49 protein-coding genes, 1 tRNA gene and 2 pseudogenes are annotated in these 47,186 nt (G+C 44.2%); 33 read left to right on the top strand and 19 right to left on the bottom strand.

Translation table 11 applies throughout. The features are described 5' to 3' along the window. Positions 1–154: 154 nt before the first annotated feature. The 14 genes and pseudogenes from BA1DRAFT_RS05700 (at position 155) to BA1DRAFT_RS05640 (ending at position 11,587) form a co-directional block, all read left to right on the top strand. Entirely contained in the window at positions 155–1,045 is an 891-nt protein-coding gene (locus BA1DRAFT_RS05700; RefSeq protein WP_036776925.1) for an integrase domain-containing protein, read from the top strand. Positions 1,046–1,627: 582 nt separating this feature from the next. Next, entirely contained in the window at positions 1,628–2,035 is a 408-nt protein-coding gene (locus tag BA1DRAFT_RS05695; protein ID WP_051560679.1) for an antirestriction protein, read from the top strand. Between the two features lie 219 nt (positions 2,036–2,254). Continuing rightward, positions 2,255–2,476: a hypothetical protein gene (locus BA1DRAFT_RS05690; RefSeq protein WP_036776922.1), complete on the top strand. Its 222-nt coding sequence runs from the start codon at positions 2,255–2,257 to the stop codon at positions 2,474–2,476. Positions 2,477–2,567: 91 nt separating this feature from the next. Next, positions 2,568–2,867 carry a hypothetical protein gene (locus BA1DRAFT_RS05685; protein WP_235200979.1) on the top strand — a complete coding sequence of 100 codons (300 nt, stop codon included), beginning with the start codon at positions 2,568–2,570 and terminating at the stop codon, positions 2,865–2,867. 14 nt (positions 2,868–2,881) lie between these two features. Next, positions 2,882–3,163, top strand: coding sequence for a hypothetical protein (locus BA1DRAFT_RS05680; RefSeq protein ID WP_235200978.1), 282 nt, complete (start codon positions 2,882–2,884; stop codon positions 3,161–3,163). A gap of 77 nt (positions 3,164–3,240) precedes the next feature. Beyond that, positions 3,241–3,714, top strand: a complete 474-nt coding sequence (locus BA1DRAFT_RS05675) for a hypothetical protein (protein ID WP_011145484.1) — start codon at positions 3,241–3,243, stop codon at positions 3,712–3,714. A 70-nt stretch (positions 3,715–3,784) separates the two neighbouring features. Then, positions 3,785–5,755, top strand: coding sequence for an ArdC-like ssDNA-binding domain-containing protein (locus BA1DRAFT_RS05670; RefSeq protein WP_036776915.1), 1,971 nt, complete (start codon positions 3,785–3,787; stop codon positions 5,753–5,755). A 99-nt stretch (positions 5,756–5,854) separates the two neighbouring features. Further along, positions 5,855–6,418, top strand: a complete 564-nt coding sequence (locus tag BA1DRAFT_RS23925; protein WP_235200977.1) for a hypothetical protein — start codon at positions 5,855–5,857, stop codon at positions 6,416–6,418. A 56-nt stretch (positions 6,419–6,474) separates the two neighbouring features. After that, positions 6,475–6,765 (top strand): hypothetical protein, encoded by a 291-nt coding sequence (locus tag BA1DRAFT_RS23920; RefSeq protein WP_235200976.1) that lies wholly within the window; start codon positions 6,475–6,477, stop codon positions 6,763–6,765. 59 nt (positions 6,766–6,824) lie between these two features. Beyond that, positions 6,825–7,163 carry a DUF3085 domain-containing protein gene (locus tag BA1DRAFT_RS05660; RefSeq protein WP_235200975.1) on the top strand — a complete coding sequence of 113 codons (339 nt, stop codon included), beginning with the start codon at positions 6,825–6,827 and terminating at the stop codon, positions 7,161–7,163. 88 nt (positions 7,164–7,251) lie between these two features. Then, positions 7,252–7,440: a hypothetical protein gene (locus BA1DRAFT_RS05655; RefSeq protein ID WP_036776912.1), complete on the top strand. Its 189-nt coding sequence runs from the start codon at positions 7,252–7,254 to the stop codon at positions 7,438–7,440. 129 nt (positions 7,441–7,569) lie between these two features. Beyond that, positions 7,570–8,496 (top strand): DUF1281 domain-containing protein, encoded by a 927-nt coding sequence (locus BA1DRAFT_RS05650; RefSeq protein ID WP_036776910.1) that lies wholly within the window; start codon positions 7,570–7,572, stop codon positions 8,494–8,496. A 499-nt stretch (positions 8,497–8,995) separates the two neighbouring features. Continuing rightward, positions 8,996–10,513, top strand: a pseudogene (locus BA1DRAFT_RS05645) (conjugal transfer nickase/helicase domain-containing protein). 78 nt (positions 10,514–10,591) lie between these two features. Next, positions 10,592–11,587, top strand: a pseudogene (locus tag BA1DRAFT_RS05640) (tyrosine-type recombinase/integrase). Positions 11,588–11,973: 386 nt separating this feature from the next. Here the strand turns inward: BA1DRAFT_RS05640 and BA1DRAFT_RS05635 are convergent. The 4 genes from BA1DRAFT_RS05635 to mutY all read right to left on the bottom strand — a co-directional run bounded on the left by BA1DRAFT_RS05635 (position 11,974) and on the right by mutY (position 14,689). Beyond that, positions 11,974–12,049 (bottom strand) — tRNA-Phe (locus BA1DRAFT_RS05635). Between the two features lie 160 nt (positions 12,050–12,209). Beyond that, positions 12,210–13,283: a membrane-bound lytic murein transglycosylase MltC gene (gene mltC, locus BA1DRAFT_RS05630; RefSeq protein ID WP_036776907.1), complete on the bottom strand. Its 1,074-nt coding sequence runs from the start codon at positions 13,281–13,283 to the stop codon at positions 12,210–12,212. Between the two features lie 63 nt (positions 13,284–13,346). Next, positions 13,347–13,619, bottom strand: a complete 273-nt coding sequence (locus tag BA1DRAFT_RS05625) for an oxidative damage protection protein (protein ID WP_036776906.1) — start codon at positions 13,617–13,619, stop codon at positions 13,347–13,349. A 29-nt stretch (positions 13,620–13,648) separates the two neighbouring features. After that, positions 13,649–14,689 carry an A/G-specific adenine glycosylase gene (mutY, locus tag BA1DRAFT_RS05620; RefSeq protein ID WP_036776904.1) on the bottom strand — a complete coding sequence of 347 codons (1,041 nt, stop codon included), beginning with the start codon at positions 14,687–14,689 and terminating at the stop codon, positions 13,649–13,651. 379 nt (positions 14,690–15,068) lie between these two features. Here mutY and trmB point away from each other — a divergent pair, with 379 nt between their 5' ends. The 5 genes from trmB to BA1DRAFT_RS05595 all read left to right on the top strand — a co-directional run bounded on the left by trmB (position 15,069) and on the right by BA1DRAFT_RS05595 (position 19,100). Next, entirely contained in the window at positions 15,069–15,788 is a 720-nt protein-coding gene (gene trmB, locus BA1DRAFT_RS05615) for a tRNA (guanosine(46)-N7)-methyltransferase TrmB (protein ID WP_036776903.1), read from the top strand. Beyond that, positions 15,788–16,114: a YggL family protein gene (locus BA1DRAFT_RS05610; protein ID WP_036776901.1), complete on the top strand. Its 327-nt coding sequence runs from the start codon at positions 15,788–15,790 to the stop codon at positions 16,112–16,114. The genes trmB and BA1DRAFT_RS05610 overlap by 1 nt, the downstream gene beginning before the upstream one ends. 206 nt (positions 16,115–16,320) lie before the next feature. Next, positions 16,321–17,247, top strand: coding sequence for a glutaminase B (glsB, locus tag BA1DRAFT_RS05605; RefSeq protein WP_036776900.1), 927 nt, complete (start codon positions 16,321–16,323; stop codon positions 17,245–17,247). A 47-nt stretch (positions 17,248–17,294) separates the two neighbouring features. Further along, positions 17,295–18,017, top strand: coding sequence for a YggN family protein (locus BA1DRAFT_RS05600; RefSeq protein ID WP_036776899.1), 723 nt, complete (start codon positions 17,295–17,297; stop codon positions 18,015–18,017). Between the two features lie 117 nt (positions 18,018–18,134). Continuing rightward, positions 18,135–19,100, top strand: a complete 966-nt coding sequence (locus BA1DRAFT_RS05595) for a siderophore ABC transporter substrate-binding protein (RefSeq protein WP_036776898.1) — start codon at positions 18,135–18,137, stop codon at positions 19,098–19,100. Positions 19,101–19,618: 518 nt separating this feature from the next. Here BA1DRAFT_RS05595 and BA1DRAFT_RS05590 read toward each other — a convergent pair. From BA1DRAFT_RS05590 to BA1DRAFT_RS05565, 6 genes are all read right to left on the bottom strand, one after another. Continuing rightward, entirely contained in the window at positions 19,619–20,152 is a 534-nt protein-coding gene (locus tag BA1DRAFT_RS05590; RefSeq protein WP_235200974.1) for a hypothetical protein, read from the bottom strand. A gap of 724 nt (positions 20,153–20,876) precedes the next feature. After that, complete coding sequence (hemW, locus tag BA1DRAFT_RS05585; RefSeq protein WP_036776897.1) at positions 20,877–22,007, bottom strand: radical SAM family heme chaperone HemW; 1,131 nt, start codon at positions 22,005–22,007, stop codon at positions 20,877–20,879. Continuing rightward, positions 22,000–22,593, bottom strand: coding sequence for an XTP/dITP diphosphatase (locus tag BA1DRAFT_RS05580; RefSeq protein WP_036776896.1), 594 nt, complete (start codon positions 22,591–22,593; stop codon positions 22,000–22,002). The genes hemW and BA1DRAFT_RS05580 overlap by 8 nt, the downstream gene beginning before the upstream one ends. Positions 22,594–22,619: 26 nt before the next feature. After that, positions 22,620–23,168 (bottom strand): YggT family protein, encoded by a 549-nt coding sequence (locus tag BA1DRAFT_RS05575; RefSeq protein WP_036776895.1) that lies wholly within the window; start codon positions 23,166–23,168, stop codon positions 22,620–22,622. A gap of 18 nt (positions 23,169–23,186) precedes the next feature. Beyond that, entirely contained in the window at positions 23,187–24,008 is an 822-nt protein-coding gene (gene proC / locus BA1DRAFT_RS05570; RefSeq protein WP_036776894.1) for a pyrroline-5-carboxylate reductase, read from the bottom strand. A gap of 25 nt (positions 24,009–24,033) precedes the next feature. Beyond that, positions 24,034–24,729 (bottom strand): YggS family pyridoxal phosphate-dependent enzyme, encoded by a 696-nt coding sequence (locus tag BA1DRAFT_RS05565; RefSeq protein ID WP_036776893.1) that lies wholly within the window; start codon positions 24,727–24,729, stop codon positions 24,034–24,036. A gap of 21 nt (positions 24,730–24,750) precedes the next feature. On the opposite strand from BA1DRAFT_RS05565, the gene BA1DRAFT_RS05560 reads away from it, so the two are divergent. Then, positions 24,751–25,788 carry a type IV pilus twitching motility protein PilT gene (locus BA1DRAFT_RS05560; RefSeq protein ID WP_036776892.1) on the top strand — a complete coding sequence of 346 codons (1,038 nt, stop codon included), beginning with the start codon at positions 24,751–24,753 and terminating at the stop codon, positions 25,786–25,788. A gap of 51 nt (positions 25,789–25,839) precedes the next feature. Here the strand turns inward: BA1DRAFT_RS05560 and ruvX are convergent, their stop codons facing one another. The 4 genes from ruvX to rsmE all read right to left on the bottom strand — a co-directional run bounded on the left by ruvX (position 25,840) and on the right by rsmE (position 28,623). Further along, positions 25,840–26,259 (bottom strand): Holliday junction resolvase RuvX, encoded by a 420-nt coding sequence (gene ruvX / locus BA1DRAFT_RS05555; RefSeq protein WP_036776891.1) that lies wholly within the window; start codon positions 26,257–26,259, stop codon positions 25,840–25,842. Next, a complete protein-coding gene (locus tag BA1DRAFT_RS05550) occupies positions 26,260–26,823 on the bottom strand; it encodes a YqgE/AlgH family protein (RefSeq protein WP_036776889.1) in 564 nt (187 codons plus the stop codon). 108 nt (positions 26,824–26,931) lie between these two features. After that, complete coding sequence (gene gshB, locus BA1DRAFT_RS05545) at positions 26,932–27,882, bottom strand: glutathione synthase (RefSeq protein ID WP_036776888.1); 951 nt, start codon at positions 27,880–27,882, stop codon at positions 26,932–26,934. A 9-nt stretch (positions 27,883–27,891) separates the two neighbouring features. Beyond that, positions 27,892–28,623: a 16S rRNA (uracil(1498)-N(3))-methyltransferase gene (gene rsmE, locus BA1DRAFT_RS05540; protein ID WP_036776886.1), complete on the bottom strand. Its 732-nt coding sequence runs from the start codon at positions 28,621–28,623 to the stop codon at positions 27,892–27,894. 293 nt (positions 28,624–28,916) lie between these two features. Here rsmE and BA1DRAFT_RS05535 point away from each other — a divergent pair, with 293 nt between their 5' ends. Further along, the gene (locus tag BA1DRAFT_RS05535) at positions 28,917–29,573 is read left to right on the top strand and encodes a prepilin peptidase (protein ID WP_082303640.1); all 657 of its coding nucleotides are present in this window, start codon (positions 28,917–28,919) and stop codon (positions 29,571–29,573) included. A gap of 80 nt (positions 29,574–29,653) precedes the next feature. On the opposite strand, the gene BA1DRAFT_RS05530 is transcribed toward BA1DRAFT_RS05535, so the two are convergent. Continuing rightward, positions 29,654–30,295, bottom strand: coding sequence for a DsbA family protein (locus BA1DRAFT_RS05530; protein ID WP_036776884.1), 642 nt, complete (start codon positions 30,293–30,295; stop codon positions 29,654–29,656). A gap of 31 nt (positions 30,296–30,326) precedes the next feature. Continuing rightward, positions 30,327–31,211, bottom strand: coding sequence for an MBL fold metallo-hydrolase (locus tag BA1DRAFT_RS05525; RefSeq protein WP_036776883.1), 885 nt, complete (start codon positions 31,209–31,211; stop codon positions 30,327–30,329). Positions 31,212–31,316: 105 nt separating this feature from the next. On the opposite strand from BA1DRAFT_RS05525, the gene BA1DRAFT_RS05520 reads away from it, so the two are divergent. After that, positions 31,317–32,231, top strand: coding sequence for a LysR family transcriptional regulator (locus BA1DRAFT_RS05520; protein ID WP_036776882.1), 915 nt, complete (start codon positions 31,317–31,319; stop codon positions 32,229–32,231). Here BA1DRAFT_RS05520 and BA1DRAFT_RS05515 read toward each other — a convergent pair. Continuing rightward, positions 32,214–33,149 (bottom strand): LysR family transcriptional regulator, encoded by a 936-nt coding sequence (locus tag BA1DRAFT_RS05515; protein ID WP_036776880.1) that lies wholly within the window; start codon positions 33,147–33,149, stop codon positions 32,214–32,216. The two genes, BA1DRAFT_RS05520 and BA1DRAFT_RS05515, sit on opposite strands and share 18 nt — an antisense overlap. 124 nt (positions 33,150–33,273) lie before the next feature. Here BA1DRAFT_RS05515 and lysA point away from each other — a divergent pair, with 124 nt between their 5' ends. Then, positions 33,274–34,566, top strand: coding sequence for a diaminopimelate decarboxylase (gene lysA, locus BA1DRAFT_RS05510; protein WP_036776878.1), 1,293 nt, complete (start codon positions 33,274–33,276; stop codon positions 34,564–34,566). Between the two features lie 72 nt (positions 34,567–34,638). On the opposite strand, the gene fadE is transcribed toward lysA, so the two are convergent. Continuing rightward, a complete protein-coding gene (gene fadE / locus BA1DRAFT_RS05505; RefSeq protein WP_036776877.1) occupies positions 34,639–37,074 on the bottom strand; it encodes an acyl-CoA dehydrogenase FadE in 2,436 nt (811 codons plus the stop codon). A gap of 259 nt (positions 37,075–37,333) precedes the next feature. Between fadE and lpcA the strand changes: the two genes are divergently transcribed. Together lpcA and BA1DRAFT_RS05495 are read left to right on the top strand one after the other, a co-directional pair. Then, the gene (gene lpcA, locus BA1DRAFT_RS05500) at positions 37,334–37,915 is read left to right on the top strand and encodes a D-sedoheptulose 7-phosphate isomerase (RefSeq protein WP_036776875.1); all 582 of its coding nucleotides are present in this window, start codon (positions 37,334–37,336) and stop codon (positions 37,913–37,915) included. A gap of 149 nt (positions 37,916–38,064) precedes the next feature. Further along, on the top strand, positions 38,065–38,832 hold the full coding sequence (locus tag BA1DRAFT_RS05495; protein ID WP_036776873.1) for a class II glutamine amidotransferase: 768 nt from the start codon (positions 38,065–38,067) through the stop codon (positions 38,830–38,832). Here the strand turns inward: BA1DRAFT_RS05495 and BA1DRAFT_RS05490 are convergent. Further along, entirely contained in the window at positions 38,803–39,537 is a 735-nt protein-coding gene (locus tag BA1DRAFT_RS05490; protein ID WP_036776871.1) for a L,D-transpeptidase family protein, read from the bottom strand. The genes BA1DRAFT_RS05495 and BA1DRAFT_RS05490 overlap by 30 nt on opposite strands. A 417-nt stretch (positions 39,538–39,954) precedes the next feature. Here BA1DRAFT_RS05490 and BA1DRAFT_RS05485 point away from each other — a divergent pair, with 417 nt between their 5' ends. The 8 genes from BA1DRAFT_RS05485 to nqrM all read left to right on the top strand — a co-directional run bounded on the left by BA1DRAFT_RS05485 (position 39,955) and on the right by nqrM (position 47,150). Then, positions 39,955–41,298: a Na(+)-translocating NADH-quinone reductase subunit A gene (locus BA1DRAFT_RS05485; RefSeq protein WP_036776869.1), complete on the top strand. Its 1,344-nt coding sequence runs from the start codon at positions 39,955–39,957 to the stop codon at positions 41,296–41,298. A gap of 4 nt (positions 41,299–41,302) precedes the next feature. Beyond that, a complete protein-coding gene (locus BA1DRAFT_RS05480; RefSeq protein ID WP_036776868.1) occupies positions 41,303–42,541 on the top strand; it encodes an NADH:ubiquinone reductase (Na(+)-transporting) subunit B in 1,239 nt (412 codons plus the stop codon). Beyond that, a complete protein-coding gene (locus BA1DRAFT_RS05475) occupies positions 42,534–43,331 on the top strand; it encodes a Na(+)-translocating NADH-quinone reductase subunit C (protein WP_036776866.1) in 798 nt (265 codons plus the stop codon). The genes BA1DRAFT_RS05480 and BA1DRAFT_RS05475 overlap by 8 nt, the downstream gene beginning before the upstream one ends. Continuing rightward, entirely contained in the window at positions 43,324–43,953 is a 630-nt protein-coding gene (locus BA1DRAFT_RS05470; protein ID WP_011145526.1) for an NADH:ubiquinone reductase (Na(+)-transporting) subunit D, read from the top strand. Before BA1DRAFT_RS05475 ends, BA1DRAFT_RS05470 begins: the two co-directional genes overlap by 8 nt. A gap of 8 nt (positions 43,954–43,961) precedes the next feature. Further along, on the top strand, positions 43,962–44,558 hold the full coding sequence (gene nqrE / locus BA1DRAFT_RS05465; RefSeq protein ID WP_011145527.1) for an NADH:ubiquinone reductase (Na(+)-transporting) subunit E: 597 nt from the start codon (positions 43,962–43,964) through the stop codon (positions 44,556–44,558). A 15-nt stretch (positions 44,559–44,573) separates the two neighbouring features. Continuing rightward, a complete protein-coding gene (nqrF, locus tag BA1DRAFT_RS05460) occupies positions 44,574–45,800 on the top strand; it encodes an NADH:ubiquinone reductase (Na(+)-transporting) subunit F (protein ID WP_036776865.1) in 1,227 nt (408 codons plus the stop codon). An 80-nt stretch (positions 45,801–45,880) separates the two neighbouring features. Then, positions 45,881–46,909 carry an FAD:protein FMN transferase gene (locus BA1DRAFT_RS05455; RefSeq protein ID WP_036776863.1) on the top strand — a complete coding sequence of 343 codons (1,029 nt, stop codon included), beginning with the start codon at positions 45,881–45,883 and terminating at the stop codon, positions 46,907–46,909. Positions 46,910–46,922: 13 nt separating this feature from the next. Further along, entirely contained in the window at positions 46,923–47,150 is a 228-nt protein-coding gene (nqrM, locus tag BA1DRAFT_RS05450; RefSeq protein ID WP_036776862.1) for a (Na+)-NQR maturation NqrM, read from the top strand. Positions 47,151–47,186: the final 36 nt, after the last annotated feature.

Here is a 47,186-nt window from a genome sequence, read left to right as displayed (position 1 = left end):
CCCCGATGCACAGATATCAGTCGAGCCGCAGGAAGCGCAAATCAAACCGTGCCGTTGGGGTTGAGAGATGACATTCAGAATACCGTTTTGTATTGCTTGCCTCCGTCAGGTTACAAGCGGTGGTGTCGTGTGGGTTAAAAAGGAAATCGTTTGCATGTCAAAGTTGAGTAAACAGTTAGTCACATTGGCCCGTCAGGCTGGCGGCAGTTTTAAAACCGTTTCAGACAGAATGAAAATCGCCAAACGTCTGGCAGAAAGCATGGCGATATTAAATATTCAAATCCGTGATATTAAGAATATGAAAATGAATCATATTGAAAAATATATCGATAGCCGAAAGTCAGAGAATATTTCAAAGCGTACGTTACAAAATGAGATGGCGGCTGTTCGGGCGATATTCGCTATGGCGGGAAGATCTCAATTAGCTAACCCTCATCACGAACGGTTAAGTAATCATGCGCTCGGATTATCTGGCGTCAGCCGGGAGGGGACTAAGATGGCGATTTCGGATGAGCGTTATCACACGACGCTTGTTTTGGTCCGGGGGAAAGATGAAGGGGTCGCTGCGGCTATGCAACTTTCTCGTTATCTGGGACTGCGAACGGAAGAAGCGGTTCAGGCGGCAAAATCATTAAGAACGTGGGAAAAAGCTTTATTGCGTGGGGATGAAAGAGTAAGGGTAGTGTTTGGTACAAAAGGAGGACGTCCCCGTGACACGACGGTGGTTGAGCGGGATAAAGTGATCCAGGCCGTCAGGACGGCAATAAAGTATGCCAATAAAAATCAGGGGCGTTTGATTGATAAACCGAATTTACATTCGGCCATTGATCGTTACCGGAATATCGTCAGGGAAGCGGGGTTAACCGGAAAGTCTTCGCCACACAGTTTGCGTTATGCTTATGCTGTTGAGGCCATAAATTATCATCTGTCGAAAGGATTCAGTCGAAAAGAAGCGGAAGCGATGGTTTCGATGGATTTAGGGCATGGTGACGGGCGAGGGCATTATGTTGCCCGTGTGTATAATAGACAGGGTGGCCATGATTAATCTGTTTTTGGATTTAGCTTGAATAAGAAAAGTATTCTGTTTAGCATAGATTGGCTTATTTGTTGTTTTTGAACAACTGTCAATGTTCTTGCAGTTTGAGAGGAACGCTTTCGGGTGACTGCTCTTAATGTCAGGGGGTCTGAGACTGACGCTTTCGAGTGACCTGTAATGCCACTGTAGCCTGCAAAGTGGCGCCTTTGGGCGGTACACCCGTTTATCCTTTGAAAACGGGTATCACTCATCAGTGATGAAGGTGCAATTTTACTGACCCAGTGGAGGCGTTTAGTTTCCCGATGGGTGACAATCCTCCTCAGTAATCAGGAGGATTGCTAATAGGAAATATAAAATGCGGCTTTGAGACTCACGAGTCTGCCCGTACAAGCGAACCACGTATAGGAAACCTGTTTGACCCCTGTTGACAGCAGTGATGATAATGACTGCGGTGACTGGCGTCATGAGATTTTCTACCTGCCGGATAAGCGGTTAATACCGTGATACCCATTCTGACTACCACCCTGACGGGGAAGACTTTTCCCTGATACAGGGAGAGTGTTCCTCGTTTTTTTCATTCGAGGAAATATTATGCAAACTTTATCGTTATCAACGGAAATATCGGTGAAATCTGTCCGGTTTGAAGAACTGTTTTCGACACAAAGCTGGCTTGAGGCGTTGTTAAAGAAAATGTTTTTTCGCCGGGCCATTCGGTTATGTCCCGGGTATCAGGGCGATTTCTGGGAGGGCCGTGTTTTGTCAAATGGCATTTTTTATGCCGTTCCGACGTTTCAACAACAATACCGTGTGTTTGTTGAGGATAATGGTTTTGAGGGGATCATGTCAGCGGAGGCTTTTGGCATCACGGTGACGCTATTCTCTCTGTATGAACTGGCAGATTTCAGTGAGCAGGACGACGATATTAAAGCCTTTCATGCTTTGTATGGTTATGCTCGTGGGCATTCAGAAGCTGAAAAAATACTCGCGGCTATTGATTAAATATTATCTGCTTATTCGAACTGAATTTTTATTTAACCCAAGTGAGGCGTGTTTCCCGGGTTGGCGATAACAGGGCCAGTTCCCGTATCTTAAAGGCGTCCTGATAAGGATTGACCTGACGGATTTATTCACTTTGTATGATGTTCTTGACGGACATCTTTTTTCACTTCCCGGGGCTTGTCCCCGTCAAGGGCGGGTTTCCGGTAACAGGAGCTGTTAATGCCTGCTTTTCATTCACCTTCTGATCCGATAATCCTGCCGGCTTCAGAGACATTAACCCCGAAACAACAATCCCTCATCCGCGATTTGATCCGTGATGAATGTGACTACCGTGATCGTGACGCACTCTTCAAACTTTTGAGCGTGATAACGCTGCTTAAATTTGCAGGGATCTTAACGCTGGGTGTGTTGTTACTGGTTTTCCGGTTGTTATGGGGATAAAAGGAGACGAACCATGCTAATGATCTTTGTGACAGTGCTTTGGGGCGTGATTCGCTGGATTTCGTTGTCGTTTTACCATGTGCTGTCCTGGTTGTTACGGCGAAGACCGGTGAGGTTACCGGCAGCTCATGCGCGAAGACACACGGTGTATGCCGGTAAATGGCAACTTTCTGATGACGCGAAGTCGTGTGGGAGACCGGTTGTGGTCAGAGATAGACACAGCTACAAACCGGGTGTGGAGTTGCTGTATTTCGGTGAGGAGAGTCCGGAGCCGTTTTATGGCGAGCGGTACCTTATCGACGAAACGGAAGCGGTGGATTCGGCGCAACAGATGCTCACGCGTCTGCTGAGACAGCGTAGTTTGTTGAAAGCTTATGATGAGGCCGCATAATGGTCAATGAGACGTTGACTGCCGTTACCCGGGCGGTGATGCCGGCTGTGGCGATTGAGGAGCCTGTCTGGCTGCGAATGGTAAGTTATCCGTCTGCGCCAGAATATGAAACAGAGCGGTTTCATCAACTGATTTACCAGGCGTTCAAAGCCTGGTCGGCAGCAAAGCCGGGAACGTGTGAGGTGACGTTTGGTTTTTTCTGTTTGCCGCATGACGGCGACATGAAGGCCCCCTTATGGCAAGCGCTGCGGCTTAAACATGAATCTGATCGGTTGCTGATTGCGTTGGACGCCTAATTTTATTGATTACCCTGACGGGGAAACCCGTGAGGGTTAACTCCGTCAGTCATTTTTTTACAACAGGAGTTAACCCTATGAGTACAATGACGACTAAAGAACACATTCGGTCACCGTCCCAGTCCCTGTCCGTGCAGGCGCTGGCTGAGCCGGAAATATTCAAAAAAACCCGTAGCCGGTTTAATCAGTGGTTGCAGGCGCAATTCGACAATCACTATCACACCCTGAGAAATCACGGTTACCGTTGTTTTCTTGCTCGTCATCATCCGACAGAGCTTGAGCGTTACGATGAGGCATGTGAAGCCTTACGGCGTGAGGAATTTCACCGGTTCAGTGAGTTGCAGACGCTGGGGCTGTTCCTGTATCAACAGGTTCAGCTAAAGGAGAAGAAACTCAGGCAGCGTCGTCGTTGGCTGTTGACCGGGATAGCATTGACGTCGCTGGTGACGGGAGTATATTTGATTCTTCATGCTTATGAGGTTGATTTGTCAGCAGTTTATCACGAGCTGACTGCGTTACCGGCCAGAATAGCTCATTATTTCATGCGCTAATTATTTATCTCCAGGGGAGAGACGACTCCCTGTGGAATGGTCTCTTCCTTAATTTTAGACAGGAAAGATGATGACCATTTCTTACCTACCGGACGATATCTGCCGGTTAATAACCCGACGTCTTACAGACAGCCTGGAAAGTGGAGGGGTGCTCTGGCAGCAGCCTTGGCAAGCGGCCAGTGAGTACGGTTTGCCGCAGCATGCGCTGACCGGACAACCGTTTAGCGGTATCAATGTGCTGTTGCTCTGGCAAACTATGTTGCAGCGGCAGCTGATATCTAATCGCTGGTTAACCGGTAATGATTTAAGAGCGTTAGGCGGATGTGTGGTCAAAGGTGAAAAACCGACAACCATCGTCCGTTACCGGCCTTCAATGTCGCTGATGCGTGTGATTAATCTGGAACAATGTGAAGGACTGCCGGCAGAACTCCAACCAGGTTGCCCTTTACCCCCCCGTCCGGCTCCCGGTTTTGCCGCTGTTCAGCAACTGGTGACGGCCAGTGGGATCCCGGTGGTTCATCGGTCAGGCATTGTGCCCGTTTACCGGTCGTTGCATGACCGTATTGAACTGCCTGGCTGTCAGGACTATGCCGAAAGTACACAATACTGGCATGATTTATTGCATCAACTGGTTCATGCCTCTGGCCATCCGTCCCGGTTAAACCGTTTTGGCCTGACAGCCCGAAGTGAGTGGGATGAAAGTCGGGAACAATGGGTGACAGCACTAGGCGCCGCGTTTTTGGCTGCATTGACGGGTGTCCGGGGTAACCTGGTATATCCTGATAATACGATACTCCGGGAACATGCTTTGGGCTCAGATCCGTGGTGGTTATTTCAGGCTGCTAATGATGCCCGCCGTGCAATGGATTATTTGCAAGACCGGCGACAGCAGTTACCAAGCCAGGTGGAATTGTGGCAGCAGATGGCTGCCGTGTTGCTCAGTGAGCACTATGGTCTGCCGCTGAATGACACCATGCTGGAATATGATGAGGTGGTTCAGCGCCATATTGATCAGGGTATCACGCCGCTGATGGCTGTCAGTGCTTTAGCCCGAATATATCACTGGGAACGGCATGACCAGCCAGAAGGCAGGTTGTTCCCGGAAGAGTTGGGGCAGGCCAGCGAGGCACTGGCGTTATTCGCCAGCCAGCCATCGTATCTGAACTATGCTCGGATCCCGGTGACAGAACCCGCTGATACTGGCGAACCGGACAGATCATCACATTCTGAATGGTTGTTGTTACCGCCGGTGGCGTCTGACCGTAGTTATGCGGATGAAGATAATGATCCAATTGACGATAACGTTGTGGAACTGCCATTGGCGGCAACTTACCGGGAACCGAATCCACATAAACAGGCTTTTATCAGACTGTTTAACCAGATTGCACCCCATGAAAACCGCTGGCAGGTGTTCTGTGATTTTGTGCATATGGCCGCCTGTTCATTGTATAACGCGCTGTTGCAAAATGAGGAATTTGAAGCGGACTATATGCAGCGGGTTAAACGTTATTCCCGTGAAGATGCATTCCGGCTGAGTCGTTTGCTGAGTGAAGTTATTATGGGTCTGGAGTATGAGGTCGGTGATTTTCTGGGGTCTATTTTCATGGCGCTGGAATTAGGTAATGACCAGGCCGGTCAGTATCTTACGCCGTTTCCTGTCAGCCATATGATGGCCAGAATGCAGTTCACTGAAGGCTTGACGAAGTTGGGATCCGGAGAGCATGAATATATCACGGTGTCTGACCCGGCTTGTGGTGCCGGCGGGATGATTATTGCGATGCATCAGACCCTGCTGGAAGCGGGGTTTAATCCTCAGCAGCAGATGTTGGCGTTTTGTGTCGATATCGCCCCGGTTGCCGCGATGATGACGTATATCCAACTGTCGTTGCTGGGTATCCCGGCCGTGGTCACGGTAGGCAATTCACTCACTCATGTCATGTCTCAGCAAATGGTGACGCCAATGTACCATTTAGGCTTCTGGCAGTTCAAACGTCAGCGTCAGGAAGCTGAAGATGAAATAGCGATGCGCAAGGCCAGCTGACACATATCTTTAATTCAAGTCACTATTGTGTGGCATCACATTAACCCGATAGGGGATATCCCCTACAGGGGGAACCCCGTCAATCACGAGATTTCCCTTATGTCTTTATTACGTTTTTATATCCGGCATCAATTCGCAGAGCGAATGGGGCTGGAGCTGGATGACGACGCTATTTTCTATCTGTTTCATGAGAGCCAGGGAGATTACGTCAATACCCATATAAAGTTTACCAAAGAGTTACTTTTGCCCATTATGACTCATCTTTTGGACAGTTTGTCTGAGGATCCGGCAAACCGGGCCAGATGCAGAAATAGTGAGCGTATCCTGACGTTATGGATACGGGGAATGGATGCGATATCTCATGTTTATCAGGATCCGATGCTGATGCCTTATACCCATCCGGAAAGCAGTGGTCGTGTGGATGCGCTTATCCGGCCGGATACCGCCGTGTTACTGAATCTGACGGCAGAGCAGTTTTTGCATCTGACGGCGCAGGACAGACTGCCGGAAGATGAGCAAATGGGGCTGGAACAGTTCAGAAAAACACGACAGTACTGGACACGTTTTATGGACTATTTGGATAAGCAGTTGACAGAAACGTGTCAGTATTGTTTTGAACGTTTGGGGCAATTTCTCGTTACTTACAGGTTGAGCCCCGTTTAATACGGCGTTTTTCCTTCGCTATCGGTTACATCGATGTATTAATGGGGCCGCAGGATTTGCACAATATTGAGGCAGAGGAATTTGAGTCAGGGTATCTCGAAGACTATATCGATGCGGTCTCCGATGGATTTATGACACCCGTCCAGTTTCGGGTTGATGTGGTATACAAAAATGATCGTGTGATAGAGAGTTTTCGATCAGATGTAGACATTGAAGATGTTAACAACCCAACAGTCAGAGATTATCGGGATGTGGTGGATGAGGCAATCACCTGGGTAGATGAGCAGTTTGTGCGGAAAACCCGTTCAGTGAACCTGTCTTCACCAGTACAGAGGCTGGCAGCATAACTAAAATTTAACCCATTGGGGGAAATGTTCCCTCAATGGGAACGTTTCTCCTCAGGAGAATGACGATGTTACTTTTTAAGGCTAAAGATCTGAAACCTGTGTTGCGGGAAGCGATAGCCCATCAGTGTGACGTGTTGCTGGTCAAGGATCAGGGCGTTTATATCATGTCTGATATGGGTACGATGCAAAACGGCAGGCATCTTGTCGCTTATGCGTGCGGTTATCATCCAGAGAAGGACGAAGGCTGGTATGAACGTGCCCGGGAGGCGGTGGGCGGAGATGATTTTGCGGAAAAGCTGGGTTTCTCCGTATTGACACTCAACCGGTTACTGAATGACAAATGTGATCTGAAGGTGACGCTGACAGCCACACAAATTATCACACAATTTTACCCCTGATTGCCGGGATGTCGGCAGTCATTTTCACCCTGACGGGCGTTATTTCCCGTCAGGGGATAACGCCCGTTTTTATTTCGGAGCATTATTGATGAAAAAGATTAAGACCAAAACTTACCTAAAAACTGTTCGTAAGCATAAAACTGCCCGTCGCCACGGCAGGCGTTTCCGGCCTGATGTGTACCGGGTGATGACGGGCAGGATTATCGCGGCGTTTGGAAAGAGAAGGCGCTCTGATGTACAGGCCACAAAATTGTGGAGACCGGCTGTCCGGTTATAAATAACTTGAATGGGTCTATCCGAAAGCCGGATAGCCTTTTTTCACATTTCTGAACTTATCACTGGCCTGTGGGGGCATTGCCTTCACAAGGTGTGCCCTTTTTCAGGTAAAAAAAGAGGATTTTTTACTATGTCGAAGTGGTACGCTAATCGTTTGAATATCACTGGCCAACCTGACCAACTGGATGCCCTGCGACAATGGGGATTGGGAGACAAAATTCCCTATTACGGGCAGGCGATCCATCAAAGTATTAAGCTGTTTGTCGCGGGCTGTGCTGGTCTTCTGCAACCGACTAAAACAATAGATTACCCACTTTATCCAGCGCTGGTAGCGAGTGGAGTGGGTGAAATGTCACCGGAAAATTGGGCATTTGAGCAATGGCTGGCCTTGTTAAAAGAGAATGTTGCGCTTGATGAAGTCACTAGCCAACAGATTGACAGGCTATACCAACAAAGTGGTCTGGCCGAGCGAAAATGGGAGACGTTGCTCCCGACAGCGCAGAAAACCATCATGGCTTTATTTAACCAAAAGTCCTGTGACTGGTTCGGTTTGGTTGATTGGAACGGAGAACGTGACACGGAAATGCTGTGGTCTCATCTTGATGATCGGCTGACAGAGACGGTGCCTTGTGACTTGTTTCTGCTGATACCGACCCGTCTTGCGAGTGAAATCAATGGATTTTGTGGCGGATTGTTAAAGGATCATGAGACGACTCGTGAGTTGTATATCCGATTGTACGGTATGGCACAGCCGCGAGGTTATGAAATAGCCTGGAAGCACAATGATGATGGCAGTCTGACCGGACATTTTGACAAAACACCCAGGGAGCTGTGGTATGAAAAAATCATAGTGCCTTTATCCAGGCAATATCACTGCCGTATCACCCATTATTTTAAGGAGGTCTGTGGCTGTTGTGGTTACGACAAATACCGGAATGGGCAGTGGGAAGTGGGTATTATTGATGAACTGGAATTTGGTGAGGAAGATGAGGACGGTACCCGTAAAGTGGTCGGACCGGACTACATTCTCGGCAATGTTTCACATGACGGGTGTTAGTGCACTGACAATGTTATCCCGTAGGGGAATTTCTGTGGTGAATTGACATAAAAAACAGGTTCAGGTTTACCTGAGCGTCTGATAACACTACTGCCGGCGGATATGACGCCGGCGATTTACCCATTGGGGGAATATTCCTCTGAGGGGGAGTGTCCGGTTCTTGGGCCGAACAGGACGGAGATGAGAAATAAATCGATTGAAGTTGTTTTGTTTATCCCTGACACGTTTTGGTCTGAATCGGCAGTGCTTCCCAGATGCACTGGACACATTCTATTTCCCTTAATCCTTTCTTGCATGAGCCGCCATGTGCCTTTTGTACTTATCATGATTGATTCAACGAAATAACCGGATACACGCTTCGTTTACCCGTGACGGAATTGGGAACGTTTGAATCATTGCGTGCAGTTTTCATTGATTAATTTTTATTCCCGGAAAAGAGTTTTGCCTTGTCCCTGCCAGAGGATGTATTAGGGTTTTGGGAAAAAAGAGGAGATTAATCGTGTTGAAAAAAATTAAAATCCTGCTGGCGGGAACCTCCGCAGGAAAAAAGTCACTTCCACAACCCACTTCCATCCCAGAAACGGTCAAAGCAGGCTACTTTTTGCCGTCTGAGTCCAGGCTCTTGCTGGATATTTCCCGGCGACGGCAGTGTTTACAGTGTCTGTGGGACAACAGTGCATTACCTAAAACACACTATCAGGCATTGTGGCTGGCCCCGTTACATGAGTGTGTTGCATTGATGCAACAACTTCCGGCGGCACCGCAGGGGTCTTATGCCCACCTGGGTGGCTTGATAGATGTGACTTTGCAATGTACTGCATTTGCCGTACGTCTGGCAAAAGGGCAGATGTTACCGCCGGGGGTGGCCCCTGAGACGCAGGCAGAACAAAGTGTGATATGGAACACGGTGGTGTTTTACGCTGCGTTATTTCATTTTTTACCTGTTTTGGCCCAGTTTGACGGGGAACTGGATGAAGGCCAACCCTGGTACCCGGGATGGGTTGTGCCGCAGGGGCCGTATCGTTTCCGGTTCAAAACTCCTCCCGTGGAGACGAGGGTTGCCTGTCATTTCGGGGGGGTACTCGCCGGACGATTGCTGCCGGCTAAGGCGTTGACCTGGCTGGCGTCAGTACCTCATGCCTTGCCTGCGCTGTTCTGTATTTTATCCGGTGACATGAAGGAAGATGACGCAATCAATCAGATAATTATAGAAGCTTTGAATAAAGCGGGCGCGCCGACAATATCAGAAAGATTATCTGTCGCGGCGGCATCACCGCAAATGATTGTTTCAGGCAATCCTGATGTTTCTGCTACGCCTTTATCAACAACAATGGACAGTGTTCTGCCTTCTCAGAGACGGCAGGAAGATAACCCGATGACTGAAATTGTTTCATCAGCCGTGAGGCCAGTTGATGAGATCTCTTCTGCCGTCATGACAGTCGCACCGGAGAAAGGGGTACAGTCGGATGGGAGCACGCAACAGCTATTGTCATTAATGGGGATGAATGTCGCGGGCACAGTGACAGAACAGGTTATGGCCAGTGAAGCGGAAATCGTACCGCCATACACATCAGTGCCTTCACAACACGCGGTTCAGGCAACATGGCAGAACAAAAATGCGATTGAGCCCCCCTGTATTGGAGAGCAATTCTGGGATTGGTTGTCCGCTGGATTAAGGCATGGGGTAATGACCATTAATACGCCGCAAGCCCGGATACATCTGGTCAGTGGTTTTGTGTTTGTGAGTGCGCCGGCCATTTTCTTCCAGTTTCTCGGTGAGAAGAAACTGGAAGATGGCAAAGAGGTTAGCCAAAAATGGAAACGGGTACAAACCGCATTTTAGCGGCTGGGACGACATCGAGTCAGTGGTGGAAAGTGTTTTTGTTGTTGTCATCTTTATGATTCGGCTGATCGGACTGGCTCCTATCAACGTATTCATGGCTACTTAATCAAGAACACGTTGCTTTATCGTGGCCGTTCTGTACCAGAGGATAGCCCTTTTCTCATGATTTCATGAGAAAGCATCTTTAATAACAATATGTTATTTTCTGCGCCCCGCAATGGGTTTTTAAATTGATGAAGTGAGGAAGTAGAGATGGACAGTATGACCTGGGATAACCTGCTGGATGAGTATTTCTTTGCCAGAATTTTGCGGCCGGATACGGAGTCAAGTTATCGCAAGGTGGTGAATACCTTCCAGGTGTTTGCAGGTGTGGACAATCGGCCTGCTCAAGTGACCCGACAGCAAGTCCTGGCATGGCGCAGATATGTGTTGCATCAGCGCGGACTGAAAGGTGTGACCTGGAACAGTAAGATTACGCATATGCAGGCGGTGTTTAATTTGGCGATAGAAGAAAAGATACTGCCCCAAACGGAAAACCCATTTAATGGTGTAAAGGTCAATGCGAACAAAAATAAAGCATTGACCAAAAAACAACTGACAGCCTTGTATCTCACGATGGGGCAATTTGAAGAGCGGGAGCGACGGACAGGGGATAGCCATCGTGCTCGCTGTGCATTATATCCGACCTGGTACTGGCTGACGGTACTGGATACATTGCGTTATACCGGGATGCGGCAAAATCAGTTATTACATATCCGGTTGGGGGATATTGACCTGCATGAGCGTCGGATTATTCTTTGCTCCGAGGGGAGTAAGAACCATTATGAACATCAGGTGCCGGTGGTGAAATGGTTGTATCCGCGACTGGAGATTTTGCTGGAGCGTGCTCAGGCTGCTGGGGCAAAATTGAGTGATCCCCTGTTTTGTGTGGGCTATTTTACCGCCAAAACAGACAAAGGAAACTAAACCGACCAATTACAGACGATAAAATCATTCTTTCGGCGCTTATCAAAAGAGTGTGGATTTGATGTGGGTCCACACCGTTTCCGGCATACCCTGGCAACTGAACTGATGAAAGCGCCTGATCGTAATTTGCAAATGGTGCGCGGATTACTGGGCCATCGCAGTATTGCCACAACGATGGAATATATTGATATCAATCTGGATATTGCCGGGCGTGCGTTGGAGCGTGAATTAATGCTGTATATCGATGTTGAACCAGAGAGAGGAGAAATGTTAATCAGATAAAACAAAATATCTTCGCTGTGGCCTGAACCTGTCTTTTTCTACATAAATAATTTCTTGTAGCAAGCAAGATAGGGAATTTTTTTGAACTGATGTAATTTCCCATAATTAACCTTCTTCTGATCAATTAGGAAAGTTGATTAATCAACATACAATATCGTATTAATTAATTCATTAATTTTGGTTTGGATGGTTTGACAGTTGCAATAGAACTTGTAAGTATTGCGCTTGAACGAAAAAAGGACATCTAATTTCTCAGATATCCTAATCCTAGAACCTTTATATTTATATCCAAGTGGCGCAAAACTGATCAATCTACAATTATGCATTCCAGGTTCTGATATCGAACGCCCGTCGAGCTTTCATCTCTCAATCAACGCGCTTTGAATTGGTGCCCGGAGGCGGAATCGAACCACCGACACGAGGATTTTCAATCCTCTGCTCTACCGACTGAGCTATCCGGGCAACGGGGCGCATTAAACCGTATTCGGTAGAGCTCGTCAATAGATTTCTTTGGGAATAGTGATTTGTGCTTTGAAATTATTCGATTAGCCAGAAATATAGGCAAAATAATAACGGAGAGTAGAAAAATTGCTCCCCGTTATTTTCTTAATATTTTAATGTCTTAATGATGATAGACTTTCTGGGCAGTATTGACTTTCATCAGGTAACGACGTGATTCTGCCGATGGATGTTTGGTCGTTAGGGTTTCATAAACATCACCCGGCGCCATTTTATTTATAATTTGAGCCGCTTTTTTCTTATCGCTGGAAAATACCCGTAATACACTACCTGCACCACCATTGTAAGCCGTTATTACCGCGTAACGGCGAGATGTTGCATTAGTGATGTCACCCAGATAACTGTTTTGTAATATCGATAAATATGCTGTGCCGGCATCGATATTATTTTCTGGATCAAATAGATAACTACGGCTTGGTTGCCCTGATTTACCTTTCATCTTAAAGACATCACGGCCAGCAGTATGTTGTACAATTTGCATCAGCCCAAGTGCATCAGAACGGCTGACTGCATAGGGATTGAAACTGGATTCTATTTGCATAATTGCCAAAATTAAGGATTCATCTATGCCATATTTAATGGAAGCTTGACGAATCAGTGGCAGGTATTTATGAGCACGTTTGTCCAAATGGTTTGGAACCAGTTGTATAGTGACAGACCAAATGACATGTAAACCAGATTGGCGTTTTTGTAATTTGTTGGCAATCAGATAATCTGCAAAATGTGTTGCTCGCCATTCCCAACGAATCGGTTGGCCGTTGTTGTCCATAACTTGTCCGTAAAGAAAGGGTTCTTTACTGATCTGAATATCGTTAGTATCAGAATAGAGATCAACGGAACCTGGATCGTCACCCATTAATAAGGTCGTGATAATGGCCTTGCGTAGATAGGTCGTAGGGTCAATTGGGGAAATTGTTTCAATCGTGATCGTTCCAGCTTCAAAATTGATATGGCTGCGAGTTTGGTATTGATCGGTATACTTTACGTAATCTTTTGGGCCTGCAATTAATACTTCATGCAACCCCCAAATGTTCTCAATGTTATGAGCAAACTGGCCCATCAAAATATCAAAACCATTGGTATCTTTTATATATTCTTCACGGTATTCACGATTTTTGTTGCTGGTACAGGAAACAAGAATTGGGGCAATAACAAACAGTACTAACAGTTTTTTCATCTTACATTGCCATCTGGTATTGAATACAACATCAGAGCCGCTGGCTCTGATGAAAGCTAAATATTATTTTTCTGGTGGGGTATATCCATCAATTTGAATATCATGACCTTCGAACAGGAATTTAGCCATTTCCTGTTCAAGCAATTTACGATCTTCCGGGTTCATGGTGTTGAGTTTTTTCTCATTGATCAGCATGGTTTGTTTGCTCATCCATTGTCCCCATGCTTCTTTGGATATTTCATTGAAAATGCGTTTGCCCAATTCGCCCGGATAAAGCTGAAAATCCAGTCCTTCGGCTTCACGTTGTAAGAAAGTACAAAAAACAGTTCTGCTCATAATAAATCCTCAAAATAGTGGGTATGAGATTAGCTTAGTTGCTGTAATAGATATTCAACTGGTGCTGCCAGCCCAACAGTCGCGGGTTGCTGTAAGTTATACCAAAGTCCTTTATTTTCATCCATGCAGGTAGTAAAGGATAAAATATTTATTTTTATCGGCACAATATCTAGATGAAAATGGCTAAATGTGTGGCGGAATGCGGTGAGTTGTTCATGTTTACTATGAGAAATACCTGATTGCTCTAACCAGCCATTTAGTAAATCCATGCTTTCAAACTGAGGAAACGCAAACAAACCACCCCAGATCCCCGTTGGTGGGCGTTGTTCCAGCCAGACAGCATCATTATTCTGCATCAGCAGGAAATAAGCTGTTTTCTCAGGAATACTCTGTTTAGGTTTTCTACCTGGATATTTGGTCCAGCTATGGTTAGCGTAAGCGATACATCCTTGATTTAATGGGCAGATTTCACATTTCGGCTTGCTGCGAGTGCAAACCATTGCGCCTAAGTCCATCATCGCCTGATTAAAATATTCCACCTCTTGCGCCGGCGTTACATTGGTGCTGATTTGCCAAAGGTTGCTTTCAACCTCTTTTTTACCTGGCCAACCTTCCACGGCATAACAGCGGGCTAATACCCGTTTAACGTTGCCATCAAGAATTGGGAAATGTTTACCTTGAGAAAGTGAAAGGATTGCCCCCGCTGTTGAACGACCAACGCCAGGTAGGGCGACAACATCTTCAAAAGTTGTTGGGAATTGACCTTGGTGCAACTCCACAACTTGTTGTGCTGCTTTATGTAAATTACGAGCGCGAGCGTAGTAACCAAGGCCGGTCCACAAATGTAGGACTTCATCAAGGGGGGCTGCGGCAAGTGAAGTCACATCGGGAAAACGTGAAATAAAGCGCTGAAAATAGGGAATGACCGTCGCAACCTGAGTTTGTTGCAACATCACTTCTGAAAGCCAGACGTGATAAGAGGTCTTTTCCAATTGCCAGGGCAGGGTTTTACGACCGTAACGATGGTACCAATCTAGTACCACTGCGGAGAATTGCTTTGCTTCCATCATTGGGATAATTGTCTTTAGGGAAAATCAGTGTTTCGTGAATAGGATTGCAACATAGTGTAACCTCGCTGTAAACCGGAACTTTGTTTTCGCAGCGCTACGCAATTTCGTATTAAATTCCGTATTAAAATTGTACTTGTCACGATCGGACTTGCTAAAATCGCCCATCTTTGGATAATGCGCTCTCTTTTATACCCAATGGATTTCAAGATGCATCGCGACGGCAAGGGAGCGAATCCCCGGGAGCATAGGTAACTATGTGACCGGGGTGAGTGAGTGCAGCCAACAAAGAGGCAACTTGAAAGATGACGGGGATAGGTGGTTTGCTGGTAAAGCAGCCATAAGCGGCTGAATAAATGCTTTTAAAACTGACAGAAATACCATGATAAATAACGTAATTTCGCCGGAATTTGATGAAAATGGCAGGGCGTTGCGCCGTGTTAGGAGTTTTGTTCGTCGTCAGGGCCGGTTAACTAATCGTCAGCAACAAGCACTTGATAATCTCTGGCCAAAAATAGGTGTTGAGTATCAGGCAGAAAAGCTGGAGCTGGCAGCACTTTTTGGGCGAGAAGCCCCGGTGGTGTTGGAAATTGGCTTTGGCATGGGGGCATCCCTTGTCACAATGGCAAGTCAGAATCCAGAAAAAGATTTTCTTGGGATTGAAGTTCATGCGCCTGGCGTTGGCGCTTGTCTGGCTTCCGCAGAAGATGAAAATATCGGTAACTTGCGGGTGATGTGCCATGACGCGATTGAAGTGCTGGAAAACATGATCCCGGATAATAGTTTGGAAATGGTACAGCTTTTCTTTCCGGATCCGTGGCATAAAGCACGTCATAATAAACGCAGGATTGTACAGCCGCCATTTGCTGAATTGATAAGAAGCAAGTTGAAAGTGGGTGGCGTATTCCATATGGCGACTGATTGGCAGCCATATGCTGAGCATATGTTGGAAGTGATGAATGGCGTAGATAATTACCTTAATTTGTCTGAGGATGGTGATTATGTACCGCGTCCATCTTCACGCCCGATAACGAAATTTGAATTGCGCGGTCAGCGGTTGGGGCATGGCGTGTGGGACATAATGTTTAAGAGGATTAAGTAATGGCTAAAAACCGCAGTCGTCGTTTGCGTAAGAAGATGCATATTGATGAATTTAAGGAGTTAGGTTTTTCTGTTAAGTGGAGTTTCCCATCTAATACACCTGTAGATGTTATCGATAGCACTGTTGATGCATTTATTGATGAGCTGATTGAATCTAATGGCTTAGCATTGGATGCCAGCGGTTATCTGCATTGGGAAGGTTTAATCTGTTTGCAAAAAATTGGTATGTGTACAGAAGAGCATCGCCAATTGGTTGAAAAGTGGTTGAAGGATCGCGGTATGGAAGATGTCATGACTTCCGAATTGTTTGATGTTTGGTGGGATTGATTAATCTATACCCTATGGATTTCAAGATGGATAGCGACGGCAAGGGAGCGAATCCCCGGGAGCATAGAGAACTATGTGACCGGGGTGAGTACAGCCAACAAAGAGGCAACTTGAAAGATAACGGGTATATCGCTATAAAATAGCTTGCATGAATTACAACAGGGGTCTCTGGTGATTAGTGAGTGCCCCTGTCTGGAGTAAAATCAGTGAGTACAACGTTCTCTAATACGTTATTGTCGGATATTTTGCGACAAGTTCGTCCCCTGATTGGCCAAGGGAAAGTGGCAAATTATATTCCTGCATTGGCGGAAGTTCCTGCTGATAATCTGGCAATAGCCATCTGTACCATCGATGGGCAGATATTCCGTGCCGGAGATGCTGAGAAGCGTTTTTCGATTCAATCTATTTCTAAGGTATTAAGCCTGACTCTAGCCATGACGCGTTATCAGGAACAAGAGATCTGGCAACGGGTCGGGCAGGAACCCTCAGGTCAGCCATTTAACTCGTTAGTTCAATTGGAACTGGAAAAAGGCAAACCCCGTAACCCTTTTATTAACGCGGGTGCATTAATTGTCTGTGACATGTTGCAGTCGCGATTGAGTGCGCCTAAACAGCGTATGCTGGAAGTGGTGCGCAAACTTGCTGGTTGCCCTGATATTTGTTACGACAGCAAAGTTTCCCGTTCTGAAATGGAACATTCTCACCGCAATGCGGCGATTGCCTATCTGATGAAATCCTTCGGTAATTTCGATAATGATGTGCTCGCGGTACTGCAAACTTATTTTCATTATTGCGCTTTGAAAATGAACTGTATTGAGCTTGCTAAATGTTTTATTTATTTGGCGAATCAGGGGAGTACGATAGGCTCTGAGCAGCAAATCCTTAGTCCACGTCAGGCCCGGCAGATTAATGCACTGATGATGACCTGTGGTATGTATGATGGTTCCGGCGAGTTTGCATTCAGGATTGGCATGCCAGGAAAATCGGGCGTTGGTGGTGGGATCGTATGTGTCGTGCCGGGAGAGTTTACTGTTGCTGTCTGGTCACCGGAATTGGATCGATCGGGGAACTCTTTGGCGGGTTGTGCTGCCCTAGAATTGTTAGCCGATCGTGTTGGGCGATCCGTTTTTTAACTCTCAATCCATTTTTTAATTCTCAGGTGATTTTCTTAGGAGAAAACATGTTACGCAAAATTATCACTGTTGCATCTTTGCTATTTGTTGCTCAGGCTCAGGCAGGTTATGAATGCCAGGTAAATCCACAGAATGACATTATTATTACTTCTCAATCAGTTCAGGTTGTGGGGGCAAGTGGCAATCTCCAGATTTCACCGGATGGTTCAGTAACTCGCGATGGTAAGAACTTAAGTTTAAATACTGAACAGCGTCAGAAAGCACAACGTTATCAGCAGACTTTGCGGCAGGATTTGCCTTGGATTAAGCAAGAAACCGGAAAACATCTGATAACGGCTCGTAAATCCTTGGATAAAGTGGTAGTGGATACTATCGGTAAGGATAGCAATGTGCGTAACCGGTTGTCTGAGCTTGAGTCAGGGCTTAATCAGCAAATAAACCGAATCATTGAAACTCGCGCTGATGGTATGGCATTCCACCATCAAGCAATTAAGCAGGTTGAAAAAGATAGCCGTAGCTTAATTGAGCAAAATCTTGGTGGGGTGTTACAGGACAGTATAAATGAGATCGGCAATAAACAATTTAGCCTGAATGGTGATAATAATCAGGCATTACAATCGTTGCTTGGTAGTTTGGGTGGATTGCAGAATAATTTGAAAGCTGAATGGCGGACTCAGGAAGAAGATTTCCAGCGTTTTGGCAAAGAGGTTTGCGGTAAGGTCAGTGGCCTTGAGCAACAAAGAATTGAGTTACTGAATTCTATTAAATAACTGCTAATAATCACAAATAAGAATCAATTTGAAATTGATTCTTATTTAGATTGACATATTTTTTTCGCTACCTAGAATGCAAATGTTTACTAAATATCCTTTCTTGGAGTGCGATATATGAAAAAGATAATCCCTGTCGTTCTGGTATCGTTATTTGCTGTTGCAAGCCATTCCGCATTTAGTCAGGAATCTTCTGTAGTTACACCAAATATAGTTACCCCAAATGTAGTTACAGCTCAGACTAATGATAAGATCACAGTTAAGCACCTTTCCGGTGAAACTGAAGTCAAAAAAAATCCTCAGAAAGTCGTTTCATTTGATTTCGGTATTTATGATTCATTAGTTAAATTAGGTTTATCAGATAGGGTTGTTGCATTACCTACTGGTAATACGCCTGAATATCTCCGTAATAGCTTACCTAAAGGGGTAGAAAATGCGGGGGGTATGAAAGAGCCAAATCTGGAAAAATTGGCGCAAATTAAACCTGATTTGATCGTTATTAGCGGGCGTCAAACTTCTTCCTATGAAAAGCTGTCAAAAATAGCACCGACAATTAATCTGGGAATTGATAGCAAAAATTATCTGGCTTCAGTTGAAAGTAACATAACGTTATTAGGTGAATTGTTTAATAAACAGAGTGAAGTAAAAGATCAGCTTGTTGAGCTGGAAAAAACCATTGCTAAAGCTCAGGATAAAGCTAAATCTTCTGATGCAAAAGTTTTAGTATTACTGCATAACGCAGGTAAATTAGCTCTGAATGACCAGAGCGTAGTGTATGACGTGGTTAAGGCACAGAAAGCAGAAGTATCTATTCCTGCTGGTGAAGATAAAAACAAATTTGTTGTAGTGACTTCTGATATGATTGCTAAAGCCAATCCTGATGTGATTCTCATTATTGACCGTAGTGAAGCAATTGGCGCAGGTAAGCTGAACAAAGAAAAATTTGAAGATGATAAAATAAAATCTACTTCGGCGTATAAGAATGGCAAAATCACTTACCTGAAATCTGATCTGTGGTATTTATCGGGCGGTGGTTTGGAAAGCTTAACTGCACAAGTTAATGCTGTAGCTGATGCCCTTTAATCAGGTCATGCGCCATTTTGAATTTGAATAGTGATTGAAGTTCCACAATGGATTGTTTTAGATTTGGTCTGACAGTTATCGGTTATTTTATGCTGGTGACTGTCAGGTTTTTGGTCTAAATCTTGCCCGATTGGGGCAATATTATATGAGTAGTTGGCTTATTATTCGTATTTTCAGTATTAATAATTTAAAAGATAGACAAATCTTTTCTATTCAAAACAATGTCTTATCTATTCATAAAATAAAAATTTAATCTGTTATAATAATGGTGTGAAAACTAATGTTGTTATTAAGAAATAATAAATGTATTTCTGTTATATATAATTGGACAGAGAAATTATTTGTAGATATTAATGGTGATTATTATATTGAATTTACAAGGTGAAAACATTATTTGTTTTATATTTTAGCGTCTGATTTATTCGAGTTTATAATATGAAGGATGATATTTATATTGAAAGGAACTTATAATAAATAATAAGTTCCTTGATAATTAAATGAGATTACAGATAAAGGTTTTATGAACAAGTATTAGCCGCGTCTACAGAGTCAAGGGCCAATCTGGCTATAGCAGGACCCGCTAGTGCTATTTCTGCAATAAATGCAGCTCCACCTGTAGCAAACCATATGGTTAATTGTGCGATTGCAGTTATTCCAGTAATCATCCAATTGTACCAATGCATTGTCTCTTTTAAGCAATCAGTTATTCCAGAAATACCTATATCATCCTTAACTTTAGCAATTAATGACCAGGTATGCTTTGATTTATCAGTAATAGAATTCGAATTCTTAAGGTCATGAACGATAGTCAATAACTCATGTATAGCCTCATGACCTAATTTTTTCAATAATATCTGTGTGGCTGATTCTCTTTCAAGTTTATGTATGCCCATGAATTTAAATGCAAGTTTAAAAGCATCTGCGACAACTATACCAATTGCATGAATGCATGGAGATTCACCTGCGTACTCTATTAATTTTGATCTTCCATCAGTGTCAGTTGGAGCTGAATTATTAAAATGCAATCTCTTGTAAGCATCATTTACAACCATGTCAAAACTAATATTTTCTTTTTGATGATCCTAAAGTTGATCATAAAAATCTTTATAATACGGCGTCAGTGCTGTAGCGAGGTCTTCTTTGGATAAAGTATATAACATTTCTTTATTTTCAATGTTAATTTTTTACCTCAATCAAAGTGAAATTAAAAATAATGTTTTAAATGTTCGTGCTTATAAATAAAAATACAAGCAACCAAACACAAATTAAATATAGTCGTATTTGAGATAATTTAAATGATATTATTGTGTCGTAATTCACATATATTAAAATTAATCTTGTGTAAAATATGGTTTTATTAAATTTTAATTAATACTCTTATTGATGGTCGATATTAACTATTATCTACATGGATAAATATATTTTTAGGGTAGGTGGATTAATAAATTTTTATATTATTATTTTTATATTATATTTGTTGATTTATTTTTCTATATATCGAGTTTTTATCATTGAAAATTAAATTGTGGATTATTATTTCAATATTAATGCCTTGGTTAAGTTATAAATTAGATATTATTTAAATTTGGGAGGCAATTACTCCTCTGAAAGGAACAGAAATCCAACATGGGGCAATCAGTCGCCACCGTCTAATGGAGTCCCCACCGAAGTTCAGTGGGGGAAATGTATTATGAATAGAAACGAAACCAATGGCGGTATCAATTTTATGCAAAGATAATCTTTACGGAGCTGAATTTTCCAAAGGCAATTTCTGTACTAGAGAAATAGTTCCAATAATGAATTTAGGAACAGTTTCCCTTTCTGCGTAATTTGCCAATGTGTTGCTGTTTCAGAGAGATAACCTGCGGCTAAGGCTTGTTCAATTTGAGTACGGATTGAGGTTTCAGATAACCCAGTGAAATCACTGAAATCTTGTTTTGGCATCATTTCCAGTAGACGGAATCGGTTCATAAAAAATTCAAATGGCCGATCTTCATTTTCTACTTGATGTTGTTTATCCAGATAGCGTCCTTGCATATATCCACGGGGATGTTTGGTTTTCACTGTGCGCAGAATACGGCCATCTTCAAATGTGATTTTTCCATGAGCGCCACAGCCAATGCCAAGGTAATCTCCAAAGCGCCAGTAGTTGAGATTATGCTGGCATTGATAGCCTGGTTTAGCATAAGCAGAAGTTTCATATTGCTGATAACCTGCTGCTGTCAGCAATTGATGACCTTGTGAAAAGATATCCCATAAAGCGTCATCGTCGGGCAGAACAGGAGGGCGAGAGCCAAAGCTGGTATTAGGTTCAATAGTCAACTGATACCATGAAAGATGCGGTGGTGATAGCGCGATTGCCTGACGTAAATCATCCAGCGCTTCATCAAGGCTTTGGTTCGGCAAACCATGCATCAAATCCAGATTAAAACTGCGTAGCCCCAGACTAGCGGCTAAATGTGCTGCCCGTTTAGCTTCATCCGGCCCGTGAATACGGCCAAGGCGTGCCAGTTTATCCGGGCTGAAACTCTGCACGCCAATGGATATTCGGTTAATCCCCGCTTGCTGATAACCACTAAAACGATCGGCTTCCACAGTACCCGGATTGGCCTCCATAGTAATTTCAGCTTGCGGCGATACCGGTAGGAGAGCACGAACACCATCCAGCAATTGTTGCATTGCCTGTGAGCTAAGCAGGCTGGGGGTTCCACCACCAATAAATATAGTGGTAATTTCCCGTCCGTTGACCATTGGCAGATCTGTTTTCAGATCTGCTAATAAATGGTCAACATATTCCTGATGCGGAACATCACCTTTCAATGCATGAGAGTTGAAATCACAGTAAGGACACTTTTGTACACACCACGGAATATGGATATAAAGACTTAGTGGCGGGAATTTAAGCATTACTGAGTGTATCCAACATCATCTTTAGTGCCTGACCACGGTGCGAAACGGCATTTTTTTGTTCACCCGTTAATTCAGCGGCAGTACAGCCTAATTCCGGTATGTAGAAGATGGGATCATAACCAAATCCCCCATTACCGACAGGTTGACGTGCGATAACTCCCGGCCAGCGGCCATGAAATACCAGCGGTGTTGGATCTTCGGCATGGCGCATATAAACCAGCACACAGTTAAACTGAGCTTGACGTTGATCATCAGGAACATCTTTCATCGTATCTAGCAGTTTTTCTAGATTTTGCTGATCGGTGCTGTTTTCACCTGCATAGCGGGCTGAATAGATACCTGGAGCGCCGCCAAGGATGTCTACGGATAGACCAGAGTCATCCGCAATCGCCGGTAGTCCGGTAACTTGTGCGGCGTGGCGAGCTTTAAGAAGGGCATTTTCAATAAATGTCAGCCCGGTCTCTTCGGCTGAATCTACGCCTAATTCAGTTTGAGCAACAATATCCAGTCCAAAATCAGCCAGTAATTGTGCCAGTTCACGAACTTTTCCGGGGTTGCCGGTTGCCAGAACGACTTTTTGCATTATTTTGAATCCAATTTAATTCTTATTTACTGTATCAGCCATGAAAGAACATCAGCGCGAAGATAGTTCAGGGCGTAGAGGATCAAAATGACTATCATTGCTGAAAAATCAAGGCCGCCCATTGTTGGGATAATACGGCGGATAGGCGCCATCAACGGTTCTGTCAGTTGCATCAAAACATAGTCAATCGGATTGCGCCCCTGACTTATCCAGCTTAGTAGAGCACGAGCCAGCACTAACCAAAATACCAGTTTACCTGCTGCTGTCAGCAATTCGATTAACCCGACAGGAAGGAAAAGTGTGTGGAAAGCAAGCGAACCGGTATTGAACCAAAGTTGCATGATAAATTTAAACACTACCAGAACATAAGCGACAACAATGGAGGCAGTATCAAGCGAACCAATAGCCGGTATGACCCGGCGTAATGGCCGAACGATCGGTTGAGTTATTTTCACAATAAATTGGGCAAATGGGTTATAAAAATCACAACGAGCCCATTGCATCCATACACGAAGTAATAAAACAGCGATGTATAAATCCAGAACTGTGGATAGAATAAAGTGTAAAAATTGCATTTAGCAGCCTTGATAAAATTAAAATTGTTTTTCCATTTCCTGCGCCCGGCGAATAGCCGCCTGCATAGCGTTGGATACAGTTTCCGGCAATTTGCCTTCATAAAAGATACGTAATGCTTCCGCAGTAGTACCGCCTTTAGATGTTACCTGTTCACGCAGGGTTGCAAAAGGGAGATCTACGTTTGATGCGGCCAGTGCCGCAGAACCTATTGCCGTTTGCAAAACAATTTCACGGGCTGTCTGGCTATCAAAACCTAAACGTTCTGCTTCCTGTTGCATTGACTCCATAAATAGGAAGAAATAAGCGGGCGCACTGCCTGCTACGGCGATAATGTCATTGATGCCGTTTTCATCTTTTACCCAGTAAGTTTTACCGACACTGTTCATTAATGCTTGAGTGAAATTACGGTCAGACTGGCTGACTTGTTCAGATGCGAATAATCCACTCAACCCCTGACCAATTAACGCCGGTGTGTTTGGCATGATACGGATAATATTGAGTTTGTCTTGTAATAAAGCATCAAAGCGTGCAACGGAAATACCTGAGGCGATAGATAGAATCAGCTTATTACTGAAATCTACCTTTTCTTGCAGAGTCTGACAAACATCTGCCATCATTTGCGGTTTTACCGCCAGAACAACAACGTCGGCTTCCTGTGCGTAGTGAATATTGTCACTACCGCTGTTAACGCCATACTCTTTTGCTAGTGCATCACGGCGAGTATTACTTGGTGCGCAGACATTAATCAGCTCAGCAGGATACCCTCCTTTTACTAATCCGGCTATGATGGCGTGAGCCATATTACCTGCACCAATAAAGGTAATTTTACGTTTTTCCATTAAATACCTCGTAGCGTTGAAATGGTTAATTGTGATACTGACGCGCACCGAAAATTGCTGTTCCAATTCGTACTAATGTGGAACCACAATTAATCGCAGCAGCCATATCATCAGTCATCCCCATTGATAGGGTATCTATTTGAGAATATTTAGTTTTCAGGTTAAGGAAAGCTTGCTCCATTCTCCTGAAAACCACCAATTGACGTTCATAGTCAGGTTCCGGCGCTGGGATTGCCATTAAACCCCGAAGCCTTACGTTTGGTAGTTTGTTCACTTCGGCAGCCAGAGTAGGTAGCTCATCAAGTTGAATACCTGATTTGCTCTTTTCATCACTGATATTTATTTGAATAAGAATATTCAGCGGTTCCATTCCCTTCGGGCGTTGTTCGTTCAAGCGTTGTGCTATTTTTAAGCGGTCAATGGTATGGCACCAGTTAAAACTTTCTGCCACCAAACGGCTTTTATTAGACTGCAACGGACCAATAAAGTGCCATATCAAATCATTATGATTGGCAAAATGAGCAATTTTTTCTACACCTTCCTGCACATAATTTTCACCAAAATGACGTTGCCCGGCAGCGATTGCTTTTTCGAGATCTTCCACAGGTTTGGTTTTACTGACTGCAAGCAAGGTAATTTCTTCTGGAGCGCGTTCGCATTTTTGTGCGGCAATGGCTATGTGGGTCCTGACATCTTGTAAATTTTGTTCAATATTGTTCATGGTGACTCAGGAGATTAAAAAATGAATATGGATAAGCTAGTGGCCCTTAGTGTAAAGCATAATGCTTCGGATCTGCATCTTTGTATTGGACAAGTTCCCGTATTACGTATAAATGGAGTGCTTTGCCCACAAACTCAACTGCCATCTGTAAATAATCTATTGTTGGAAGAGTGGAGTAGACAATTTTTATCAGAAAATCAGCGACAACAGCTATTAACTGGTGGACATGTGGATTTTGCGTTGGAGACAGAAAATGGCCAACGATTGAGAGGCAACATCTTTCGTCAGCACTCCGGGTTGTCAGCCGTTTTGCGTTTAATTCACGCTCAGTGTTCAACTCTGGAACAGCTAAAAGCGCCTGAAATTATCCGTAAAATGGCTTTGCGGGAAGAGAGTGGGTTGATTCTGGTGACTGGCGCTACAGGCAGCGGGAAGTCGACAACGTTAACTGCCATTGTGGATATGCTGAACAGCCACAGTTGTCAGCACATTATTACATTGGAAGATCCCGTTGAATTTATCCACCACAGCCGCAATTGTTTGATACAACAACGACAAATTGGATTGGATTCGCCCAGTTATCAGGCAGCGCTAAAAGGGGCGCTCCGGCAAGATCCTGATGTATTGTTGTTGGGGGAGTTGCGGGATAAGGAGACAATACGCTTGGCGTTAACTGCGGCAGAGACTGGGCATTTGGTATTGTCGACTTTGCATACCAGCGGTGCTGTACAGGCAATTGACCGATTGGTAGATATTTTCTCTGCCGAAGAAAAAGGGTGGGTACGTAGTCAGCTAGCAGGCAGTTTGAAAGCGGTGATAGCCCAGCAATTAGTTTCTGCTCAGGGAGGAGGGCGAGTCGCTATATATGAAATATTGGTAGTTAATCAGGCTGTGAGCCATTTGATACGAGAAGGAAAAAATCATCAAATAACAACGCTTATGCAGACGGGCGCTGCCAGTGGGATGCAAACCTACGAGCAAGGCTGGCAGCAGCGTAAATTGCAGGGATTACTGGCAGAGCAAACGGAGAGGAAGATTAAAGAAAATGCTATCAGTTAATCGCGAATCGTGGTTATACGATTGCTGTTAGTTGATCGCTATTAATAACGTTTAATAGTGCTGTTCAAACCAGCTTTCCAGAATAATAACAGCGGAAGTAGCATCTACTTTTCCTTTACTTAAGGCTTTATAACCACCTCGGTCGAACAGATGAGCACGGGCTTCAACAGTTGTCAGGCGTTCATCTTGGAGTTGAACTTGTACGCCAAACCGGCCATGCAGCCGGTTTGCAAATTTACGTGCTTGCGCTGTGACTAATTGCTCAGTGCCATCCATATTAAGGGGAAGACCAACGATAACTAAATCGGGTTGCCACTCTTGAAGTAATTTTTCGATTTGTTGCCAATTGGGGATACCATCTGTGGCTTTAAACGAGGTTAATGCTCTGGCGGTACCCGTGATTTCTTGCCCGATGGCTGCGCCGATGCTGCGGGTGCCAAAATCGAAAGCCATTATTGTACGGTTACTCATCTACGCATGTCCTGCTTGTGGCGCAATATTGTAGATATTGATACCGAGTAAAGATGCAGCTTCACGCCAGCGGTCCGCAATAGGGGAGTTGAAAATAATATGTGGATCAGCGTTTGCTGTTAGCCAGCTATTCTCCATTATCTCTTTTTCAAGTTGGCCTTTTTCCCAACTGGCATACCCCAATGTGACCAATATCTGTTTTGGTTGGCGTGGTGTACCCAAGGTTTCAAGGACATCTTTGGATGTGGTGATCATTGTGTCATCGGAAATTTTGATACTTGAACTGAAACCTGGTCTTGGTGTGTGCAATATAAAACCATGATCTTCAGCCAGTGGGCCGCCAGTCATGACCGGTTTGTTTAGACTGATGTTTTCATCCCGATCTTCTGGTGATATTTTCAGCTTTTGTAAAACTTTCCGAACGGAGATTTGCTCAATAGGTTTATTTATCACCAATCCCATAGCCCCATTTTCATTGTGTTCACAAATGTAAACAACTGAGCGTTTGAAATAGGGATCAGATAATGAGGGCATGGCGATAAGAAAATGGTGCTGTAGATTCATTTTATTTCTAGTAATTAACCTTGCTATGTAAGGATTATTTAGCCCACAGTATGTGGGCTAAAAGTATAAATGACAAACCCTGACAGGCAAATTCGCAAAAAGAATTTTTTATTTCTCTAACCGTTCTTCAATCGCATTCATTAACATGCCGATGATTGAAATATCAGGGAAAGCGGCTTCTATCTCACGTGCACAGGTCGGACTGGTGACATTAATTTCAGTCAGTTTGTCACCAATAATGTCCAGACCAACAAAAATTAACCCTTTTTCTTGTAAAGTCGGAGCAACAGCTCTGGCGATAGCCCAGTCACTTTCTGAAAGCGGGCGAGCTTCACCACGGCCGCCCGCGGCAAGATTACCACGGGTTTCACCTTGGGCAGGAATACGAGCCAGACAATAAGGAACGGGTTCGCCGTCGACAATTAATACCCGTTTATCGCCTTCTTTGATGGCCGGTAAGAAATTTTGTGCCATGCAGAAACGATTGCCATGTTCCGTCAAGGTTTCAATAATAACCCCAACGTTTGGGTCATCTTTTTTCAGGCGGAATATCGATGCGCCGCCCATACCATCTAGTGGTTTAAAGATGACATCACCATGTTTCTGGTGAAATTCACGCAACTGAACGGCATTGCGAGTCACTAATGTATCTGGTGTTAAATCAGGGAACCAAGCTGTGAACAGTTTTTCGTTACAATCGCGCAGGCTTTGTGGTTTATTGACAATGAGAGTGCCTTTCTCTTCCGCACGTTCCAAAATATAAGTGGCGTAAATGTATTCAGTATCAAATGGTGGATCTTTACGCATCAGGATGACATCCAATGTTTCCAGTGCCAGATCTTGTTCTCTATTGAATTGATGCCATTGCTGTGGGCTGTTTTCTACCTGCAATAGGCGGGTACGTGCGCGGGCTTCCCCTTGGTGCAGATAGAGATCACTCATCTCCATATAATGGAGCTCCCAGCCGCGGCGTTGCGCTTCCAATAGCATGGCAAAACTGGTGTCTTTCTTGATGTTGATGGATGAAATGGGGTCCATCACTATGCCGAGTTTGATCATTCTTTCTCCTTAACCCAAATCGCCGAAACGCACTTGTAATGCGGTAATTGCGGTGAGCGCTGTCGTTTCTGTTCTCAGCACTCGTGGTCCTAATAGGATATCAGTAAATTGGTAATTAGCTGTCATAGCAATTTCATCTATCGATAATCCACCTTCCGGGCCGATCAGTAAACGTACTCTTTCTACGGGTAAAGGCAGAGTATTGATACTTTGGCTGGCTCGTGGATGTAGATTCAATTTCAAACTGCCATCATCTTCCGCACACCAGTGTTCGAGTTGCATCACTGGGCGAATTTCAGGTATATGGTTGCGACAGCATTGCTCACAGGCGGCAATGGCAATCTTCTGCCATTGTTGAAGTTTTTTAGCCAGCCGTTCTCCATCCAGCTTTACGCCGCAACGTTCAGAAATTAAAGGCGTAATAACATTTACCCCTAGTTCTACAGATTTTTGAATGGTGAATTCCATTTTTTCACCGCGGGATATGACTTGGCCTAGATGGAGATTCAGTGGCGATTCATTATCGGCAAGTTCGCTGTTGCTGATATGTACTTTGACGGATTTTTTGCTAGCTTCGGTGATCTGAGCGTTGAAGATCTGATTGCTGCCATCAAATAGTTGTAACTGTTGGCCATGAGTCATTCTGAGTACCCGCCCGACATGGTTAGCCGCCTCATCACTCAGATAAATTTCAGTATTCGATGAGAGTAATTCCGGGTGATAGATGCGGGGTATGCGCATGTTTTTTTCCTTCCTGCGGGGTATAGATATACATAAGACAATAAATAATGGAGGGTATGATAAGGGAGGCTTAATCAAATTATCAAGCTATCTCGATACGGATTGTTATCTCTGAATAAATGTTGCGAGTCTGCTCGCATATTTATATTTAATTTGACTATTTTATATTTATTTTGTTGTTTTAAAACGTCATTGTTTATTACTATATTTTTATGTCGAAAACATAATTGATATTTGTTTTTTTATTTAATTAAAATATTCATAATGGAATAATTTTGGAGGTGCTTTGTTAAATGGATTTTAACATTAAAATCGTTATTTTGGCTATTTTTGTTGGGATAGTGGCAGGAATAAGTTTGAATAAAATTATATCGGTATTTCCTAAAATTATTTATGGATATGAAAAAATAGATTTTGGTTATTTTCAGGTTGAATTAGTAACACTGTTTATAACTGCTTTTTTTATGATTTGTTTTTCATTGAATTTCCATTTATATGCGGTTTTGATATTTGCTTGGATGTTGATTATACTTTCTTTTATTGATGTAAAAATTAATTTATTGCCAGATACAATAAATTATCCACTTTTATGGTTAGGATTATTATTGAATTTGAATCAAACTTTTGTGCCTATTGAACAAGCTGTAGTCGGTGCTATTGTGGGTTATTTGATTTTATGGTCACTCCATTGGTTATTCAAAATAATTTGTCATAAAGAAGGGTTAGGACATGGTGATTTTAAGTTAATGGCAGCGGTTAGTGCTTGGTTGGGGATTGGTGCAATTCCTTTATTAATGTTTTTATCCTCACTGTTTGGTCTTATTGGGTACTTTTGGATGTGGAGAATACGAGAAAATTACCAAGAGTCTGTTGCTTTTGGTCCCTATATAGCCATTTCTGCGATCATCATGATCTATATGCACTTATTGGGAATGGATGGGTTATTGTGAATGGCGCCCGATAGCTGAAAATGTATGGGCGCCAGTAGTTAAAATTGTGGTATTAAAACGGTGGTATTAAAACGGTGGTATTAAAACTGATAGTGAATCAGCGCATCTTGCCAACGTTTGGGTTGTCCCAAGTATTTATCAAGAGAAATAATAGATAGCTCGTTTCTGTTATTTTCTAAAATAAACGTAGGGAAGCCTGAGCCGCCAACGGTTGCCAACAGTTCACGGCTTTTCCTAATATGTTGGAGACTTTCTGACTCATTATTCAGTGTCAGCTCTTGCTGAAACAGTTCTGAATCAAGCTGTAACTCATTTGCTAAATTCAATAATGTTTCAGTTTCGCTGATTTTTAATCCACGAACATAATGCGCTTTTTGTACTGCCAGTAACATTTCAACACCTTTACCAGCCAACTCTTCTGCTGCAAGAATGGCTGATATTGGTGGTAATGAATCCATAATCAGTGATTTATCATTTAACAGTGTGACATATTGTTCACTGAAAATTTGCCCGGTAAGGCTTGCGATCCGTTTATCCTGACTAAGGACATAATCACGCCATGTGCTGTCTATTTGGCGTCTGTTATCCCCTGTCAGCATTCCGCCGCCATGCAATTCAATTTTCACATTTGCGACCTCTTTTGCTGCTTGTATCAGAGAGGAAACGCCATAACACCAGCCACATAGTGGATCGTAGATATAATGCAGAGTCATTCCGGGCATATTACTTATTCCTGAAAAAGAGTTAATTTACTTATTGGGGCCACTTCATTTCGCCTTTCAGCACTTTGGCGCTTAACTCGAGACTGGATTTGTCTGCAAGTTTTGGATAGTGCTTTTCCATTGCGGCTATTAGCGCTTTTGAATCTTTCGCTTTTGCCAGCTCTTTCTCAAAAATAGTCAGGTACTTTTGCGTGAAATTAACGGATTCTAACGTCATTGGTGTGTTACCAATGAAATGTCCTGGAACCACAATTGTTGGTTTCAGCTCTTTTATACGATCTAATGTCTGCATCCAGTTTTTACGGGACTCTTTAGTCTGTGTATCTGCTATCCAGACATGAATGTTGCCTGAAACGGTGACACCGCCTACTACCGCTTTTAATTTTGGTATCCAAACAAAAGTACGGTCAGCCGCGGGGCCATCAAGACCTTCGACGATTAACTTCTCACCGTCAACCGTAAAAGTGTTACCTTCCAACGGTTGCGGCACGATAACTTTTTTGGGGGCTTGTTCTTTCAGAACACCTCCCCAATAAGCCAGTTTGCCATCTTTGGTCTTTTTGATTTCTTTAATGGTTTCTGGTGATGCAATGACTTTTGCGTTAGGGAACGCTTTGGTCAGTACATCAAGGCCAAAATAGAAATCAGGATCAGACTGACTGATATAGATAGTTGTCAGTTTTCTGCCGGTATACTTAATTCTTCTGGCCAGTGCTTCAGCGTCATTTTTTTGGAACTGAGCATCGATCAGTACAACTTCTCTATCACCGATGATGAGCTCAGAAGAGACGGGAAATACGCTTCTTTCACCTGGATTGAAAACATCCAGTTTTAGGTTAGTGGCTTGTGCCAGAGAAATGGTACCCAAGGAAAGGATACCTGCCAGCGCAATATTTAGTGTTGTTTTGCGAGTCATGATTGAATTCCTGATGTTGTGTCAATGAGGTTCATAATAAGTTGCGTTTTTCGATGAAAAAACCGCATAATTGGCAATTATTTGTTGCATAAATCGAGCTAATTGATGGATAGAGTCACTGCTGCGCAAGTGTTCACTATAATTGTAGAACAAGGCAGCATGATTGCCGCATCGGAACGGTTAGATATGTCGCGGGCAATGGTATCTCGCTATCTGGCTGAAATGGAAAAATGGGCGGGAGTACGTCTGTTACATCGTACAACGAGAAAGATCAGCCTGACATCGGCAGGAGAGATCGCCTATCAGCGCAGTCGTAAATTATTGCAATTGGCGGAAGAGATACCGGTTCATCAACCTGTAGAAGCACAGGAACTGAGTGGTCTTTTGCGGATAAGCAGTTCTCAATCTCTGGCGATGAGCGCATTGTCTGTGGCGATTCCTGAGTTTATGCGGATTTACCCTCAGATAGCTATTGATATGCAAATGAGTAATAAGGCAATAAATTTGGTCGAGGAACGGATAGATTTAGCGTTACGCATCACGAATAATCTGGAGCCGAATTTGATCGCCAGACCGTTATCAACATGCCATTCTGTAGTTTGTGCCGCTCCTTCTTATCTGGCAGGAAAAATGCTTCCGCAAAAGCCTGCTGATTTAGCTTTGCATAACTGTATGACTTATAACTTCTTTGGTAAAAGTCTTTGGTTATTTGAACGCCGAGGGGAAAAATATTCTGTTCCTGTTAGCGGTACTTTAAGTGCTAATGAATCGGTTGTATTAATGGAGGCAACGTTGCAAGGGGCGGGAATCGCCATGCAACCCTATTATTCTGTTGCTTCACATTTGGCGTCAGGAAAATTGGTTCAGTTGTTGCCAGAATATCGACCTCAGGCGATGGGAATTTATGGTATTTATGCCAGTCGTCAAAATATGCCAGCAACGTTGAGAGCATTACTGGATTTTCTGGTTCAGTGGTTTGCTTCTTCTCCGTACTGGCAAGCACTAATGCTGAAAAGCTGACTTTAGTTTTTGAGGAAACAGGGCAATTTGTGCTTTTAGGTGTTCAATAAAGGTATCTACTGGGGCAGAAGAAGGGCGATGAATGGGCTTTATCAGGCTGACAGTAAAAGGAATATCGATACTGAATGGGCGAGCGCATATTTCAGATTTGCCGTGGCTGTCCAGATAATCGAGTACGGTCAGTGGGTTGACAATAGAAACGCCAATGCCTTCGCGCACCATTGCACATACTGATGCAGCACTGTGAGTTTCCATAATCAGGCGGCGGCGAATATGGTGTTCTGCGAATATTCCATCAATGAGCTGCCGGTAGCTATCCGCTATTGAAAGACTGATAAAATTTTGCTCGCTGAAATCTTCGGGAGTCAATAGCGGTTTATGACTGAGAGGATGCTCGGCGGGCAATACGCAAATTTCATTCAGTGTGATCAATGTTTCTCTCTGTGTACCGGGTGGTGTCTGCAAATGTTCTGTCAAACCCAGATCATGGCGTTGAGCTGAGAGCCACTCTTCTAATAGCGGTGATTCCTGTGGAATGATGGTTAAATTAGTATCAGGGTATTGACGGGTGAAGTGGCGGCAAACTTTCGGTAACAGTGATTGAGAAAATACTGGCAAGCAAGCAATGGAAAGCTGAGCATGTTGAAATTTACGTATATTGTCAGCCGCATTCATTATTCTTTCAAGTCCGTAATAAGAGCGCTGAACTTCTTCAAAAAGGCGTAATCCTTGTGCTGTCGGATGCAGGCGGCCTTTTACTCGGTCAAATAGTTTGAATTTTATCAGATGCTCAAATCGTGCTAATTCACGACTGACGGTTGGTTGTGATGTTTGTAATAAAATAGCCGCTTCTGTCAGGTTTTTTGTCGTCATTACCGCATGGAAGATTTCAATATGGCGCCATGAACAAGAAGACATAAATTGTTCCTTCAAATGATAATTCTATATCACAGATGAATAGACTATAACGAAATGGATATTTTTATTCCTGTTTTTTGCTGTCAATAATGGGTTATCTGCTGACTTTGTGAGAGAAACCCTGATGAGTACTTTTACCCGCAATTTTACCTGCAATAGTTGTCCTAATCTGATAGCGGAGAATTTGAGTCGTCTGCCAGAAACGTACGGTACTCCATTATGGGTTTACGATAGTGAAACAATTATCCAAAGAATCAAATTATTATGTCAGTTTGATGTCGTCAGGTTTGCTCAGAAAGCTTGTTCTAATACTCATATTTTGCGCCTGATGCGTGAGTATGGTGTGAAAGTTGATGCTGTTTCGCTAGGGGAAATTGAGCGTGCTTTGCGGGCCGGATTTTGTCCAGGGCAAGAAGTGTCAGACATTGTTTTTACTGCTGATTTAATCGATGTGCCGACGTTGCAACAAGTAACCAAATTGGATATTCCGGTTAATGCGGGTTCTATCGATATGTTGGAACAGATTGGTCAATGTAAACAAGGGCATCCGGTATGGCTGCGGATTAATCCCGGGTTCGGTCATGGTCATAGCCAGAAGACGAACACGGGAGGGGAAAACAGCAAACATGGTATTTGGTATCAGGATCTTCCACGAGCGATTGAGAAAATACGCCACTATGGATTGAAATTGCTTGGTTTACATATGCATATTGGATCTGGTGTTGATTATCATCATCTTTCCAGTGTATGCAATGCGATGGTTGAACAGGTTATTCTTTGTGGTGAAGATATTCAGGCGATTTCAGCCGGCGGTGGTTTATCGACCCCTTATCATCAGGGAGATGAGCAAATCAATATCGCTCATTATTTTGGGTTGTGGGATGATGCGCGTAAAAGAATTGAGCAGCATTTAGGTCATAAAGTTGAGCTGGAAATTGAACCGGGACGTTTTTTGGTAGCGGAATCTGGCATTTTGATGACAGAAGTTCGGGCGGTTAAGCAGATGGGGAACCGTAATTATGTGCTGGTGGATGCGGGATTTAATGACTTAATGCGCCCGGTAATGTATGGCAGTTATCACCATATTTCAGTTTTGCCTGCTGATGGACGTAAGATTGAGCAATTTTCATTGCAAGAAACATTAGTTGCGGGGCCGTTATGTGAATCTGGCGATATCTTTACCCAGATTGAGGGGGGAGGCATTGCGCCAAGAGCGTTGCCGCCGGTTCGGGTTGGTGACTATCTGGTTTTTCATGATACTGGTGCGTATGGTGCGTCAATGTCCTCCAATTACAATAGCCGTCCGCTGATCTCTGAAGTGTTGTTTGTTAATGGTAAGCCTCAATTAATTCGCCGCCGTCAAACGATTGAAGAGTTGTTAGCATTGGAAGACGTATCCTTTACCTCTACGCCATAAAAAAGATGGGGCGATATTTTAAGATATCGCCCCATGATTAATTTAGCTCTTAATTCTCTCTAATCGTCAGTTTTAGGCCGCTTTTGTTCTCGGTTTTTTGACCGGGGCAGCGACAGCCAGTGCTTCTGGTTCAAACTCATCGACATTAATAGAGCGTAGACGGCTTGCCTCGGCGCGTTTCAGAATTTCGGCTTCGTCTGGCGTGATCTTACGTTCTGCGAGTGCGCGCTCTGCCAGTTTATCCAGGCGAGTAAAACCAAGACGTTTACCTGCTTCGCGACTCAAACGGGCATGGATCGGTTCTGCGGCAATAATATCGTGCAGAGCTTCTTCCAGTAATCCGTGAGGATTGTGCTCGCTTGGTGTCAGATATTGACCTCGGCCAATGCGATCACGGGTAGCCGAAGGTTGTTGTAAAAGCTGGGCCAGTTTGTGATCCAGATGGTCAGATGGCGCTGAATGTACACGCCCTAGAGGGAAGACGATAACTCGCATCAGACCGGCAACCAGACGATTCGGGAAGTTACTCAGTAAGTTATCTATCGCCTGTTCTGCCTGATATAAGCTATCTTGAACGGCCCACTGAACTAGCGGTAAATCTTCTTTTTGACGACCTTCATCTTCATAGCGTTTCAACGTCGCGGAAGCCAGATAGGTTTGACTCAGAACATCTCCAAGACGGGCGGAGACACGTTCACGGCGTTTCAGGCTGCCGCCTAATACACCCATTGCTACATCTGATAATAGCGCAAGGTTGGCGCACTGACGGTTTAACTGTTGATAATAACGGCGTGTTGCATCATTGACCGGTGTGCTGCTGGTGCGGCCATTGGTTAAGCCAAGCCAGAAGCTGCGCAACATGTTGCTAGCAACGTGACCAAGGTGGCTAAACAGTGCCTTATCAAAATCTTTAATGCGGTTATTTTCAGCCGCAGCCATTTCATCAAGAACATAAGGATGGCAGCGGATAGCTCCCTGACCGTAGATAATCATGTTACGGGTCAGAATATTGGCGCCTTCAACGGTAATGGCGATAGGCGCGCCTTGATAAGCGCGAGCAAGGAAGTTGGATGGACCAAGGCAAATACCTTTACCACCGGCAATATCCATTGCATCAATAACAGATCTTTGGCCTCTGTGGGTGCAGTGATATTTGACGATGGCGGATAACACAGAGGGTTTTTCACCTAGCATGATACCGGTTGTTGCAAGCGTTGAAGCGGCATCCATCAAATAGGCGTTACCGGCAATGCGTGCCAGAGGCTCTTCAATTCCTTCCATTTTACCAATTGGCATTTTGAATTGGCGGCGGATATAAGAGTATGCGCCGATCGCCATAGCAACACTTTTCAAACCGCCGGTTGCATTTGACGGCAGAGTGATACCGCGGCCGACAGACAGACACTCAACCAGCATACGCCAGCCTTGTCCGGCCATTTTTGGCCCGCCAATAATGTAGTCGATCGGAACAAAGATATCTTTACCGCGAGTTGGGCCATTCTGGAATGGAATATTCAGTGGGAAATGGCGATGACCAATTTCTACCCCCGGTACATTGGTTGGGATCAATGCACAGGTAATGCCCAATTCTTCTGTATCACCCAATAAATGGTCGGGGTCGGACAGTTTAAAAGCCAAACCGAGTACGGTAGCGATAGGTGCAAGCGTGATATAACGTTTGTTCCAGGTCAGGCGCATACCCAGAATTTGCTCACCTTGCCATTCTCCCATACAGACTACGCCTGTATCTGGGATTGATCCGGCATCAGAGCCGGCTTCCGGGCTGGTCAATGCGAAACATGGGATCTCTTCGCCACGGGCAAGCCCAGGCAGGTAGCGGTTCTTCTGCTCTTCGGTGCCATAATGCTGTAACAATTCACCTGGGCCGAGAGAGTTAGGCACACCTACGGTGATTGCCAGAATGCCGGATGTCCCCGCCAATTTTTGCAGGACTCGTGCCTGTGCATAGGCTGAGAATTCCAGACCGCCATACTCTTTTTTAATGATCATGGCAAAGAAGCGGTTTTCTTTCAGGTAACGCCATAATTCAGGCGGCAAATCAGCAAGTTCATGGCTTATCTGGAAATCATTGGTCATACGGCAAGCTTCTTCTACCGGGCCATCCAGAAATGCTTGCTCTTCAGCGGTTAACTGCGGCTTTGGATAGTCATGCAATTTTTTCCAGTCGGGTGTACCGCGGAACAGTTCGCCTTCCCACCAGGTGGTACCTGCATCAAGAGCTTCTTTTTCCGTGCGAGATAGACTTGGCATTACTTTACGGAAGGCTTTTAAGGCCGGAACAGTCAATAAGGAGTGGCGCATTGGCGCAAAATTCAACGGGAATAGAATAATGGCCATTGGTAACAACATCCAGTAGCTCCATGCATCAATAGCGCCCATCAAGACGGTATAGACAAGGAGCAGTAGGCTGCTGAGACTGAGATTGACTTTGTGATAGCAAAGTATCCCAATCAATACTAAGAATAGAATAATACTCAATGTGGTCATAATAAAAGCTCCTGGTTAATCTCAGGGTCAGGTAAGTCATCAGAGGTCGGACCTGTTAGGGTGTTCTTCTCTTTTTAGACCAGGAAATTGTTTTTAGCAATATCTTTACATCTTAATTACAATGTAGCTCACAAACTCGTGGTGATCGGCAGCGGATTAATTCTCCAGAAACGTGATGTTGTCTTCTTTCAATTCTCTTGATCCGGTAAACTGCCATCCGGCACAACATTAAAGATTACCTGACCGAAGTGAGGAGCCTATGTATCAAGACCTGATCCGTAGTGAATTGAACGAAGCCGCGGATACGCTGGCAAAGTTTTTAAGTGACGATGCAAATATTGAAGCAATTCAAAAAGCAGCGGTATTATTGGCTGATTCATTTAAAGCGGGTGGCAAGGTACTGTCCTGCGGTAATGGGGGATCGCATTGTGATGCGATGCATTTTGCCGAAGAATTGACCGGCCGTTACCGCGAAAATCGCCCTGGTTATCCAGCGATTGCAATTTCTGATGTCAGCCACCTTTCCTGTGTCAGTAATGATTTCGGGTATGAATTTGTTTTTTCTCGTTATGTGGAAGCAGTTGGTAAAGAGGGAGATGTATTACTGGGTATCTCCACTTCCGGTAATTCTGGTAATATTATTAAAGCTGTTGAAGCTGCCCGCTTAAAAGGCATGAAAGTTATTACGCTGACAGGCAAGGATGGCGGTAAAATGGCAGGAACCGCTGATGTGGAAATTCGTGTCCCACATTTTGGTTATGCAGATCGTATTCAGGAAATTCATATCAAAGTTATTCATATCCTGATTCAACTTATCGAGAAAGAGATGATTAAAGTTTGATTTTATACCCTATGGATTTCAAGATGGATCGCGGCGGCAAGGGAGCGAATCCCCGGGAGCATAGGTAACTATGTGACCGGGGTGAGTGAGTGCAGCCAACAAAGAGGCAACTTGAAAGATGACGGGTATATCGGCTACAGAGGTGGGCAATGTGTGAGTTACTTGGCATGAGCGCAAATGTGCCAACAGATATCTGCTTTAGTTTAGGTGGTCTGATTCAACGGGGTGGTCATACCGGGCCCCATAAAGATGGTTGGGGGATCACATTTTATGAGGGGCGGGGCTGTCGCACATTTAAAGATCATCAACCAAGTTACAATTCGCCTGTTGCTCGCTTCGTACAAGAGTACCCGATTAAATCCAGAGTGGTGGTTTCTCATATCCGGCAGGCTAACCGCGGTAATGTTGCGTTGGAAAATACTCATCCTTTCATTCGTGAGATATGGGGACGCAACTGGACTTATGCCCATAATGGGCAGCTTCGGGGCTATCGGCAGCTTGAAACGGGTCAGTATCGTCCCGTTGGGCAAACTGATAGTGAACATGCTTTTTGCTGGATTTTGCATCAACTTTCACAAAAATATCCAAGAACTCCTTCCAACTGGCCTCAGGTTTTTCGTTTTATCGCTTCACTGGCGGACGAACTCAGCAAAAAAGGCGTATTCAATATGTTGCTGTCAGATGGGCGTTTTGTGATGGCATATTGCTCAACCAACCTCTATTGGATTACCCGTCGGGCGCCGTTTGGAAAAGCAAAACTTCTCGATCAGGATGTTGAAATTGATTTTCAACAGCATACACAGCCGGATGATGTTGTTTCTGTTATTGTTACCCAACCGTTAACCGGTAATGAAGACTGGAATCGTATTGAGCCGGGTCGTTATGCACTATTTCATCTTGGTGAACGCGTATTGTGATTGAGGCTGCAAAAGGGGCGATTTGTCAGGTGTCGCATTAACCACATATTGACCGTTAATGACGCTGATTGTTGCCGGCTGGTGATTTTTTACAAAATAGTCATAAGCCGGTTGCAACTGTAGCCAAAACATATAATGGGAGGATGAACGGTGGCGTAACATATTCTGTGGTGTCATTTTGAATGGATAAATACTGATATTAATTTCATACTGCCCGCGCAATAATGCACTTTCTACATAATCGTAGATTTCATCCATGTAACCATTAGTCATCGCGTAACAACCGACAGATTTACACTCTCCGTGGATCATTAAATAGTTGCCGGAATAACCTCTGAATTTATCGTATTCATTTGGAAACCCCAGATTAATAGATCGGTAATACCGACTATTTGGATTGAGTTGATGGTTTTTTACACGATAAAAGCCTTCTGGACTTTTCAGATCACCTTCTGTGGTTTTGGGACCAAGGCCGCCAGAATAATTACAGATGGGGTAGCTTTTAGACAGTTGGTAGCTTCCATGACCATTTTTAGTATAAAGCTCCAGTATCCGCTCTTCTTTGAATATTTGGATAAAGATAGGAGAGCCGGTTTGCACTGGGGAGTTTTGCTTTAATTGAACTAAAGTATCCTGAGCATAGACAGGAGTGAATGAACTAAATAACAACAATATTATTGCAGGAAAAGCCGCAGTTTTTTTCATGTGACTACCGTATAGCGACGTAGCGGACTGACTGAAAATTTAGCTTAAGATTGCCATGAATCATCTATTTTGTGAATAGAAAATGATGACGATAGCGTTATCCTACAAAGTGATTGTTAGGCTAAAATATAATCAGTTGTCGGTAAAGGTGATATAATTATTCGTTTTTTGCGAACGGTTAATGGTTCAGTGTCAAAATTATTCCTGTTTGCTTGAACTAAATCACTTGATTAGTCAGACAGTCCAAGAAGGGAGATGTTAAAATTACCGCCCGGAGATTAAAAGAAAATCGTAACAATTATCGGAGAATTATAGCCTGGGCACGATTCGTGACTTAAGGTTTTTTTTATAGAGTGGCTATGTTACCACCAGGTAATCTGTAGCATATGATTTAATTGATAAACTTGTGCAAATCTTATGATTAAAATTAAAAAAGGACTCGACCTCCCGATTGCAGGAGCGCCAGCTCAAGTAATAGAAGACGGTCCGACGATTCGCCATGTAGCACTGTTGGGTGAAGAGTATGTTGGAATGCGTCCTTCTATGTTGGTTAAAGAAGGTGAGCATGTTAAGAAGGGCCAGATTCTTTTTGAAGATAAAAAGAATCCAGGTGTAGTTTTCACCAGTCCGGCCTGTGGACAGGTTGTGGCGATTAATCGCGGTGAACAACGTGTTTTGCAGTCAATCGTGATTGAGATAACGGGAGACGAACAGGTTGATTTTGACCGTTATGATCGTTCTCAACTTTCTCAGTTATCCCGAGAACAAGTGGAAAAGAATCTTATCGATTCCGGGTTATGGACCGCATTACGTACCCGTCCTTACAGCCGAAGTCCTGCTCCCGGCTCCTCGCCAAAAGCGATTTTTGTAACCGCTATGGATACTCAGCCTCTGGCTGCAAATCCACAGGTTATTATTGCTACCGATAAAGAGGCTTTTGTTGATGGTCTGAATGTGCTGACTAAACTGACCGAAGGTAAAGTCCATGTTTGCCATAGTGCAGGAAACTTGCCGGGTGTCAGTAATGATGCACAAATCACTTATAATCAGTTCTCAGGTCCGCATCCTGCGGGATTAGTTGGAACTCACATTCACTTTATTGAACCCGTCAGTGCGACTAAAACGGTATGGCACTTGGGATATCAGGATGTGATTGCTATCGGTAAATTATTCACTACCGGTACACTTTATACTGATCGTATCATCGCATTGGCCGGTCCACAGGTTGAGAAACCACGGCTTATACGTACCTGCTTAGGGGCTGATCTGCTTGAGTTAACTCAGGATCAGCTTAAAGAGGGTGAAAACCGTATTATTTCAGGCTCCGTATTGTGCGGTACTCAGTCAGATGAGGTTCATCACTATCTTGGTCGTTTCCACACGTTAGTTTCTGTTTTGCGTGAAGGCCGTGAAAAAGAGCTATTTGGTTGGATCATTCCGGGCGCCGATAAATTTTCCATCACCCGCACCACCATTGGTCATTTCCTGAAAAATAAGCGTTTTGCTTTTTCAACCACAATGAATGGCGGCGAACGTTCTATGGTGCCAATCGGTAACTATGAGCGTGTTATGCCTTTGGATATTATGGCGACGCATTTGCTGCGGGATCTGCTGGTGGGTGATACCGATAGTGCTCAGGCACTGGGTTGTCTGGAGTTAGATGAGGAAGACTTGGCGCTTTGTACCTATGTCTGTCCTGGCAAATATGAATATGGTCCGGTACTGCGTGAAGTGCTGACTAAGATTGAGCAGGAAGGATGATTTCATGGGCCTGAAAAACTATTTTGAAAAAATTGAGCGCCACTTTGAGCCTGGGGGCAAATTAGAAAAATATTATCCGCTGTATGAAGCGATAACGACGGTTTTCTATACACCAGGTACAGTAACTTCTGGTCGTGCTCATGTCCGTGATGCTATCGATCTAAAGCGTATGATGATCATGGTATGGCTGGCGGTATTCCCGGCAATGTTCTGGGGAATGTATAACGTTGGTCAGCAGGCGATTCCTGCGCTGTATCATTTGTACAGTGGCGCGGAATTACAGCAAATTCTGGCATCTGATTGGCACTATCGTGTTGCTCAGTTTTTCGGTGCGTCACTGACGCCAGGTGCTAGCTGGTGCAGCGAAATGTTGCTTGGCGCGACTTATTTCCTGCCTATTTACATCGTTGTATTCGTCGTTGGCGGCTTCTGGGAAGTACTGTTTGCCATTATCCGTAAACATGAAATTAACGAAGGATTTTTCGTTACTTCGATTTTATTTGCGTTGATTGTTCCGCCGACGATTCCTCTATGGCAGGCGGCGCTGGGTATTACATTCGGTGTTGTCATTGCGAAAGAGGTCTTCGGTGGTACAGGCCGTAACTTCCTGAACCCGGCACTGGCTGGCCGCGCTTTTCTATTCTTTGCTTATCCGGCACAGATTTCGGGAGACTTGGTATGGACTGCGGTTGATGGTTTCTCTGGCGCGACTCCGTTATCTCAATGGGCGGCTGGTGGTAGTCATGGATTAGTGAATACCGTTACTGGTCAACCTATTACCTGGATGGATGCTTTCATTGGTAATATTCCTGGCTCTATCGGTGAAGTGTCTACGCTGATGATTTTCATTGGCGGTGCGATGATTCTGTTTACCCGTATTGCTTCATGGCGCATTGTCGCCGGGGTGATGTTGGGTATGGTTGCGACTTCCTACCTATTTAATGCTATCGGTTCAGAGACTAACCCATTGTTTGCTATGCCGTGGTATTGGCATATGGTTCTGGGTGGTTTCGCTTTTGGTATGATCTTTATGGCAACCGATCCGGTATCCGCTTCATTTACCGATAAAGGTAAATGGTGGTACGGCATTCTGATTGGTGTGATGTGTGTTCTGATCAGGGTTGTCAACCCGGCATATCCAGAAGGTATGATGCTGGCGATTCTGTTCGCAAACCTGTTTGCGCCATTGTTTGATTATCTGGTAGTGCAAGCCAATATTAAGCGGAGAAAAGCCCGTGGCTAATGATAAACCTAAAAATAATGACAGCGTGGGCAGAACATTTATCGTTGTTTTTGTGCTATGTCTCGTTTGCTCAATTGTGGTGGCAGGTTCTGCGGTAGGGCTGAAATCTCAGCAACAGGAGCAAAAATTGCTGGATAAACAGCGTAATATCCTCGATGTTGCTGGATTACTCAAGCCTCAGATGAGTGCCGATGAAGTTAAAGAAACATTCAAAAGCCGTATTAAAACCGAGTTGTTGAATCTGGATACTGCAACACTTGAAAGCAGTCAGGGCAAGTTTAACCTGAACGATGCATTGCGCAGTGATGATACTAGTATTGCATTACCACCTGAAAAGGATTTGGCGAAAATCCGCCGTCGCGCCAATATGGCTGAAATCTATCTGGTGAAAAATGAGCAGGGTAAAACTCGCGAAATCGTTCTGCCTATTTATGGTTCTGGCCTGTGGTCTGTTATGTATGCTTTTATCTCCGTTGATGTGGACGGTAAAACGGCCCGCGGCATCACCTATTATTCGCACGGCGAAACGCCGGGATTGGGGGGAGAAGTGGATAACCCGCAATGGCGTAAAAAGTGGATAGGTAAAAAACTGTATAACGATGAGGGCAATCCGGCGATCAAAATTGTTCGTGGCGGTGCTGCTGCCGATGACTCTTATGGTGTTGATGGCTTGTCTGGTGCGACCCTCACCTCTGCCGGTGTCCAGAATATGTTTAATTTCTGGTTAGGGGATAACGGTTTTGGTCCGTTCCTGAAAAAAGTACGCGAAGGAGCGTTGAAAGATGGCTGATAGTAAAGAAATAAAACGAGTCCTTCTTGGGCCGCTCTTGGATAACAACCCGATTGCATTGCAGGTTCTGGGGATTTGCTCAGCGCTGGCGGTAACAACCAAGTTGGAAACGGCGTTGGTAATGACAATAGCGGTAACATTGGTTACGGCCTTTTCCAGCTTTTTTATCTCGTTGATCCGTCATTACATCCCTGGCAGTGTGCGAATCATTGTACAGATGGCGATTATTGCATCGCTGGTTATCGTGGTAGATCAGATTTTGCAGGCTTATGCTTATGAAATTTCCAAGCAATTGTCTGTATTTGTTGGCCTTATCATTACTAACTGTATCGTGATGGGACGTGCGGAAGCTTATGCCATGAAGTCTCCACCTATTGAGAGCTTTATGGATGGTATCGGTAATGGTTTAGGTTACGGGGTTATTCTGGTACTGGTTGGTTTCCTGCGTGAGTTGTTTGGTTCCGGCAAACTGTTCGGGATTACCGTGATGGAATCGGTACAGAATGGGGGTTGGTATCAGCCTAATGGTTTGTTCCTGTTGGCGCCTAGCGCGTTTTTCATTATTGGTATGCTGATTTGGGGTCTGAGGACTTTGAAACCGGCGCAGGTTGAGAAGGAGTAACTGACAACATGGAACATTTTATAAGCCTGTTTGTCCGCGCCGTCTTTATTGAGAATATGGCGTTGGCTTTCTTCCTCGGTATGTGTACTTTTTTGGCGGTATCGAAAAATGTCACAACAGCGTTTGGTCTGGGTATTGCCGTCACGGTGGTTTTAGGGATCTCGGTTCCTGCTAATAATCTGGTGTATAACTTGGTATTGCGTGACGGCGCATTGGTTGAAGGGGTTGATCTCAGCTTCCTGAACTTTATTACGTTTATTGGCGTGATTGCTGCGTTAGTGCAGATTCTTGAAATGATCCTTGATCGTTATTTCCCTTCACTCTATAACGCGCTTGGCATTTTTCTGCCGCTGATTACCGTTAACTGTGCGATTTTTGGTGGTGTCTCTTTCATGGCGCAGCGTGACTATAACTTTTCTGAATCCATCGTGTATGGTTTTGGCTCAGGTATAGGTTGGATGTTGGCAATTGTTCTGCTGGCTTCTATCCGTGAAAAAATGAAATATGCTGATGTTCCGGCAGGTCTGAAAGGATTGGGGATCACCTTTGTCACTACGGGTTTGATGGCATTGGGTTTTATGTCCTTCTCTGGTGTGCAGTTATAAAGGCGAGAAGCATTCATGGATATAATAATTTTAGGCGTAGTGATGTTTACCCTAATTGTGTTAGTACTGACGGCACTGATTTTGTTCGCAAAATCAAAGTTAGTTAACACTGGGGATATTAGAGTTGAAGTTAATGGCGATCCGGAAAAGAGCTTTACCGCTCCAGCCGGTGATAAATTGCTAAATATGTTGTCAAGCCAGGGGATTTTTGTCTCTTCTGCTTGTGGCGGCGGTGGCTCTTGTGGCCAATGTCGGGTAAAGATTAAAGATGGCGGCGGCGACATTCTGCCGACAGAGCTTTCTCACATTAGCAAGCGTGAAGCGAAAGAGGGTTGTCGTCTGGCTTGTCAGGTCAATGTAAGACAGGACCTGAAAATTAAATTACCGGAAGAGATATTCGGTGTTAAGAAATGGGAATGTGAAGTTATCTCCAATGATAACAAAGCAACTTTCATTAAAGAGCTGAAATTGAAGATCCCTGATGGGGAAGTTGTACCTTTCCGTGCTGGTGGCTATATTCAGATTGAAGCTCAACCACATATTGCTCGTTACTCCGATTACAATGTGCCGGAAGAATACCGAGAGGATTGGGATAAATTTAATTTATTCCGCTTTGTCTCTGAGGTGAAAGAGCCAACAATTCGTGCTTACTCAATGGCAAACTACCCGGAAGAGCACGGTATTATCATGCTTAACGTTCGTATTGCGACGCCGCCGCCAAGAAATTCGGAAGCGCCGCCGGGAATTATGTCTTCTTATATTTGGTCACTGAAACCTGGTGATAAAGTGACTATCTCTGGTCCGTTCGGTGAATTTTTCGCAAAAGATACTGATGCGGAAATGATCTTCATCGGTGGTGGCGCAGGTATGGCGCCAATGCGTTCTCATATCTTTGACCAGCTTAAAAGATTGAATTCCAAACGTAAGATTAGCTTCTGGTATGGCGCCCGTTCTAAACGTGAAATGTTCTATACAGAGGATTTTGATCAGCTAGCGGCGGAAAATGAAAACTTTACCTGGAATGTAGCGCTATCTGATGCACTGCCTGAGGATAACTGGGATGGTTACACCGGTTTTATCCATAATGTTCTGTATGAGAATTATTTGAGGGATCATCCCGCTCCTGAAGATTGTGAATTCTACATGTGTGGGCCTCCGGTTATGAATGCTGCGGTGATCAAGATGTTGAAAGATCTTGGAGTCGAGGATGAAAACATCATGTTGGATGATTTCGGTGGCTGATAAGCCATAAAATAGTTTGATTTTAATGATTGGCGCCCACAATTTTGTGGGCGCTAACAATTCGGAAAGAGTAATTAACTGTGCGTAAAAAGATAAGTAGCTGGATAGCGTTAATATTTGCCGTATTGCTGCTGGCGGCATGCGATGGTTTGGAGCAGAAAAATATTCGTGGGCAAACAATGGGGACTTACTATTCCATTAAACTTGTCACGGGTTCGTCGGCTCCTTCGCCAGAAGCTTTGCAAAAAGAGATTGATCGTTTGCTGGAGGAGGTTAACGATCAGATGTCGACATATCGCCCTGATTCCGAATTAAGTCGTTTTAATCAAAGCCGACAAATTGATCGGCCATTCCCGGTATCAGCCGCGACAGCCAAAGTGGTTAAAGAAGCGATCTACATTAATAAATTAACTGATGGCGCATTAGATGTGACGGTTGGTCCATTGGTTAATTTATGGGGGTTTGGTCCTGAGGGGCACGTGACGAAAGCACCTTCTGCAAGTGAACTGGAAAAGCGTCGTGAATGGACTGGGATTGATAAACTGGTGGTAGAAGGTAATAACCTGATTAAAACTGTTCCAGAGTTGTATATCGATTTATCATCTATCGCTAAAGGTTATGGCGTAGATGTTGTGGCTGAATATCTGGAATCGCAGAATATCAAAGACTATATGGTTGATATTGGGGGGGAAGTCCGTACATCAGGTCATAATGGTAAAGATCTGCCGTGGCGGATTGCGATTGAAAAGCCATCGGACACCGGCATGGAACAAAATGCGCAGGAAGTGATAATGCCTGGGAATATGTCGATAGCGACTTCTGGTGATTACCGTAATTACTTTGAACAAGATGGTGTGCGCTATTCACATACGATTGATCCAAAAACGGGAAACCCTATTTCTCATAATTTAGTCTCTATTACGGTAATTGCTCCAGCTTGTATGAGTGCTGATGGTCTTTCTACTGGACTAAATGTTTTAGGGCCGGAAAAAGGGATGGAAGTTGCAGAAAATCTGAGTATCCCGGTTTTTATGATCATAAAAACGAAAAATGGTTTTGAAGAGCGTTACAGTAAAGCCTTTGAGCCATACCTACAGAAAAATCAATGAGAAGGGGAAAGAAGTGCTGAAAATATTTATTGCAGCTTTCGTCTTTTTCCTGCTGGCTTTTGCGGGAATGTCGTTAGGCTATATGATTAAACGTAAGAGCATACAAGGGAGCTGCGGCGGTTTAAGCAGTATTGGTGTAGAGAAAGCATGTGATTGCCCGGAACCTTGTGATGCTCGTAAGAAGCGTATGGCTCGTGAGGCTGCGCGGCAGGTTCAATTAGAGAAACATCGGATTATCTGAATTTAACAAATCTGCGGAATTCTGCTTCCTGAATGC

Source organism: Photorhabdus aegyptia (assembly GCF_000612035.1).
Taxonomy (GTDB): Bacteria; Pseudomonadota; Gammaproteobacteria; order Enterobacterales; family Enterobacteriaceae; genus Photorhabdus; species Photorhabdus akhurstii.
The sequence above is the reverse complement of the archived record's forward strand: the minus strand, read 5'-3'. Positions and strand labels throughout refer to the sequence as shown.

Coding starts and splice junctions, on each gene's coding strand:
- BA1DRAFT_RS05700 (WP_036776925.1), top strand. CDS start 155: ATGTCAAAGTTGAGTAAACAGTTAGTCACATTGGCCCGTCAGGCTGGC.
- BA1DRAFT_RS05695 (WP_051560679.1), top strand. CDS start 1,628: ATGCAAACTTTATCGTTATCAACGGAAATATCGGTGAAATCTGTCCGG.
- BA1DRAFT_RS05690 (WP_036776922.1), top strand. CDS start 2,255: ATGCCTGCTTTTCATTCACCTTCTGATCCGATAATCCTGCCGGCTTCA.
- BA1DRAFT_RS05675 (WP_011145484.1), top strand. CDS start 3,241: ATGAGTACAATGACGACTAAAGAACACATTCGGTCACCGTCCCAGTCC.
- BA1DRAFT_RS05670 (WP_036776915.1), top strand. CDS start 3,785: ATGACCATTTCTTACCTACCGGACGATATCTGCCGGTTAATAACCCGA.
- BA1DRAFT_RS23925 (WP_235200977.1), top strand. CDS start 5,855: ATGTCTTTATTACGTTTTTATATCCGGCATCAATTCGCAGAGCGAATG.
- BA1DRAFT_RS05660 (WP_235200975.1), top strand. CDS start 6,825: ATGACGATGTTACTTTTTAAGGCTAAAGATCTGAAACCTGTGTTGCGG.
- BA1DRAFT_RS05655 (WP_036776912.1), top strand. CDS start 7,252: ATGAAAAAGATTAAGACCAAAACTTACCTAAAAACTGTTCGTAAGCAT.
- BA1DRAFT_RS05650 (WP_036776910.1), top strand. CDS start 7,570: ATGTCGAAGTGGTACGCTAATCGTTTGAATATCACTGGCCAACCTGAC.
- mltC (WP_036776907.1), bottom strand. CDS start 13,283: ATGAAAAAACTGTTAGTACTGTTTGTTATTGCCCCAATTCTTGTTTCC.
- BA1DRAFT_RS05625 (WP_036776906.1), bottom strand. CDS start 13,619: ATGAGCAGAACTGTTTTTTGTACTTTCTTACAACGTGAAGCCGAAGGA.
- mutY (WP_036776904.1), bottom strand. CDS start 14,689: ATGATGGAAGCAAAGCAATTCTCCGCAGTGGTACTAGATTGGTACCAT.
- trmB (WP_036776903.1), top strand. CDS start 15,069: ATGATAAATAACGTAATTTCGCCGGAATTTGATGAAAATGGCAGGGCG.
- BA1DRAFT_RS05610 (WP_036776901.1), top strand. CDS start 15,788: ATGGCTAAAAACCGCAGTCGTCGTTTGCGTAAGAAGATGCATATTGAT.
- BA1DRAFT_RS05600 (WP_036776899.1), top strand. CDS start 17,295: ATGTTACGCAAAATTATCACTGTTGCATCTTTGCTATTTGTTGCTCAG.
- BA1DRAFT_RS05595 (WP_036776898.1), top strand. CDS start 18,135: ATGAAAAAGATAATCCCTGTCGTTCTGGTATCGTTATTTGCTGTTGCA.
- BA1DRAFT_RS05590 (WP_235200974.1), bottom strand. CDS start 20,152: ATGGTTGTAAATGATGCTTACAAGAGATTGCATTTTAATAATTCAGCT.
- hemW (WP_036776897.1), bottom strand. CDS start 22,007: ATGCTTAAATTCCCGCCACTAAGTCTTTATATCCATATTCCGTGGTGT.
- BA1DRAFT_RS05580 (WP_036776896.1), bottom strand. CDS start 22,593: ATGCAAAAAGTCGTTCTGGCAACCGGCAACCCCGGAAAAGTTCGTGAA.
- BA1DRAFT_RS05575 (WP_036776895.1), bottom strand. CDS start 23,168: ATGCAATTTTTACACTTTATTCTATCCACAGTTCTGGATTTATACATC.
- proC (WP_036776894.1), bottom strand. CDS start 24,008: ATGGAAAAACGTAAAATTACCTTTATTGGTGCAGGTAATATGGCTCAC.
- BA1DRAFT_RS05565 (WP_036776893.1), bottom strand. CDS start 24,729: ATGAACAATATTGAACAAAATTTACAAGATGTCAGGACCCACATAGCC.
- BA1DRAFT_RS05560 (WP_036776892.1), top strand. CDS start 24,751: ATGAATATGGATAAGCTAGTGGCCCTTAGTGTAAAGCATAATGCTTCG.
- ruvX (WP_036776891.1), bottom strand. CDS start 26,259: ATGAGTAACCGTACAATAATGGCTTTCGATTTTGGCACCCGCAGCATC.
- BA1DRAFT_RS05550 (WP_036776889.1), bottom strand. CDS start 26,823: ATGAATCTACAGCACCATTTTCTTATCGCCATGCCCTCATTATCTGAT.
- gshB (WP_036776888.1), bottom strand. CDS start 27,882: ATGATCAAACTCGGCATAGTGATGGACCCCATTTCATCCATCAACATC.
- rsmE (WP_036776886.1), bottom strand. CDS start 28,623: ATGCGCATACCCCGCATCTATCACCCGGAATTACTCTCATCGAATACT.
- BA1DRAFT_RS05535 (WP_082303640.1), top strand. CDS start 28,917: ATGGATTTTAACATTAAAATCGTTATTTTGGCTATTTTTGTTGGGATA.
- BA1DRAFT_RS05530 (WP_036776884.1), bottom strand. CDS start 30,295: ATGCCCGGAATGACTCTGCATTATATCTACGATCCACTATGTGGCTGG.
- BA1DRAFT_RS05525 (WP_036776883.1), bottom strand. CDS start 31,211: ATGACTCGCAAAACAACACTAAATATTGCGCTGGCAGGTATCCTTTCC.
- BA1DRAFT_RS05520 (WP_036776882.1), top strand. CDS start 31,317: ATGGATAGAGTCACTGCTGCGCAAGTGTTCACTATAATTGTAGAACAA.
- BA1DRAFT_RS05515 (WP_036776880.1), bottom strand. CDS start 33,149: ATGTCTTCTTGTTCATGGCGCCATATTGAAATCTTCCATGCGGTAATG.
- lysA (WP_036776878.1), top strand. CDS start 33,274: ATGAGTACTTTTACCCGCAATTTTACCTGCAATAGTTGTCCTAATCTG.
- fadE (WP_036776877.1), bottom strand. CDS start 37,074: ATGACCACATTGAGTATTATTCTATTCTTAGTATTGATTGGGATACTT.
- lpcA (WP_036776875.1), top strand. CDS start 37,334: ATGTATCAAGACCTGATCCGTAGTGAATTGAACGAAGCCGCGGATACG.
- BA1DRAFT_RS05495 (WP_036776873.1), top strand. CDS start 38,065: ATGTGTGAGTTACTTGGCATGAGCGCAAATGTGCCAACAGATATCTGC.
- BA1DRAFT_RS05490 (WP_036776871.1), bottom strand. CDS start 39,537: ATGAAAAAAACTGCGGCTTTTCCTGCAATAATATTGTTGTTATTTAGT.
- BA1DRAFT_RS05485 (WP_036776869.1), top strand. CDS start 39,955: ATGATTAAAATTAAAAAAGGACTCGACCTCCCGATTGCAGGAGCGCCA.
- BA1DRAFT_RS05480 (WP_036776868.1), top strand. CDS start 41,303: ATGGGCCTGAAAAACTATTTTGAAAAAATTGAGCGCCACTTTGAGCCT.
- BA1DRAFT_RS05470 (WP_011145526.1), top strand. CDS start 43,324: ATGGCTGATAGTAAAGAAATAAAACGAGTCCTTCTTGGGCCGCTCTTG.
- nqrE (WP_011145527.1), top strand. CDS start 43,962: ATGGAACATTTTATAAGCCTGTTTGTCCGCGCCGTCTTTATTGAGAAT.
- nqrF (WP_036776865.1), top strand. CDS start 44,574: ATGGATATAATAATTTTAGGCGTAGTGATGTTTACCCTAATTGTGTTA.